This window comes from Campylobacter ureolyticus (assembly GCF_013372225.1).
Lineage (GTDB): Bacteria > Campylobacterota > Campylobacteria > Campylobacterales > Campylobacteraceae > Campylobacter_B > Campylobacter_B ureolyticus.
On sequence record NZ_CP053832.1, the window covers coordinates 1553638 to 1611308 of the forward strand.

62 protein-coding genes, 5 tRNA genes and 1 pseudogene (2 of these 68 only partly in view) are annotated in these 57671 nt (G+C 28.2%); 20 read left to right on the forward strand and 48 right to left on the reverse strand.

Going from position 1 to position 57671, the window contains the following annotated elements; translation table 11 throughout:
* The 4 genes in view from CURT_RS07920 to leuC are tightly spaced (at most 18 nt apart) and all read right to left on the reverse strand, a layout consistent with a single transcriptional unit that may run on beyond the window.
* A protein-coding gene (locus tag CURT_RS07920) for a GntP family permease (RefSeq protein WP_018712877.1) crosses the window boundary here: on the reverse strand, positions 1-1173 show its 5' portion. Its footprint begins 201 nt before the window's first position; 1173 of the gene's 1374 nt are visible here — the first part of the coding sequence; its start codon is at positions 1171-1173; its stop codon lies beyond the left edge, outside the window.
* 18 nt (positions 1174-1191) lie between these two features.
* Positions 1192-2250, reverse strand: coding sequence for a phospholipase A (locus tag CURT_RS07925; RefSeq protein WP_018712878.1), 1059 nt, complete (start codon positions 2248-2250; stop codon positions 1192-1194).
* The gene (locus CURT_RS07930; protein ID WP_018712879.1) at positions 2247-2810 is read right to left on the reverse strand and encodes a molybdenum cofactor guanylyltransferase; all 564 of its coding nucleotides are present in this window, start codon (positions 2808-2810) and stop codon (positions 2247-2249) included. Before CURT_RS07930 ends, CURT_RS07925 begins: the two co-directional genes overlap by 4 nt.
* 9 nt (positions 2811-2819) lie before the next feature.
* A complete protein-coding gene (leuC, locus tag CURT_RS07935) occupies positions 2820-4085 on the reverse strand; it encodes a 3-isopropylmalate dehydratase large subunit (protein WP_018712880.1) in 1266 nt (421 codons plus the stop codon).
* Between the two features lie 69 nt (positions 4086-4154).
* Here leuC and CURT_RS07940 point away from each other — a divergent pair, with 69 nt between their 5' ends.
* The 5 genes from CURT_RS07940 to CURT_RS07960 all read left to right on the forward strand — a co-directional run bounded on the left by CURT_RS07940 (position 4155) and on the right by CURT_RS07960 (position 9733).
* Positions 4155-5471, forward strand: coding sequence for an NFACT RNA binding domain-containing protein (locus CURT_RS07940; RefSeq protein WP_018712881.1), 1317 nt, complete (start codon positions 4155-4157; stop codon positions 5469-5471).
* A 51-nt stretch (positions 5472-5522) separates the two neighbouring features.
* Complete coding sequence (locus CURT_RS07945) at positions 5523-6278, forward strand: phosphatidate cytidylyltransferase (RefSeq protein ID WP_018712882.1); 756 nt, start codon at positions 5523-5525, stop codon at positions 6276-6278.
* Positions 6272-7348, forward strand: a complete 1077-nt coding sequence (gene dxr / locus CURT_RS07950; protein ID WP_018712883.1) for a 1-deoxy-D-xylulose-5-phosphate reductoisomerase — start codon at positions 6272-6274, stop codon at positions 7346-7348. Before CURT_RS07945 ends, dxr begins: the two co-directional genes overlap by 7 nt.
* Positions 7349-7372: 24 nt before the next feature.
* Positions 7373-8737, forward strand: coding sequence for a hypothetical protein (locus CURT_RS07955; RefSeq protein ID WP_018712884.1), 1365 nt, complete (start codon positions 7373-7375; stop codon positions 8735-8737).
* A 183-nt stretch (positions 8738-8920) separates the two neighbouring features.
* Positions 8921-9733 (forward strand): transporter substrate-binding domain-containing protein, encoded by an 813-nt coding sequence (locus CURT_RS07960; RefSeq protein ID WP_018712885.1) that lies wholly within the window; start codon positions 8921-8923, stop codon positions 9731-9733.
* Positions 9734-9820: 87 nt separating this feature from the next.
* On the opposite strand, the gene CURT_RS07965 is transcribed toward CURT_RS07960, so the two are convergent.
* On the reverse strand, positions 9821-10159 hold the full coding sequence (locus CURT_RS07965; RefSeq protein WP_018712886.1) for a hypothetical protein: 339 nt from the start codon (positions 10157-10159) through the stop codon (positions 9821-9823).
* A 102-nt stretch (positions 10160-10261) separates the two neighbouring features.
* Here CURT_RS07965 and CURT_RS07970 point away from each other — a divergent pair, with 102 nt between their 5' ends.
* The 7 genes from CURT_RS07970 (at position 10262) to luxS (ending at position 17489) form a co-directional block, all read left to right on the forward strand.
* Positions 10262-12511, forward strand: a complete 2250-nt coding sequence (locus CURT_RS07970) for a helicase HerA domain-containing protein (protein WP_018712887.1) — start codon at positions 10262-10264, stop codon at positions 12509-12511.
* A gap of 86 nt (positions 12512-12597) precedes the next feature.
* Entirely contained in the window at positions 12598-13197 is a 600-nt protein-coding gene (plsY, locus tag CURT_RS07975; RefSeq protein ID WP_172539787.1) for a glycerol-3-phosphate 1-O-acyltransferase PlsY, read from the forward strand.
* Positions 13194-13511: a dihydroneopterin aldolase gene (locus CURT_RS07980; protein WP_018712889.1), complete on the forward strand. Its 318-nt coding sequence runs from the start codon at positions 13194-13196 to the stop codon at positions 13509-13511. The genes plsY and CURT_RS07980 overlap by 4 nt, the downstream gene beginning before the upstream one ends.
* Positions 13512-13589: 78 nt before the next feature.
* Positions 13590-14261, forward strand: coding sequence for a homeostatic response regulator transcription factor HsrA (hsrA, locus tag CURT_RS07985; protein ID WP_018712890.1), 672 nt, complete (start codon positions 13590-13592; stop codon positions 14259-14261).
* Positions 14240-15538 (forward strand): sensor histidine kinase, encoded by a 1299-nt coding sequence (locus CURT_RS07990; RefSeq protein WP_018712891.1) that lies wholly within the window; start codon positions 14240-14242, stop codon positions 15536-15538. Before hsrA ends, CURT_RS07990 begins: the two co-directional genes overlap by 22 nt.
* On the forward strand, positions 15535-16983 hold the full coding sequence (locus tag CURT_RS07995) for a Ppx/GppA phosphatase family protein (protein ID WP_018712892.1): 1449 nt from the start codon (positions 15535-15537) through the stop codon (positions 16981-16983). Before CURT_RS07990 ends, CURT_RS07995 begins: the two co-directional genes overlap by 4 nt.
* An 11-nt stretch (positions 16984-16994) precedes the next feature.
* Positions 16995-17489 (forward strand): S-ribosylhomocysteine lyase, encoded by a 495-nt coding sequence (gene luxS / locus CURT_RS08000; RefSeq protein WP_018712893.1) that lies wholly within the window; start codon positions 16995-16997, stop codon positions 17487-17489.
* A gap of 15 nt (positions 17490-17504) precedes the next feature.
* Here luxS and CURT_RS08005 read toward each other — a convergent pair whose 3' ends face one another.
* On the reverse strand, positions 17505-17915 hold the full coding sequence (locus CURT_RS08005; RefSeq protein WP_018712894.1) for a hypothetical protein: 411 nt from the start codon (positions 17913-17915) through the stop codon (positions 17505-17507).
* Positions 17916-17993: 78 nt separating this feature from the next.
* Here CURT_RS08005 and dut point away from each other — a divergent pair, with 78 nt between their 5' ends.
* The gene (dut, locus tag CURT_RS08010; protein WP_018712895.1) at positions 17994-18686 is read left to right on the forward strand and encodes a dUTPase; all 693 of its coding nucleotides are present in this window, start codon (positions 17994-17996) and stop codon (positions 18684-18686) included.
* A gap of 259 nt (positions 18687-18945) precedes the next feature.
* Positions 18946-19590: a ferritin family protein gene (locus CURT_RS08015; protein WP_018712896.1), complete on the forward strand. Its 645-nt coding sequence runs from the start codon at positions 18946-18948 to the stop codon at positions 19588-19590.
* Positions 19591-19656: 66 nt separating this feature from the next.
* On the opposite strand, the gene CURT_RS08020 is transcribed toward CURT_RS08015, so the two are convergent.
* Entirely contained in the window at positions 19657-20067 is a 411-nt protein-coding gene (locus tag CURT_RS08020; protein WP_018712897.1) for an acyl-CoA thioesterase, read from the reverse strand.
* A 114-nt stretch (positions 20068-20181) separates the two neighbouring features.
* On the opposite strand from CURT_RS08020, the gene ciaB reads away from it, so the two are divergent.
* A complete protein-coding gene (ciaB, locus tag CURT_RS08025; RefSeq protein ID WP_018712898.1) occupies positions 20182-21966 on the forward strand; it encodes an invasion protein CiaB in 1785 nt (594 codons plus the stop codon).
* On the opposite strand, the gene CURT_RS08030 is transcribed toward ciaB, so the two are convergent.
* Positions 21956-22477 carry a hypothetical protein gene (locus CURT_RS08030; RefSeq protein WP_018712899.1) on the reverse strand — a complete coding sequence of 174 codons (522 nt, stop codon included), beginning with the start codon at positions 22475-22477 and terminating at the stop codon, positions 21956-21958. The two genes, ciaB and CURT_RS08030, sit on opposite strands and share 11 nt — an antisense overlap.
* Positions 22478-22603: 126 nt before the next feature.
* On the opposite strand from CURT_RS08030, the gene CURT_RS08035 reads away from it, so the two are divergent.
* Positions 22604-26008 carry an acyl-[ACP]--phospholipid O-acyltransferase gene (locus CURT_RS08035; RefSeq protein WP_018712900.1) on the forward strand — a complete coding sequence of 1135 codons (3405 nt, stop codon included), beginning with the start codon at positions 22604-22606 and terminating at the stop codon, positions 26006-26008.
* Positions 26009-26073: 65 nt separating this feature from the next.
* On the opposite strand, the gene brnQ is transcribed toward CURT_RS08035, so the two are convergent.
* From brnQ to CURT_RS08080, 9 genes and pseudogenes are all read right to left on the reverse strand, one after another.
* Positions 26074-27402 (reverse strand): branched-chain amino acid transport system II carrier protein, encoded by a 1329-nt coding sequence (gene brnQ / locus CURT_RS08040; protein ID WP_018712901.1) that lies wholly within the window; start codon positions 27400-27402, stop codon positions 26074-26076.
* Between the two features lie 229 nt (positions 27403-27631).
* Positions 27632-28264, reverse strand: a pseudogene (locus CURT_RS08045) (gamma-glutamyltransferase); the annotation flags it as partial.
* Positions 28265-28345: 81 nt separating this feature from the next.
* The gene (gene htpX, locus CURT_RS08050; protein ID WP_018712903.1) at positions 28346-29185 is read right to left on the reverse strand and encodes a zinc metalloprotease HtpX; all 840 of its coding nucleotides are present in this window, start codon (positions 29183-29185) and stop codon (positions 28346-28348) included.
* A 630-nt stretch (positions 29186-29815) separates the two neighbouring features.
* Positions 29816-30106, reverse strand: a complete 291-nt coding sequence (locus CURT_RS08055) for a hypothetical protein (protein ID WP_018712906.1) — start codon at positions 30104-30106, stop codon at positions 29816-29818.
* A gap of 158 nt (positions 30107-30264) precedes the next feature.
* Positions 30265-30352 (reverse strand) — tRNA-Ser (locus CURT_RS08060).
* Positions 30353-30354: 2 nt separating this feature from the next.
* Positions 30355-30510 carry a putative periplasmic lipoprotein gene (locus CURT_RS08065; protein ID WP_018712907.1) on the reverse strand — a complete coding sequence of 52 codons (156 nt, stop codon included), beginning with the start codon at positions 30508-30510 and terminating at the stop codon, positions 30355-30357.
* A gap of 18 nt (positions 30511-30528) precedes the next feature.
* Positions 30529-30603, reverse strand: a tRNA-Cys gene (locus tag CURT_RS08070).
* 12 nt (positions 30604-30615) lie between these two features.
* Positions 30616-30702: transfer RNA gene (locus CURT_RS08075), tRNA-Leu, on the reverse strand.
* 12 nt (positions 30703-30714) lie between these two features.
* A tRNA-Gly gene (locus CURT_RS08080) sits at positions 30715-30789 on the reverse strand.
* Positions 30790-30919: 130 nt separating this feature from the next.
* Here CURT_RS08080 and CURT_RS08085 point away from each other — a divergent pair.
* Positions 30920-30995 (forward strand) — tRNA-Ala (locus CURT_RS08085).
* A 16-nt stretch (positions 30996-31011) separates the two neighbouring features.
* Here CURT_RS08085 and CURT_RS08090 read toward each other — a convergent pair.
* Positions 31012-31533, reverse strand: a complete 522-nt coding sequence (locus CURT_RS08090; RefSeq protein WP_018712908.1) for a hypothetical protein — start codon at positions 31531-31533, stop codon at positions 31012-31014.
* A 40-nt stretch (positions 31534-31573) separates the two neighbouring features.
* Positions 31574-32980, reverse strand: coding sequence for an SPFH domain-containing protein (locus CURT_RS08095; protein ID WP_018712909.1), 1407 nt, complete (start codon positions 32978-32980; stop codon positions 31574-31576).
* A 134-nt stretch (positions 32981-33114) separates the two neighbouring features.
* Here CURT_RS08095 and CURT_RS08100 point away from each other — a divergent pair, with 134 nt between their 5' ends.
* From CURT_RS08100 to CURT_RS08110, 3 genes are read left to right on the forward strand one after another with little or no spacing between them, the layout of a single operon-like run.
* Complete coding sequence (locus CURT_RS08100; RefSeq protein ID WP_018712910.1) at positions 33115-33330, forward strand: hypothetical protein; 216 nt, start codon at positions 33115-33117, stop codon at positions 33328-33330.
* Positions 33327-33656, forward strand: coding sequence for a hypothetical protein (locus CURT_RS08105; protein WP_154646917.1), 330 nt, complete (start codon positions 33327-33329; stop codon positions 33654-33656). The genes CURT_RS08100 and CURT_RS08105 overlap by 4 nt, the downstream gene beginning before the upstream one ends.
* A gap of 35 nt (positions 33657-33691) precedes the next feature.
* Positions 33692-34159, forward strand: a complete 468-nt coding sequence (locus tag CURT_RS08110) for an FUSC family protein (protein ID WP_051080270.1) — start codon at positions 33692-33694, stop codon at positions 34157-34159.
* Positions 34160-34180: 21 nt separating this feature from the next.
* On the opposite strand, the gene CURT_RS08115 is transcribed toward CURT_RS08110, so the two are convergent.
* The 29 genes from CURT_RS08115 to lpxB all read right to left on the reverse strand — a co-directional run.
* Positions 34181-35263, reverse strand: a complete 1083-nt coding sequence (locus tag CURT_RS08115; protein ID WP_115651837.1) for a site-specific DNA-methyltransferase — start codon at positions 35261-35263, stop codon at positions 34181-34183.
* The gene (locus CURT_RS08120; protein ID WP_018713960.1) at positions 35263-36087 is read right to left on the reverse strand and encodes a hypothetical protein; all 825 of its coding nucleotides are present in this window, start codon (positions 36085-36087) and stop codon (positions 35263-35265) included. Before CURT_RS08120 ends, CURT_RS08115 begins: the two co-directional genes overlap by 1 nt.
* 11 nt (positions 36088-36098) lie before the next feature.
* Complete coding sequence (locus tag CURT_RS08125; protein ID WP_018713961.1) at positions 36099-37121, reverse strand: IS1595 family transposase; 1023 nt, start codon at positions 37119-37121, stop codon at positions 36099-36101.
* A gap of 126 nt (positions 37122-37247) precedes the next feature.
* Complete coding sequence (locus CURT_RS08130; protein WP_018713581.1) at positions 37248-37628, reverse strand: DMT family transporter; 381 nt, start codon at positions 37626-37628, stop codon at positions 37248-37250.
* Positions 37607-37846 carry an EamA family transporter gene (locus CURT_RS08135; protein ID WP_018713582.1) on the reverse strand — a complete coding sequence of 80 codons (240 nt, stop codon included), beginning with the start codon at positions 37844-37846 and terminating at the stop codon, positions 37607-37609. The genes CURT_RS08130 and CURT_RS08135 overlap by 22 nt, the downstream gene beginning before the upstream one ends.
* Complete coding sequence (locus CURT_RS08140; RefSeq protein ID WP_018713583.1) at positions 37833-38129, reverse strand: EamA family transporter; 297 nt, start codon at positions 38127-38129, stop codon at positions 37833-37835. Before CURT_RS08140 ends, CURT_RS08135 begins: the two co-directional genes overlap by 14 nt.
* Positions 38130-38174: 45 nt before the next feature.
* Complete coding sequence (gene tpx / locus CURT_RS08145) at positions 38175-38699, reverse strand: thiol peroxidase (RefSeq protein ID WP_018713584.1); 525 nt, start codon at positions 38697-38699, stop codon at positions 38175-38177.
* 75 nt (positions 38700-38774) lie between these two features.
* The gene (locus CURT_RS08150) at positions 38775-39191 is read right to left on the reverse strand and encodes an RDD family protein (RefSeq protein ID WP_018713585.1); all 417 of its coding nucleotides are present in this window, start codon (positions 39189-39191) and stop codon (positions 38775-38777) included.
* Between the two features lie 21 nt (positions 39192-39212).
* Positions 39213-39764: a ribosome recycling factor gene (gene frr, locus CURT_RS08155; RefSeq protein WP_018713586.1), complete on the reverse strand. Its 552-nt coding sequence runs from the start codon at positions 39762-39764 to the stop codon at positions 39213-39215.
* Between the two features lie 25 nt (positions 39765-39789).
* Entirely contained in the window at positions 39790-40125 is a 336-nt protein-coding gene (gene secG / locus CURT_RS08160; RefSeq protein ID WP_018713587.1) for a preprotein translocase subunit SecG, read from the reverse strand.
* A gap of 65 nt (positions 40126-40190) precedes the next feature.
* Complete coding sequence (gene serC, locus CURT_RS08165) at positions 40191-41270, reverse strand: 3-phosphoserine/phosphohydroxythreonine transaminase (protein WP_018713588.1); 1080 nt, start codon at positions 41268-41270, stop codon at positions 40191-40193.
* 25 nt (positions 41271-41295) lie between these two features.
* On the reverse strand, positions 41296-42462 hold the full coding sequence (xseA, locus tag CURT_RS08170; protein WP_018713589.1) for an exodeoxyribonuclease VII large subunit: 1167 nt from the start codon (positions 42460-42462) through the stop codon (positions 41296-41298).
* On the reverse strand, positions 42459-43175 hold the full coding sequence (ubiE, locus tag CURT_RS08175) for a bifunctional demethylmenaquinone methyltransferase/2-methoxy-6-polyprenyl-1,4-benzoquinol methylase UbiE (protein ID WP_018713590.1): 717 nt from the start codon (positions 43173-43175) through the stop codon (positions 42459-42461). The genes xseA and ubiE overlap by 4 nt, the downstream gene beginning before the upstream one ends.
* Positions 43159-44517, reverse strand: a complete 1359-nt coding sequence (locus CURT_RS08180; protein WP_018713591.1) for a hypothetical protein — start codon at positions 44515-44517, stop codon at positions 43159-43161. The genes ubiE and CURT_RS08180 overlap by 17 nt, the downstream gene beginning before the upstream one ends.
* Before the next feature lie 31 nt (positions 44518-44548).
* Positions 44549-44962: a Fur family transcriptional regulator gene (locus CURT_RS08185; protein ID WP_018713592.1), complete on the reverse strand. Its 414-nt coding sequence runs from the start codon at positions 44960-44962 to the stop codon at positions 44549-44551.
* Between the two features lie 40 nt (positions 44963-45002).
* Positions 45003-46853: a 1-deoxy-D-xylulose-5-phosphate synthase gene (gene dxs / locus CURT_RS08190; protein ID WP_018713593.1), complete on the reverse strand. Its 1851-nt coding sequence runs from the start codon at positions 46851-46853 to the stop codon at positions 45003-45005.
* Between the two features lie 11 nt (positions 46854-46864).
* Positions 46865-47953, reverse strand: coding sequence for a histidinol-phosphate transaminase (gene hisC / locus CURT_RS08195; RefSeq protein WP_018713594.1), 1089 nt, complete (start codon positions 47951-47953; stop codon positions 46865-46867).
* On the reverse strand, positions 47950-49023 hold the full coding sequence (gene pheA / locus CURT_RS08200; protein WP_018713595.1) for a prephenate dehydratase: 1074 nt from the start codon (positions 49021-49023) through the stop codon (positions 47950-47952). The genes hisC and pheA overlap by 4 nt, the downstream gene beginning before the upstream one ends.
* Positions 49024-50229 carry a diaminopimelate decarboxylase gene (lysA, locus tag CURT_RS08205; RefSeq protein WP_018713596.1) on the reverse strand — a complete coding sequence of 402 codons (1206 nt, stop codon included), beginning with the start codon at positions 50227-50229 and terminating at the stop codon, positions 49024-49026.
* A 51-nt stretch (positions 50230-50280) separates the two neighbouring features.
* Positions 50281-51342 (reverse strand): LptF/LptG family permease, encoded by a 1062-nt coding sequence (locus CURT_RS08210; RefSeq protein ID WP_018713597.1) that lies wholly within the window; start codon positions 51340-51342, stop codon positions 50281-50283.
* Positions 51339-51887, reverse strand: a complete 549-nt coding sequence (gene pth / locus CURT_RS08215; RefSeq protein WP_018713598.1) for an aminoacyl-tRNA hydrolase — start codon at positions 51885-51887, stop codon at positions 51339-51341. The genes CURT_RS08210 and pth overlap by 4 nt, the downstream gene beginning before the upstream one ends.
* 1 nt (position 51888) lies before the next feature.
* On the reverse strand, positions 51889-52422 hold the full coding sequence (locus CURT_RS08220; protein WP_018713599.1) for a 50S ribosomal protein L25/general stress protein Ctc: 534 nt from the start codon (positions 52420-52422) through the stop codon (positions 51889-51891).
* A gap of 54 nt (positions 52423-52476) precedes the next feature.
* The gene (locus CURT_RS08225) at positions 52477-53625 is read right to left on the reverse strand and encodes a type IV pilus twitching motility protein PilT (protein WP_018713600.1); all 1149 of its coding nucleotides are present in this window, start codon (positions 53623-53625) and stop codon (positions 52477-52479) included.
* A gap of 1 nt (position 53626) precedes the next feature.
* The gene (locus CURT_RS08230) at positions 53627-54625 is read right to left on the reverse strand and encodes a transaldolase (protein ID WP_018713601.1); all 999 of its coding nucleotides are present in this window, start codon (positions 54623-54625) and stop codon (positions 53627-53629) included.
* The gene (gene serB, locus CURT_RS08235) at positions 54618-55241 is read right to left on the reverse strand and encodes a phosphoserine phosphatase SerB (RefSeq protein WP_018713602.1); all 624 of its coding nucleotides are present in this window, start codon (positions 55239-55241) and stop codon (positions 54618-54620) included. The genes CURT_RS08230 and serB overlap by 8 nt, the downstream gene beginning before the upstream one ends.
* Before the next feature lie 9 nt (positions 55242-55250).
* A complete protein-coding gene (locus tag CURT_RS08240) occupies positions 55251-55982 on the reverse strand; it encodes a UDP-2,3-diacylglucosamine diphosphatase (RefSeq protein WP_018713603.1) in 732 nt (243 codons plus the stop codon).
* On the reverse strand, positions 55972-56970 hold the full coding sequence (gene argC / locus CURT_RS08245) for an N-acetyl-gamma-glutamyl-phosphate reductase (protein WP_018713604.1): 999 nt from the start codon (positions 56968-56970) through the stop codon (positions 55972-55974). Before argC ends, CURT_RS08240 begins: the two co-directional genes overlap by 11 nt.
* An 8-nt stretch (positions 56971-56978) precedes the next feature.
* The gene (gene greA, locus CURT_RS08250) at positions 56979-57464 is read right to left on the reverse strand and encodes a transcription elongation factor GreA (RefSeq protein WP_018713605.1); all 486 of its coding nucleotides are present in this window, start codon (positions 57462-57464) and stop codon (positions 56979-56981) included.
* A 31-nt stretch (positions 57465-57495) separates the two neighbouring features.
* Positions 57496-57671: the 3' portion of a lipid-A-disaccharide synthase gene (lpxB, locus tag CURT_RS08255; RefSeq protein WP_018713606.1), read on the reverse strand. 868 nt of this gene lie beyond the right edge of the window; the window shows 176 of its 1044 coding nt (coding positions 869-1044); its start codon lies beyond the right edge, outside the window; the stop codon is at positions 57496-57498.

Sequence of the window (57671 nt, forward strand, 5' to 3'; positions counted from 1 at the left end):
TGAAGTGTTAAGCCCTAAAACTGCCATTAAAGAGTTTGGATCTGCGTAAGCTCCCAAAATAGAAGCGGTTGTTACAATGGCAACTGTTGATGAACCTTGAGCTGTTTTTAAAACAGCTGCAATAATAAATGGAAAAAATATGCCAACACTTGAAACAACGCTAGCATTTTCTTTCATAAAACTCACAAAACCCGCCTCAGTGATAACTTTGCCTAAAACACCACCTGCAGCAGTTATAAAAATAATCGGACCAACAACTTTTAATGAACTTTCACAAAGTTCATAAAACTCACCCAATCTCTTTGAATTATAAAGCTGATAAATTCCAAATAACACACCAATACTTAAAGCAATTATTGGAGCCCCTAAAAATGTGCACAAATTTCCAAAAAAACCACCAAATTTTAAAATAGAGCTGATTGAGCCAAGCGCCATAAAAATAATTGGAGCTAAAATTGGCATAATGGCATTAAAACCACACGGAAGAGTTCCAAACTCAGCCTTTAACTCATCATAAGTTTTAAAAATTTCATCTTTTTCATTTTTAGAAATCTCTTTTTTATCCATAAATTTAGAAATAAAACAAAGAGAGATTAAAATTGGAATACTTATAATAACTCCAAGCATAATCACTAAAAAAAGATTTTCTCCAACGCCCAAAGCTCCAGCTGCTGCAATTGGTCCTGGGGTTGGAGGAATTAAATTGTGTGATATAAAAAGTCCTCCACTCAGCGAAACTGCCATTGCCATAGGATTTGCTGATGATATTTTTTGAGCAAGAGCTTTTCTAATTGGATTTAAAACAACATATCCACTATCGCAAAATACTGGAATTCCTACAACCCAACCCATTACCATCATTGCTAAATTCGGTCTTTTTTCACCAACAGCACTTACAACCATATCAGCTAGCTTAAGTGCGGCTCCAGTTTTTTCCAAAATAGCTCCAATTAATGCGCCTAAAATGATGACTATTCCAATATTTTTAAAAATGGAGCTAAAACCTTCTCCAATAATTGTAGGAATTTTTACAAGTGGAATTCCTACGACAATTGCCAAAAGCAAAGAAACACTCATTAAAGATAAAAATGCGTGAATTTTTAATTTTGCTATCATAAAAATAACTAAAACAATGGCTATAACTAAAGCCACAATAAGCCAAATTCCACCCATAACAAGCCTCCTTAAAGCTTAGTTTTCATAAAACGCAATACCCAACATTACCTTATCAACATGTTTATTATGATCAATCAAGCTTTCACCATATCCATTAAAATACTGCACAAATCCGTGAAGTTCTTTAAAAAATGGAAGTGGGAAATAATAATTTAATTCTATCGCTCCACGATTTTCCTTATCAAATCTTAAATTGTTTCTCCATAGAGCCGTTAAGTGATGATTTCCAATATCATAGTTAAATTTAATATCTCCGTAACCTAAATACTGTCTTATATCATCATTGGTTTTATCAAAGTTAAATGAGTGCCAAACTCTTGGAGTTATGCGTAAATTTCCTAAATTAAAGCTAGTCTGTGCAAAAACTCTATTCCAAGATCTTGAAATTTCTCCCGCTTCACCGTTTGATTGATGGTTAAATCCGACTCTAAAATAATCAAGTCCTAAAAAATCAGTTGGTATAGTTACAAAAATTTCAGGCTCATAATCAGTTGTTCTAAATGGAGATGAATCTTGTGAAATTTGCCAAAAAGATTTTTGAGTATAAGCCACGCTCCAAGTTTCATCAAGACCTAAAATATCATCAAAAATTGGTTTTTGAAAACTTATTTGAAACTTAGCTTCACCTTTTTTCCTATCTGGTTTTTTACTAAAATCATACGCATAGCCTATATAAGTTGGCTCATACATATAAAGCCATTGAGGATTTTCTTCATTTGCCTTTGGATATAAGGATTTTGATTTTTGTGAGATTTTGGGCTTAATTTCTTCATTATCCAAAGTAGTTTTTGAATTATCTAGGTTTTGAGAATTCAAATCTACATAAGTAAACTTTACCTCATCTTGTGATTTATTTAAAGTATTAATATTTTCTTTAACCACTTCTTTTTGTAAAATTTCATTTTTTCTTTTTGAAAACTCAGCAAGCTTTTTATACTCAAGCATTGCATTTTTATAATCACCTTTTTGTTCAAATTCCATAGCTTTTTCAAGTGATTTTTGATACACTTCATCACTAAAATTATTTGCCAAAGACAAAGTTGCTATTAGTGATAAATAGACTATTTTTTTCATAAAGTTCCTTTTTTTATTGCTTTTTCATATTCATCAAAGTAGTTCAAATTTAAAAACTCTTTTTCATCATCAAAAAAAACGCTTTTAAATTTGGACTTTTGAAATAAAGCTTTTATTTTATGAATATTTTTTTCATATAAAGACAAGGCTAAATCACTCAAATTTGAATTATAAAATCCGCACAGGCTATGAATATGCTCTTTATCTTTTGCAACGCAAATTTCATTTTTACCTAAATTTTCATAAAGTAAATTTATAGTTTCAAATTTGACAAAAGGCATATCAACAGCTATTATAAAAACATTTTGATTTTTAAAATTTGATAGAACTGAATAAAGTCCGCCCATTGGCGAAAAATCATCAAAAGTATCTTTTATAAATTTAAATTCACCGCTAAATTTATCAAATTTAGAACTTACAAAAACATTTTTAAAAATTTTACTAAATTTAAAAACTTGAAAATGCGTTAAAGTATGAAAGTTTTCAAATGGCAAAAGTGATTTGTCTCTTCCCATTCTAGAACTTTTTCCACCAGCTAAAACAACGCAATTTTCATACATTTTAAATCTTTATAAATCTCTTGGATCAGCAATTTTTCCAGCTATAGCTGAAGCTGCTGCAACAGCTGAGTTTGCAAGATAAACCTCACTACTTCTATCACCCATTCTTCCAACAAAATTTCTATTTGTTGTAGAGATGCATCTTTCTCCTGCTCCTAAAATTCCCATATATCCACCAAGACAAGCCCCACAGGTTGGATTACTTACAACTGCACCAGCTTCTATAAAAATATCAATAAGTCCCTCTTTTTGTGCTTGCAAGGCTATTTTTTGTGTAGCTGGTGTTATTATAAGACGAGTTTTACGAGCTACTTTTTTACCTTTTAAAATACTTGCTGCAATTCTTAAGTCACTCAATCTTCCATTTGTGCAACTTCCTATAAAAGCTTGATCAATTGCGATATCATCTTTTACTGCTTCTCTTACACTTTTTCCATTACTTGGCAAAAACGGATACGCTATTACAGGATCTAGATTTGAGGTATCTATTTCTATAACTTTTGTATAATTTGTTCCATCGTCTGAGTAAAAATACTTTGGCTCATCTCTTAAATTCTTATCTTTTAAAAAATCTTTTGTTATTTCATCAACTGCAATTATGCCACTTTTTCCGCCTGCTTCTATGGCCATATTACAAAGACTAAATCTTGAATCCATATCCAAATACCCAATGCTCTCACCTGTAAATTCTAAAGCTTTATAAAGTGCTCCATCAACGCCAATTTGCCTAATTACTTCTAAAATTAAATCTTTTCCATAAACATGTTGTGCAGGTTTTTTCTTAAAAACAATCTTTATTGTTTCAGGTACTTTAAACCAATTTTTTCCAGTTATCATTGCATATGCTAAATCAGTACTTCCCATACCTGTTGCAAAAGCCCCTAAAGCTCCGTGAGTACAAGTGTGAGAATCAGCCCCTATTATCACATCTCCTGGAATAACAAGTCCTTTTTCAGGCAAAAGTGCGTGTTCGATTCCTAAGTCTTTTTCATCAAAATAGTTTTTTAAGTTATGTTCATATGCAAACTCTCTTGAAATTTTTGCTTGATTTGCACTTAAAATATCTTTGGCTGGGATGTAGTGATCCATAACAATGGCAAAATCATCTGGGTTCGCAAGGCTTTTTGCACCGCTTTCTTTAAAAGCCTTTATGGAAATTGGCGTTGTTATATCATTTCCTATAACCATATCAATCTTGCTATCTATTATTTGCCCAGCTTTTACCTCATATCCTACATGATCGCTGAAAATTTTTTCAGTAATTGTTTGTTTCATTAAATCCCTTTTTGTTATTTTTTTATTTAAACTAAAAGATTTTATCTAAATTTTGCTAAAATTAGAGTTATGAAGTATAAAATATTAATGCAAATTGCGGATTTTTTAAAAAAATTTGAAAAAATAAACAGTATAAAAAGAGTTGGCGATAGAGTTGTTTTAATAGAATTCGATAAACAAAACACTATCTTTTTTGATATGGATAAGCAAAACTCAGCTATTTATAAAAGCGATGATTATAAGAATTTAAAAAGCTATAAAGCACCTTTTGATGTAATTTTAAGTAAAAGATTTAATGCGTCAAATTTAATAAATTTAGAAGTTTTAGAAAATAATAGAATACTTTTTATAAAAGCAAAAAAAAGTGGAAGCTACAAAGAGATAGTTTCAAATTTATATTTTGAATTTACAGGGAGATTTACAAATATCATAATAACAGATGAAAATGATAACATATTAGAAGCTTTAAGCCACTATGAAAATACAAATAGAAGCATAAAACCTGGAAAAACTTTGAAACACTTAAGCCAAATCGCAATAAAAGAAAAGCCAAGCCAAATAATTGTAAATTTTGATGAGTTTTTAAAAAGCGAATTTGAAAAAATAAACTCAAAAAAGCTTTTTGATATAAAAAATTCAAAAATAGCTGTTCTAAATAAAAAAATAGATAGCTTGACTAAAAATTTAACTGAGCTAGAAAGCCAAGAAAATCTACTTGAAAAATCAATGAAATTAAATAAAAAAGGTGAAATTATAACAGCAAACTTACATCTTTTAAATGATTTTCAAAAAGAGTTTGTTTTAAAAGATTTTAACGGAAATGATGTCTTTTTTAAATGTGAAAAAACTCCAAAGCTTGAAGCAAAAAGACTTTTTGATGAGAGTAAAAAACTAAGGCAAAAAGCTAGTGGAGTTAAATTTGAAAAAGCAAATTTAAATGAAAAAATAGAGTTTTTTCAAAATTTAAAAGAATTAGTTAAAAATGTCTCAAATTTAGATGAAATTGAAGCTCTATTTCCTAAAAAAAGTAAAAAACTTCCTTTAAATAAGGAAAGTGAGATAATAGAAAATTTTTATATAGGTGATTTTAAAATCTCTGTTGGAAAAAACGAAAAAGGAAATATAAGCCTACTTAAAAACTCAAAAAAAGATGATTTTTGGTTTCATCTAAAAGATATCCCATCAGCTCATGTGATAGTTAAAACAAATAAACAAAACTTAAGCGATGAAATAATTAAAATGGCAGCAAAAATTTGTGTTAATTTTAGCGTTAAAAATAGTGGAAATTTTGAAGTTGATTACACAAAAAGAGCAAATGTAAAAGTGGTTGATGGAGCATTTGTAAATTACATAAACTACAAAACAATTACTATTTTAAAGACTTAAATAAGTAAATTTAGATAAAATATGTTTGAAATTTTTATAAAAGGATGCATTATGAAAACTCGCTTAAAAACAGCAGGGATACTTATTTTAGCACTACTTGTGCTTGTTTGGCTGGACTTTTATTTGCTTAACTTTTTAATATTTGCAGGTGTTTTAGCACTATCTTTAAGTGAGGCTTTAAAGCTTTATAAAATAGATGATGAAACTATCATTCCACTTGGCGTTGGACTTTTTGTAATATTTGCAATTTTTTCAGGAAATAGCTTTTCACATGTTTATAAATTTATAGCACTTACTTTACTTGTCGCAAGCTCATTTTTAGCCTATAAAAATAGTGAAAATTTAAACTCTTTAAAAGTACTTATCTATCCGCTAGCTCCAATATTTATAATGTTTAGCATATATCAAGTTTTAGGCATTACTTGCCTTGTTTATCTGATTGTGATAATAGCCTGTGCAGATAGTGGTGCATATTTTATCGGCAAAGCTTTTGGCTCACATGGTTTTTGTCAAACATCACCTAACAAAACACTTGAGGGACTTCTTGGTGGTGTAGTTTGTGCCGTGTTTGTAGGCGGAGCTTATTACGCATTTTTCATGGATGCAGGAACCCTGCCAAATCCTTTAATTTCAACTATTTTTATCGTTGTTGCTGGAATTTTTGGTGATTTGTTTGAAAGCTATCTGAAAAGAAAAGCTGGAGTTAAAGATAGTGGCGATATATTCCCAGGACATGGTGGAATGCTTGATAGAATAGACAGCTACCTTTTTGGCGCTATTGCTATGAGTTTAATTTATATATGGTAGTTTTAGGCTCAACTGGATCAATTGGCGTAAATTCACTTCTTATAGCCAATAAATTTAACATTGAAGTTGAAGCATTAAGCTGCAATAAAAATGTGGATTTGCTAAATTTGCAAATTGCAAAATTCAAACCGAAATTCGTCTGTGTTGGCGATGAGAGTTTAGTTAAATCAGTAAATCACAAAACTGTTTTTGTTGGTGAAAATGGGCTTTTAAAAATGCTTGAAAACTGCAAAAGCAAAAAAGTTATAAACGCCCTTGTTGGTTTTGCTGGACTAAAACCAAGTATTAAAACACAAAATTTAAATAAAACCTTATGCCTTGCAAATAAAGAAAGCTTGGTTGTGGCTGGAAAATTTCTTGATACAAAAAAAATAGTTCCAATTGACAGCGAACATTTTGGACTTAAATTTCTATTAAAAGAGATGAAAATTTATAAAATGATAATCACTGCAAGTGGAGGAGCATTTAGAGATGCCAATTTAAATACGCTTAAAAATGCAACACCAAAAGATGCACTAAAGCATCCAAATTGGAGCATGGGAGCAAAAATAACAATCGATAGTGCAACTATGATGAATAAACTTTTTGAAATAATGGAAGCGTTTCATCTTTATAGAGTTTCAAATTTAGACGCATTCATTGAAAGAACCTCAACAATTCATGCATTAATTGAGTTTATCGATGGCTCAACCACGGCTCATATCTCAAAAACAGATATGAAACTAGCAATTGCAAATGCTATTTTAGATGAGATAGATGAGCCTATTTTAGAGCATTTTGATTTGTTGAGTTTAGAAAAAGGACTTAAATTTGAAAAAATTGATTTAGAAAAATATCCGGTTTTTTCACTAAAAGATGAAGTTATAAAAAACCCTGATTTAGGGGTCATAATAAATGCTGCAAATGAAATTTATGTTAATAAATTTTTAAATAATGAGTGCAAATTTTTAGATATCAAAAAAATAATTTTTGAAAGTTTAGATAAGTTTGCCTCTTTTAGGCCTTTGAATCTAGATGAAATTTTTGAAATGGATAAAAAAGTAAGAGAATTTGCTAAAAAATTAGTATAAAGCCATTATTCAAAGGAGTATAAAATGTGTAAAAACTTTAATAATTTTAACGATTTTAAAGACTTTTTGAAAAATAAAATTAGCTGGAACGGTTGCTTAACTGTTACTCAAATAGCTGAAATGATAAAAGATAAATGTAAAGAAGAATTAAGTCTCGTTATTAAAATTAATGGTAACGATATAAATAAATTTTTAAAAGATATTGGATTTATTGAAAAAGATAAAAATAATAAATGGATAACTACACCAGATGGACAAAAATTCTCTACTAGCGAAAAATGGATAATATCCAACCTTATGAAATCTGATAAATTTCTAAATAAGTTTGATTTTATATGGATCCAATGTTTAATTAAAAATGGCGCTGTAGTAAAATTTTATCTCATAAAAGAAATAAAGAACAAAAAAATATTAGATGCTCTAAAAAACTCTAGAAAAAAAGAATCAAAAGATGTTTTAAGCATATTTATAAGAGATAATTTATTAATTCAAGATACTAAAACAAAGATAACTAGTGATGATTTATATTCTATCTTTATATCTAAATATAAAAAACCTATAAATTTAGAAAATATTAAAACCTTAAGTGAGGATGAAGAATATAACATACTTTTAACAGCTGATTTTATTTTTACATTTATTGATGATAGTGTAGGATTTTCTATAGAACAAACAGAATTTGAAAAACATTCATATTCAGATGATTTTTTTATATTAACAAATGATGATGTTGTTTTTAACTTTTTAAAGAATTCATTAAAAATAAAAGATGATAATCTGTTTAAAAGAGATGCAAAATATAAATTTGTCTTCAATGAGAAAAACTTTATGCTTCTGTGTAGCTCTAAGTTAAATGACAAATTATCAATACGTATGGGGGCAATTAATGAAATTAGAAATGATGAAGAAGATCAAACAATTTATAGGTCAATGTTTAATCTAACAAGCACGGATTCAAACATAACAAAAATTTTAATAATTCAACTTTTGTATAAAATATATTTTATACAACATAAAATAATCAACACTACTTTAAAAAATGAATTTAGCACATTAGATACTGAAAAAATACTTAATATTAGAAAAGAAATTTTAAGATACAAAGCACTTGCTGGAGAAATACAATCTGGAAGAGAAGAAGCTCAAAAAATTTATGATTTAATCGAAAAAAGGCTATTAATCAAGCAAAAAATGGATCTAGCGTATAAAAATCTAAACGAATACTTTGCAATAGTCAATGAAGAAACTAAAATAAAAGAAGAATCTGAAAAAGGAAAAAGAGATAAATTTAACTCTAAAATTACACGAATTGCAGCAACCATTACAATTTTAACACTTATAAGTGTTATAGCTGATATTTTCAACCTTTTTGATAGATTTTTTAAATAAAATCTAAGAACTTAAAATAAAATTCTTATTTTTTTAAATATCAATATTATCATTAAAAAATATAAAGATAAAAATTTATAATTTAATAAAATTTATTGTATCGTTATATTTTTCTTTTTTAAATTGTTTTTAAACTTATGTATAGTAAAATCACAGCCCGCATTTTTTGACAAAAGGAATTTTATGTTATTTAAAGTTGTTTTAACTTTTTTCGTGTCAGTAAGTTTTATTTTTGGAGCAAATTATGATGAACTTTTGCAAAACAAAAATATAAAAATTGGTGTTTCACCAAATATGCCACCTTTTTCTAAATCAACATCTAATGGTTTTGCAGGCTTTGAGATAGAATTTGCTAAAGCTTTGACAAGTAAGGTTTTTCCAAACGGGATGAATATTACATTTATTGGCATAGAGCAATCTGATAGATTAAATGCCGTAAAAAATAAAGAAGTTGATATTTTAATTGCAGCATATACAATAAATGATGAAAGAGCCGAGCAAATAGATTTTTCAGCACCATATTTTTCTATTATTCTTAGTTTGGTATCTAAAAAATCAAGCAATATAAAATCAAAAACAGACCTAATGGGAAAAACCATTGCAACCATAAAAAATTCAAACTCTGATGATTGGCTTAAAAAAAATGGAATAAACATTGTTTATTGTAAAAATAATATGGAATGTTATCAAAAAGTTAAAAACGATGAAGCTATAGGATTTATGCATAATATTGTTTCAACTGCTACAATTCCTTTAATTGACAATAATTTTGAAATTTCTATTAAATTTAGCGATTTGGCTTATATGGATTGTGTTGCAACACAAAAAGATAGCTCAAAACTCTTAGAAAAAATAAACTCTGCTATAGTTGAACTATCAAAAGAAGGGTTTTTCAAAAAGAATTATAACGACACATTTGCTACATTTTATAAAGGAATGTTAGATCAAAAATATTTTATATTAGATGATTTGTATAGTATTTTATTTAATATATAGTAACTTTTAAGTTACTATATATTAAACTTTTTATTAATACCTCTTTTATATCTTTTAATATCTTAATAAAGTTATCTTTAAGTGCTTTTACAAAAACAACACATTTATTTTAATATATCTATATAAACTTATCTTGGGGCTGTATTTTCCTACTGATTTATAAATAATACCTGGAAATTTAAGCTCCAAAGCCTTATAATACTCATACGGATCTATAGTTTTTACAAACTCAAAAGTTCTTTTTTCATCATTTCTATCGCCCTCATCTTGCAAATCATATATAACGATACCATCAACATCAAGTGTGTTAAGTCTTTTTTTTCTAAGTTCAAGTAAATTTTCTAAATTTTGATGATTTTGCTTTGGTGGTGTTTGGCCATAAAGCAAAATTCCACTTTCATTGTTTTTAAGTTTTTCAAAAAACATATTTTTCCTTAAATTATTTTTTATATGATAACAAATTAAAATTTTGCTTTTTCTTAAACCTTGATATGGTATCATACAAAAAACTTTTAAAAAGAGGCGAAAATGCTACAAGAAAATTTAAAATTATTTTATTTAGGACTTAAAGAAAATGGTGAGCCATTTTTATATAAAAATAAAGACTTAACAACTCACGCAGCAATTATTGGAATGACTGGAAGTGGAAAAACTGGTCTTGGAATTACGCTTTTAGAAGAAGCTGCCATTGATAATATCCCATCAATTGTAATTGACCCAAAAGGCGATATGACAAATTTAGCTCTTACTTTTCCAAAAATGCAAACAGATGACTTTTTACCATATATTGATGAAAATGAGGCAAAAAGCAAAAGTATGACAACAAAAGAGTTGGCAGAAAAAACAGCTGAAATTTGGAAAAATGGTATTGAGGGGTCATTTCAAAGTTTAGATAGAGTAAATTTATTAAAAAACAGTGCTGAGTTTAAGATATTTACTCCAAAAAGTAGCTCCGGACTTGGAATAAGCCTTTTAAGTAATTTTGAAGCACCTATAAATTTAGATGAAGAAGGCTTAAATGAATACACTCTGTCTTTATCAAACTCTGTATTATCTCTAATAGGAGAAAATGATAATTCAAAAGAGCTTTTTTTACAAAACATATTTTTAGCGAATTTCAAAAAAAATTCAAATTTAAGTATTGCAGATTTGATTCATCAAATAGTAACTCCGCCATTTTCAAAGCTTGGAGTTTTTGATGTAGAAACTCTTTATCCAGCAAATAAAAGAATGGAATTTGCAATGAAACTAAATTCCTTAATCACAAGTCCATCATTTGCACAATGGTGCAAAGGCGAAAAACTCGATATTTCAAAAATGCTTTTTAACAATAGTGGAAAAGCAAGATGCAACATCTTTACAATTTCACATCTAAATGACGATGAAAGAATGTTTTTTGTGACCTTGCTTTTAAATGAAATCATAAGATGGATGAGAACAACTGATGGCACAAGTAGCCTAAGAATGATTTTATATATGGATGAAATTTTTGGCTTTTTTCCACCAACTTCAAACCCACCGTCAAAAACACCAATGCTAACACTTTTAAAACAAGCAAGAGCTTTTGGTATTGGATGTGTTTTATCAACGCAAAACCCAATAGATCTAGACTACAAAGGTCTTTCTAACATAGGCACTTGGTTTATTGGAAGACTTCAAACAGCTCAAGATAAAAATAGAGTAATAAGCGGGCTAACTGGTGTTGGAGAAAGTGATAAAAATAAATTGTTGGAGCAAATTTCAAATCTTAAAAAAAGAAGTTTTTTAGTTAAAAATATAAATGAATCAAATTTAGAAATAATTTCTTCAAGATTTGCATTAAGCTATCTAAAAGGTCCTTTAAGTAGTGATCAAATTTCAAATTTAATGGCCGATAAAAAAGAAAATTTCAAACCATTAAATTTAACACTCTCAAAAACAAAACCTGTGATTTCACCAAATATTGATGAGTATTTTTATTATGAAAACTCATCAAATTTAATACCACATATTTTAGCTAGTGCAAAAGTAATATACAAAACAAAAGATTTTGAATACCAAAAAGATTTAAATTTAGCAATACCGCTTGTCAGTGATGAAATAAAGTGGGAAAATGCCTTTAATTTTAATCAAATTTTAAGCAAAACAGCAAAAGAAGATAGCGAGTTTGAGCCACTTCCTTCATTCATAGCTTCAAATAAAGATTTAAGCAAAGAAGCAAAAGATTTTAAAGATTATATTTTTAGAAATATTAAACTTACACTTTTTGAGGCTCTTGGTGAAATTTCAAAACCAAATGAAGAAAAAAGCGATTTTGTAATAAGACTAAATGATAAATGCAATGAAATTTTAGAGGATGAAACCTCCAAATTTGAAGCTAAATTTAAAGCAGAAAAAGAAAAATTAGAAGCTCAAATTCAAAAAGCTCAAATTAAACTTGATAAAGAAAAATCAGATGTTAAATCAAGTGGAATAAACGCAGCTATTAGTATCGGAGGTGCTATTTTAGGTATGTTTTTAGGAAATAAAACCCTTACAAAAACAAATGCTTCAAAAGTTCTAACTAGTTCAAAAAGTGCAAATAGAGTTTTAAATGAAAGAAAAGATGTCGCACTTGCAAAAGATGCACTTGAAGCACTTGAAAATAAATTAAATGAGCTTATATTGGAAGAAAGCGCAAAACTAAAAGAGCTAAGAGAAAAGTATAATTTAAAAAATTTAGATATTAAAACAACTGAAATTGCAGCTAAAAAAAGTGATATTTTTGATGAAAAAATAGCTCTTTTATGGAAAAGTTAAAATAGTTTTGATAAAATTTTAAGCTTAAAAATTTTAAAGGAAAAACAGTGAACGGATTAATAAATTTCTTAACAAATCCAAATATTATGCTTTATTTGACTGCTTATTTAATAGCCTCAATTCCATTTGGAGTCATTATTGTAAAGTCTCTTTATAGTGTGGACATTACAAAAGAAGGAAGCAAAAGCATTGGAGCAACAAATGTTTATAGAGTTTTAAAAAATATTGATTTAAAAAATGCAAAAAAAATAGCAATTATTACGATAATTTGCGATGTATTAAAAGGCTTTTTGCCTATTATTATTGCCAAATTTGCAGGAGTTGATGGAAATGTTTTATGGATGATGGCAGTAATGGCTGTATTAGGACATTGTTTTAGTGCATTTTTAAAATTTGAAGGTGGAAAAGGTGTGGCAACAAGCTATGGAGTTTTTGCAGCATTCTTACCAATTGAAGTTGCTTTATCAGTAGTTGTTTGGTTTTTTGTAGGAAAATTTATAAAAGTTTCATCCATTGCATCTCTTAGTGGAATTTTTACCTTTTTAATTCTTTCACTAATAATACATCCACAAATTTTACCGATAAACACACATGCACCAATTATAATAATTGTTTTTATTGTGTTTTATAAACACATTCCAAATATTAAAAGACTTATTTTTAAAGAGGAAAAACAGGTTTTATGATAACTGTTTTAATTGAAAATTTAGAACTTAAAACAATTATTGGAATGCTTGAGTTTGAACGCACTACTACTCAAATGATAAAAATAGATGCAAAATTTCAAGCTCATGAGTTTATCGATTATGCGTTAGCTTGTGAAATTATAGAAAATGAGTTTAATAAAAATAAATTTGTAAAAGTTGAAGATGCTTTAAATTATTTTTGTGATTTTTTTAAAAAAAAATACCCAACAATAAATTATTTTTTTATGAAAATTATAAAAAAAGAAATTTTACAAAATGCAGATGTTGGGGCAATGATAGAAGAAATTTTTTAAGATATATTTAAAAAACTTGAATTTAAGCTTAAATTCTGTTATAATCGCTGAAATAATTTTAAAATTAAGGAAAATATAATGAGAATTTTGATAGTAGAAGATGAAGTTACTCTAAATAAAACAATTGCCGAGGGTTTGCAAGAATTTGGTTATCAAGCAGACTGTGCTGAAAACTTCAAAGATGCTGAGTATTATATCGGCATAAGAAACTATGATTTAGTTCTAGCAGATTGGATGCTTCCTGATGGAGATGGAATTGACCTTATCAACATTATAAAACAAAAATGCCCTAGAACTGCAATTGTAATGCTATCAGCAAAAGAAGATAAAGAAAGTGAAATAAAAGCATTAAAAGCAGGAGCAAGTGATTATATAAAAAAACCATTTGATTTTGATATTTTGCTAGCTAGAATTGAAGTTCAACTTAGATTTGGCGGTACAAATATAATCCAAATAGGCGAACTTACAATAGATCCAGATGAGGAAAAAATAATTTATAAAGATCAAGAAGTAGAATTAAAAGGGAAACCATTTGAGGTTTTAACTCATCTTGCAAGACATAGCGATCAAATAGTCTCAAAAGAACAACTCCTTGATGCAATCTGGGAAGAACCAGAACTTGTTACTCCAAATGTGATTGAAGTAGCAATAAATCAAATTAGACAAAAAATGGATAAACCTTTAAATATATCAACAATCGAAACTGTAAGAAGACGCGGATATAGATTTTGCTTTCCCAAAAAAGCTTAAGAACTAAATTTATCATTCAATTAGCATCGGGCTCTTCGATGCTAATTTTAATATTTTCGACTATGCTTTACCACTATATAAAAATAAATATTTTTGAAACAGTGGTGCAGGTTTTAAACCAAGAGGCTGTAAAATTATCATCTCAAAATATAACCAATAGCTTTAACTTTTACACAAAAGAGCTTGGCCACACGCCAATAAATGTAAAAATAACTCAAAATGAAAAAAATCTAAAAAAACCAAAATATACAAGCATAAAAACAGAAGAAAAATCATCTCTTATGCTTGAATATCCCTATAAAAATAGCATTATCATACTTGATACGGACACAACTTTTTATAACAAATTAGTTTCTCAAGTATTAACTGATATTATCATTATAAATGCGACCATGATATTTTTAATTTTATTTTTTGCTTTATTTTTATCGAGATCTCTTCTAATTCCTGTTAAGCTTCTTTCAGCCAAGCTTTCAAAACTTAATGAAATAGCACTTGACCACATAGATGAAAATGAAATTCCATTAGAATTCAAACCTCTTGGAATGGGTATAAATAGGTTAATTGACAGAATTCACACTTTTATAGGGTATCAAAAAGAACTTTTTATAGGCATTGCTCATGAATTAAAAACCCCACTAGCTGTTATGAAAACCAAAAATGAAGTTACGCTTTTAAAGCCAAGAGATAATGAAAAATATGTAGAAACTTTAAAAAATAATAATATTTCAATTGATAATATGAATAAAATGATAAGCTCAATTTTAGAAATTGGTAGACAAGAAGGTGCACAATTTGAAAAGCCTGTTGAAATTGACATTATAAAACTTATAAAAGAAACTTGTTTAAATTTTAAGATATTAGCACAATCAAAAGATAAAGCAATAATTACAAAACTAAAACCAGATGAGTTTTTTATGAGCATTCAACCAAATTTATTTTTACATATTGTCCAAAATTTCATTCAAAATGCTATTAAATTTTCACCACAAAACTCAGCTATTATCATAAAAAGCACTATTTTAGACGATTGTTTTAAACTTGATGTTGTTGATGAGGGAATTGGAATAGATGAAAGTTTGGATCTTTTTGCACCATTTAAACGAAGTGGTAATAAAAGTGGTGCTGGACTTGGCTTATTTTTAGCAAAAGGTGCAGCCGATGCAATGAATGCTCAAATTTCACTTAAAAATAGAAGTGATCAAAAAGGAGTCATTGCAACTATTAAAATTCCAATTTCAAAAACAAGTAAAAAATTAAATAAGGCTTTTAAATGACAAAAAAAGTAGCAGTTATAGACCTTGGCTCAAACTCAGCAAGAATGGTAATTTTTGGAAGAACTAGTAGGCTTGGATTTTACATACTTGGTGAATACAAAATGAAAGTAAGACTTGGAGAGGGAGCTTATGAACATAGTGGAATTATCCAAGAAGATGCTATGAAAAAATGCTTTGGCGCTTTTGTGGAGTTTAGAAAGATACTAAATAGGTATAAAATTCAAAAAATTCTAGCCGTTGGAACATCAGCCTTAAGAGATGCAAAAAATGCAAATGAGTTTATAAATATGGTTAAAAAGCTTGGCATTAGCCTAAAAGTTGTAGATGGCGATATGGAGGCATACTATGGTGGTTTTGGAGCAGCAAGACTTGTAAAATACCCAAATAATGCAACAACCATTGATATTGGTGGAGGATCTACAGAACTTGCTAAAATAGAAAATGGAAAAGTTGTAAAAACACTTTCTTTAAATTTAGGAACTGTAAGATTAAAAGAGCTTTTTTATGATAAAGAAAATTTAAATGGACTTGATGAGTTTGTTAAAGAGCTAACAGATAAAATTTCTAAAGATTTTCAAAACAATACAATTATCTCAATTGGGGGAAGCTTAAGAGCCATTTCAAATGCAATTATACAAAGAAAGAATTATCCTTTAAAAATGGTTCATGGCTTTTCTTATAATTATGAAAAAGAAAAAGGCTTTATAGAAAAAATTTATTCTTCAAAAATATCAGATTTGGGAAACTTTTTTATAAAAAAAGATCGTTTTGATACAATAAGAGGTGGAGCTTATATTTTCAAAAAAGTTGCTGATATTTTAAAAGCAAAAGAGATAATTACAAGTGGAGTTGGTGTTAGAGAGGGAGTTTTTTTAACAAATTTAATAGGCAAAAATGCAAAATTTCCTGGAAATTTTAATCCATCTTTAAAAAGCCTACAAGATAGATTTATAACTCAAAATCGTCCAAATATAACTAAATTTTCAAAAGAGCTTTTTTATACCCTAAAACCACTTCATAAAGTTAGTGAAAATTATATAAATGAACTTTTAACAGCCTCAAAACTCACAGATATTGGAAGAAAAATCGGCTTTTACTCAAAGCATTTAAATGCTAATTTTATTATTTTAAACGCACTTAATTATGGATATACACATAAAGAAAAAGCCCTAATTGCAACGATAATAAAACAAAATGGCAAAAAAAATATAAGCCAAATTGAATATGAAGAATTAAAAGAGTTATTACCCGATGAAAACTCAGTTATTTGGCTAAGTTTTATTTTAAAACTAGCTACAGTTTTAGACTATAGTGATATAAAAAATGTAAGTCTTAGCTACAAAAATAAAACACTTGAAATTTATGGATTAAAAGAAGATGAATATATAAAAGACACTATTAAAAAAATGCAAAAACCAGGAATTTTTGCAATTACATTTAATTAAAAAGGAATAAAATGCCACTACTTGATAGTTTTAAGGTTGATCACACAAAAATGAAAGCTCCAGGAGTAAGACTTGCAAAAAGTATGAAAACCCCAAAAGGTGATATTATAAACGTTTATGATTTAAGATTTTGCCTACCAAACAAAGAGATTATGAGCGAAGATGGAACACATACATTAGAGCATCTTTTTGCAGGCTTTATGAGAGAACACCTAAATAGTAAAGATGTTGAGATAATCGATATTTCGCCAATGGGTTGCAGAACTGGTTTTTACATGAGTTTAATAGGAAATCCAAATATTGATAAAGTTATCAATGCTTGGGAAAATTCAATGAAAGATGTTTTAAATGTATCTTCACAAAGTGATATCCCAGAACTTAATATTTATCAGTGTGGAACTGCTTCTATGCACAGTTTAAAAGAAGCTAAAAAAATAGCTCAAAATGTTTTAAATAAAGGAATTTGCATTATAAACAATGATGAAATTGCTTTAAAAGATATTTAGTTTAAATAAAAAAATTTATTTTGCTTTTTCCCAAATTAATTTCTTACCAAAGATAGCCTTGTTATTTGTAAATTTCGCCCACGAAATTTCCATACACCAAATATTTGGCTTTAAAGCAAGCGCGTAAGGAAATCTTTTAAAATAAATTTTTTTTTGTTCTTCATCAGCCTTTTTGAACTTGCCTAAAAGCTGAACACCCTTAATATTTCCAACTATTTTTGTATCAAGATGTATTATACCTGAAACAATTGTATTTTTTAAAGCCATTTGAATATGGCTTGTCTTTTCATCTGAAGCAAAAATTAAACTTGAATTTTTTTCATCATAAGCATAAAATGCACTTGCGCAATATGGTTTATTATCAAAACTCACGCAAAAAGATAAAAGGTGCATTTTTTTTACAAATTTATCTATTTCTTCATACAACTTTTTTGCCTTTTTTATAAATTTACTAAATAATAGCAAATTTTTTGTATAATTTAATGAAAGTATTAAGGAAATTTAATGGAAAATGTAGAAATTCTAAAACAGATGTTTTTAATGCAACAACGACTAAATGATGAAACAAACGGCAAAAAATGGGAAGAAGGAACCGCACAAAATGGCAAACTCATTAATTGGAAAAGATGTATTTATATGGAGTGTGCTGAACTAATCGATAGCTTTTCATGGAAGCACTGGAAAAGTATAAACCAAAAAGCAAATAGTGAAAATATAAAGATTGAACTAACTGATATTTGGCATTTTATAATGAGCTTAGTCTTAGAAAAAGCGTATCCTAATAAAAATATTGATGATATTGTAAAAGATATTATTTCAGTTAGTGGATTTAGGGATTTTACACTTGAAGCCTACAGCATAAGTGAATATAATCTATATGAAATTATTAACGATATTGAGATTATAATTCACGAATGCAGTGGTTTTGAGCTTAAAATTCATGAGCTTTTAACTAACTTTTTTAGACTTTCACTTAAATGCGGCTTAAACTTAAATGAGCTTTTTGAAAAATATGTTGGGAAAAATGTGTTAAATAAATTTAGACAAGACAATGGATACCAAAACGGAACTTATGTAAAAATTTGGAATGGTAAAGAAGATAACGAGGTATTAAGTAAAATTTTAAACTCAGGCATTATAAATATGGATGAAATTTATAAAAAACTTGATGAAAATTATAAAAAAATAAAAAAATAAATTTATACAAAACAATATATAAATTTCAAACATTAATCTATAAAGACTAAAAAATACTAAAAAAGATGTGTTCGCACATCTTTTGCACAAAAATAATACAAAATCATAAATATCAAATTTATTAAAAACTTAAAAGCAGCTTGATATTTTAAACTACTTTAAATATTTTGTTTGATACTTAGTGTCAATAAATTTTATTATTGACAAATTTTTTTTAATATGATAAAATCTACTAATTTTGATAATGAAAGGTTTGATGATGAAACAATACGAAACTTACAAATGTCATAAATGTGGTAATGAAGTTGAAGTACAAAAAGTTGGTGGTGGTAAACTAGTATGCTGTGGTGAAGAGATGGAGTGCATAACAACTGATTTAACTTCTGTAAATTTAATGAAAGCATTTGCTGGTGAATCAATGGCTAGAAACAAATATGATTTATATGGCGACTTAGCTAAAGAAGCTGGATATCACGCTATTGCAAAGCATTTTTATGAAGCAGCTGAAAATGAAAAATGGCACGCAAGAGCTGAGCTTAAAAAACATCATGAAATGGCTAACATACCGCTTGATAAAATGGATAAAAACCTGCTTGATGCAGCAGCTGGAGAAAAATTTGAACACGAAGAGATGTATCCAGGTTTTGCAAAAATAGCTGAAGATGAGGGCAAAAAAGATGTTGCAAGACTTTTTAAAGCTATTGCAAAAGTTGAAGTTGAACACGAAAGAGAGTATTTAGAACTCAAAAAAATGCTTGAAAATGAAGGCTTTTTTGAAAGCCAAGAAGAAGATGTTTGGGTTTGTGAAGTTTGCGGTCATGTTCATCGTGGCAAAAAAGCTCCTGGCGCCTGTCCTTTATGTAAAGCTCCAAAAGAGTATTTTAAAAGAGAATTTTTAGGGTAAAATCAAAAATTTATAATAATATTTAGGAGAAAGCACTTCTCCTAAATATTTTCTTTTTGTTCTAATTTAAAACCCACAAATTTTTTTCAAATCCTCATCAATAACTCTTTTGTTTCCTGCCCTATCAACGCTTACATAGGTTACTTCTGCACTTGTTACTGGTATTTTAACAACTTTATTGTCTTCATTTAGTCTTTGAACTATAACATCAACTTTTACCTTTATGGATGTTTTTCCAACTCCTATGATTTTTGCATAGCAACTGACTAAGTCCCCAACAAAAACAGGTTCTTTAAAAATTACTTCTTTAAATGAGATAGTTACAACTCTAATTGGTGCAACTTCCCTTGCTGCAACTGCCCCGGCTTTATCTATTTGAGCTAGTATCCATCCACCAAATATATTTCCAGCAGGATTTGTGTCTCTTGGCATTGCAACTATTTTTATCTTTGGCTCTCCCATATTTTTTAAATCCATAAATTTCCTTTAGTTATAAATTTATTATGATTTTACCAACTATTTTTAAAGTTTGTTTTAATACTGGTTAATTATATTTTGCTAAAATTTTTTATAAATTTAAAAGGATAAATTATGAATGATTATAAAAAATTATTACAATATTCAGATGAAAATCAAAAAATAATAAACGATTTATATAAAAATCAAGATAATGACTATGTAAAAAAAGCACTTGAAATTTGTGGCTTTAAAGGAAGTGAGTCTGAAAAAATAGCCGTTTTAAGACGAATTGTTGATTTAAAAACAGACCCTCTTTTAACTGAACTAAAAAAGAAAAATTACAGTGAAGATAAAATTTTGAAAATACGTGATGAAATGTATGATTTTGTATCTTTAATACATGAAAACTCTCATAGAAATTTAATCTTAAAAGCAGTCGATAATAAAATTTTAAATGAATTTAACTTGGCCTTAATAAGTGGTGTTCATAAAATAGGCCTTATTTTAAACAAAATTCAAAAACAATGGCAACATATAGTAATTGATAAAAACTCTAAAATTTTTGCTTCAATGAGTAATCCATTTGAATTTATAGAAAAAAATGAACTTTATCAAAAAACCCCAAGAGGTGAAATTTGCGATAGAACTTACGGAGTTGTATTTTTTAATGAAAATAACACAAGTGCTGTTTTAAAAACATATTATGAAGCTTTTTTAGATATGCCAAAACTAATTGATGAGTTTGAAAATTTAATCCAAGCGCTATCTCTTCTTGCCATAAGTAGTGATGAAAAAGCATATATAGAATATTTTAAAAAATTAAAAATTGCATTTGCATGCACAGATAATAACGATGTTATAAAAGTTTGGAGAGATGCTGAAATGGCGTGGATGGATACAAAATCACATCTTCAAATTGGTCATCCACTTGAATATTATGAAGACTTTTACACTCATGCAGTTACCCTAGAATGGGATATAAGACTAAAAGAAGAAACTATATATGACGAAAAAGAGATAAAAAAATCGGTTAAAAATAGCTTTGATAGTGTCTATAAAAATATTGGCTCAAATAACCAAATAATGCACTCTATGGTTAATTCAAACATAGATAAAACACAACTTTATATCTCAACCCCAATGATTTATTATGGAGCTGATTTAGAAGGGCTTTTTAGTGCACAAGTTGTGCCAAATGATGAGTTTGTGAGTGTAAACTCGGGTAAAAAAATATTTGCTTTTGTAGATCATGTTTATGAAAGCATAAAAGCAAAACCTTTTATGAAGATAAATGATGAAATTTTTGAAAAAGAGTTTTTAGATTACACACGCGATATTTTATTTAACAAAAAAGAAATTTGGCGTCAAGTTTATGGAGTAAGCACTATAGGGCATGAGTTTGGGCATATTTTATTTATAGATGAAGATAGTGAAACTTTAATGAATAAAAGTGGAGTTTTTAAATTTATAGAAGAGTATAAAGCCACAACTGGTGGACTTATATCATTTTTTGATAATGAGATTGAAGAGTTAAAACTTCCAGTTTTTGCCGAACTTATAAAAAGAAGTGTTGGACTTATCTCATGGATGGAAAATGACCCTGTTAAGGCATATTATTGCGAAAGTTTAATTCATCTAACTCTTCTTTTTGAAAGTAAGGCTTTAAAATTTGATGGTAAAAAACTAAAAGTTAATTTAGAAAAATATAGTGATTTTAAAGATATTTGTATAAAAAACTATGAAAATTTAGCAAAAATCTATGATGAAAAAGAAGATGCAAATAAGTTTTTATCAAAATTTTGCGCACCTCATAAATCAAGCTATTTGCCAATTTGTAAAGATGCAAAAGAGTTTGTTATCTACTACTTTGATCTTTATAAGCAAATTGGCAACGAAGTTTCACAAACTAAAGAGTAACTTCTTCAATACTACCTTTTGAAAAGCGAGATTTTATCTCATTTATTTTTTTTGTAGTCTCATCACTTAGTGGAAGCACGATGTGATGACCCTCTTTAAATGAGATAAAATAATTATCCTTAGTTTTTGCTATCTTATCAAGTGAGTTTAAGCTGAAAATTTCACTTGGCTTTGGTTTTTCATCATTTGAAAAAGTTATATTATTCTCATCTACATTAAATTTCATTTTAATTTTAGATTCTGGTAAATTATCTGACTTAACAAGCTCTTTATTGCAAATTTTTCTATAATATTTTGGAAAAAATATTAACCATAAAATAGCCAAAACCAAAGAAGTCAAACTTAAAATAGGAACTGTTTTTAAAAGACCATCTAAAATAAGACCAACAACAATAAACTCAAATGGCACAGCATAAAAGCTCATCATCTTTTGTCTTTTTGCTTTTTTACTGTGAAGTATCATAAATTTTCTTAAATTTCCAACATCTTTATTTGTAATTATTACTTCCATTTTTTTCCTTAAATTTTGTAAATTTTGACTATTTTATCAAATTTTCTTAATTTATTTCATTAATTTCGCTAAAATCTTAAATTTACAAATAAAAATAATTTTTATATAAAAAATGTTAGGAAAGATATGCGAAAACTTTTTAACATAACAGGCTTTTTGCCTTTTATTGTAGTTCTTTTTATAAATGCAGTGGTTGATCTAGGACACAAAATTACCATTCAAAATATCTTAGTTAAAAGTTATTCGGGTGATATTTTAATAGCTCTTACTGCGATTGTAAATTTACTCATTTTACTTCCTTATATTTCCCTTTTTTCGCTATCTGGATTTTTAAATGATAAATTTTCGCGTACTCAAATTTCAAGAGTTGCAGCAGCTGTTACTATAATTTTTACATTTTTAATAACAATTGCTTATTTTAAAGGTTGGTTTTATTTTGCATTTTTCATGACTTTGCTTTTAGCTGTTCAAAGTGCGATTTTTTCTACTGCTAAATATGCACTTATAAAGCAAATTGCAAAAAAAGAAAATATTGCTTTAGCAAATAGCGTAGTAGAATCTGCCACAATTATCGCTATTTTACTCTCATCTTTAATTTTTTCTATAATTTTTGAAAAATTTGTAGTTATTGCTGATAGCCCAGGAAAGATGATGAGTTCTGTTTGGTTTATAGGAATAATTTTATTTATTTTCACATGTTTGGAAACATATTTTGCATTTAAAATTCCATATTTTGAAGCAGGCGATAAGAAAAGTGAGTTTAAAATTAAAAAATATATAACTTTTGGGTATCTAAAAGAAAATTTAACGCTAATTTTTAAAAACAAAAACATCTTATTAAGCGTACTTGGAGTTTCTGTTTTTTGGGCATTGGCTCAGCTTATAATAGCAGTTTTTCCAAGGCACTATAAAGATATTATAGATGATAATGTTGCAATAATTCAAATAATTTTAGCAAGCAGTACAATCGGAATAGTGTTTGGAGCGCTATTTTCAGGTTATTTATCTAAAAAAAGAGTAGAGCTTGGAATAGTTTGCATCTCATCTTTTGGACTTTTTGTTATGCTTGTACTTTTTGCAAGTGCAAATTCTATCTTTTTAATGTTTTTAACAGCTATTTTATTTGGCTTTATGGGTGGGGCTTTTATAATCCCTTTAAATGCAAATATTCAACTAAATGCAGGAAAGGAAAATGCAGGTAAGATAATGGCAGGAAGCAATTTTATACAAAACATTTTTATGGTTATATTTTTATTCTTAGCGATATTTTGTGCATATTTTAGCATAAACTCAAAAAATATTTTTTATTTAGCAAGTTTAAGTGCGTTGATTTGCTCAATAATTTCATTTTTTATTGTACCAAATTTAACTTTAAGGCTTTTGGTAATGCCATTTTTTAAACTTTTTTATAAAGTAAGAGTTAAAGGTGACATACCACAAAATGGTGGGGTTTTAATGCTTGGAAATCACCTAAGCTTTATAGATTGGGCATTAATACAAATTGCAGTTAATAGAAAAATTAAATTTGTAATGCATGTAAGCTTTTATGAAAAACTTCATCTAAAGTGGTTTTTTAATATTTTTGATGTTATAAGAGTTGGAAAAGGCACAAACAAACTTGCTATGAATCAAATACAAACCGCACTTAAAAACGGTGAAGTTGTGGCAATGTTTGCAGAAGGTCACATAACTCAAAACTCAAATTTAAATGTTTTTAAAAAAGGTTATATGCTTGCTATAAAAGATACGGGCGCTAAAATAGTTGCTTTTCACATAAGAGGTTTTTGGGGTTCATTTTTTTCAAGAGCTGATATTAGCTATAAGAAAAAAACATTTAAAAGAAGAGTTTTAAATATAGCTTTTAGCCAGCCCCTAGACTCACAAATTTCACCAAGCAATCTTAAAAAAGAGGTTATAAAACTATCTTATTTTAACCTTGGGGATTATCTAGATTTGCAAAAGCCACTTCAATATGAATGGCTAAAATGGGTAAAAAGAACTCCATTTCATACTTCTATGGTTGATTTTAGCGCCAAAACATTATCAAACTTCAAAGTACTTGTTGGTGTGCTTTTGTTTGCAAAAAAACTTAATTTAAAAGATGAAGAAAATATAGGAATTTTACTTCCATCATCAAACGCTTGTGCGATAATTAACCTTACACTTCTTACACAAAAAAAAGTAATTGTAAATTTAAACTACACATCAAACACAAACTCTTTGCAAAATTGTTTAGAAAATGCAGGTATTAAAACCATTTTAACTTCAAAAAAGTTTATAGAAAAATTAAATGCAAGAGAGATAAATTTTAACGCACAAATAATACAGAAATTCTTTTATTTAGAAGATTTAAAAATTACAAAATTTGATAAAATAAGAGCCTTTGTTAAAGCAATGCTACCTAAAATTTTAATCGAAAAACTCTATTTTAAAAAAACAAACTTAGATGACACAGCAGCAATTATTTATAGCAGTGGAAGTGAAGGCGAACCAAAAGGTATAGTATTAACACATAAAAATTTACTTACAAATATAGTTCAAGTAAGTGACCTTTTAGGAAGAGAAAATATCCAAGTTATGCTTTCAAGTCTTCCTGTTTTTCACTCTTTTGGACTTACTTTAACTACACTTTATCCACTTTATTCAAACTTAAAAAGCGTTTTTGTAGCTGATCCAACGGATGGATTTACTCTTGGTACAATGCTTCAAAAGCATAAAGCAGAAGTTATATTTGGCACATCTACATTTTTTAGGCTTTATACTAAAAATAAAAAAGTAACAAAAGAGATGTTTGAAAGCATTAAATACGCAGTAGCAGGTGGTGAGAAACTAAATTTAAACACAAAAAATGAATTTGAAGAGAAATTTGATAAAGAAATTTTAGAAGGTTATGGCACAACAGAAACTTCGCCTGTAATTAGTGTAAATTTGCCAAATGAGATAAAAGATGAAAAAGAGCAAATTTTCAACAAAAAAGGAAGTGTTGGAATGCCACTAAATGGAACTATTGTAAAGATAGTAGATCCAAATACTCTAAAAGAGCTCGAAGATTATGAAAATGGTCTTATTTTAGTAAGCGGACATCAAGTTATGAAAGGTTATTTTAACAAAATTAGTGATGCTTTAGTTGAAATAGATGGGATAAAATACTACAAAACAGGCGATATAGGATACTTAGATCAAGACTATTTTATATATATAACAGATAGGATATCACGTTTTGCAAAACTTGGTGGTGAGATGATAAGTCTTTCAATGGTTGAAAATGCGCTTCACGAAGTATTGTGCGATGATGATATTATAAGTGTTACAAATTTAAAAGACGATAAAAAAGGTGAAAAGATAGTCTTACTTTATGAGGGAGAAAAAAACATTGATAAGATAAAAGAATTAATAAAAAACTCAAATTTAAATGCTCTTATGAGACCAAGTGTCATCCATAAAGTAGAAAAAATTCCAGTTCTAGGAACAGGAAAAGTAAATTTTAAAGGTGTTAAAGATCTTGCTTTACAGCTTGATAGACAAGACTAAAATATAAAAAGTGTAAATTTAAATTTGAAATATGAGGGCAAAAGCCCTCTATTATACACAAGTATTTATTTTTTATATGATTTTACTTTAACCATACCAACCAACAAACAAATAATGCCTGGTATCATCCACTCAAGGCTTTGATCATACAGTGGTAAAAACCTACACAAATCAACCAAACCTGGTATCGCAATATGAAAACTTCTATCAAAAGTTCCAATTAAACTTATGGCTAAAACTACATAAATAACTAAAGAATAAGTAAATTTATCCTCATTTAATTTATTATTTAATAAAGATAAAACTATTAAAGAAAGTGCTAGTGGATAAATAATGCCTAAAAATGGCACTGCATAATTAATAATTGCAGTAAGACCAACATTTGCCATAAGTGAACTTATAACAGACCAAATGATTATCCAATGTTTATACTTAATCTTTGTAATTGTTATAAAATATTCGCTTATTGCACAAGTAAGACCAACAGTTGTTGTCAAACAAGCTAAAAACATTGCTAAACCAAATATTATAATGCCATATTTTCCAAACCAATACTCAGTTGCTATTGCTAAAATTTCAGCTCCATTTGTAGGTGCTTGTTCAAACAAACCTACTGCTGCACCTGCACTTGCACCAATATATGAAAGCATCATATAAATTATCATCAAAATAAGTCCTGCCAAAAGGCCTGCTTTTATGGTTGCACTTACTATTTTTTCATTATCTTTTATACCAATTCTTTTAAAAGTAAGCAAAATAACAAGTCCAAAACTAAGGCTTGCCAAAGCATCCATTGTCTGATAGCCTTCTAAAATACCAGTAGTTATAGGATGAGCTGCATAACTTCCTTTTGCTTCTAAAAATGAAGAACTGTGAAGTGGATCAATAATAGAAACAGCAAATAAAACAAGTATCAAAATAAGTAAAATAGGAGTTAAAATTTTACCCAATGTTGATATCATTTTTGTTGGATTTCTTGAAAGAGCCCAATTTACTATAAAATAACTTATAGAGTACAAAAATAAAGGTATAAAACTGGCTTGTAAGCCTTGTGATAAAAATGGTTTAATAGCAAGCTCAAAAGGCATATTTGCAGCCCTTGGAATAGCAAAAAATGGTCCAATTATAAGAAGTAAAAATATTGAAAAAATTAGTGCAAATTTAGGTGAAATTCTTTGTGCAAGATTATGAAGTCCATTTGACTTTGCAACTGCTGCAATACCTAAAATAGGAAATAAAACAGCTGTTAAGCAAAATGCAATTATTGCAATTGGAGTTTGCTCTCCCGCAAGATTACCCAAAAATGGTGGAAATATAAAATTTCCAGCACCAAAAAACATAGAAAAAAGCGTAAGCCCAACTACTAAAAAGCTCCTAAACGATATCTCTTTCATACAAAAACCTTTATTTGACTTTTAGTAATAATATAGCAATTTAATTAAATTTATATAAAACTACTCAAAATTTTAAAAATATGCAAAATTTATGTTACAAATTTACAATAAATCTAAGATTATACTTAAATTTAACTAAATTTAAGCTTTTATTTAAATATTTAAGAAAAGATTTTCAACTAAGATTGTAGTTTTAATTTGCCTAAGATTAATCTTAGGCAAGTTTAAATTAAAACTCAGTTCTTGGGTCTTTTATACCCTCAATAATATGAGTTTTAGGATTTACCATAATAGCATTTACATCACCCATTTCTGGTAATTCTGTAATTTTATATCCCATTTTTTCTAATTTTGCTTTTGTATCTTTTGTCATACCAAAAGGTTCAACTCTAATCTCTTCTGGATACCATTGCATATGAAATCTTGGAGCTGCAACAGCTTTTGAGATATCCATACCATGATCGATAACGTTTGATATAACTTGTGTAACTGTTGTTATAATTCTTGCTCCACCAGGACTTCCAACAACCATAAACAACTTACCATCTTTTAAAATAACAGTTGGACTCATAGAGCTTAATGGACGTTTATTTGGAGCTATTGCGTTAGCATCACCACCTATCAAACCAAACATATTTGCAACACCTGGTTTTATAGAGAAGTCATCCATTTCGTTGTTTAGTAAGAAACCTGCACCATCAACTGCTGCATATGCACCATAATAACCATTTACTGTATAGGTAACACTTACGCCATTACCCCATTTATCTATAACATAGTAGTGTGTTGTATGATCTCCCTCTTTTAAGTGTTTTATTTGAATATCTTTTATCATACCTAAACCGGGTTTAATATTTTTCGTTTTATACCTTTATTAATGCTTAAATAAAACTTTAATAATTGTTAATATTATTGTTATATGCATATTTAAAAATTCAATCTCTTAATTTAAATTTCTAAGTGCTTTAATTCTCTCTTCTGTGCTTGGGTGAGTTCTAAATAAAGATGAAAAGTTACTTTTGCCACTCAGTGGATTTAAAATAAACATATGAGCACTGCTTGGATCTGCGTTTTTAAGAGGATTTTTAGAATAGTTTTCGAGTTTAGAAAGTGCTTTTATAAGTCCATTTGGATTTGAAGTAAGCTCAGCTGAACCACGATCAGCCTCAAACTCCCTACTTCTTGAAATTGCAAGCTGAATAATAGTAGCAGCAAGTGGAGCAATAACAGCAAGAGCGATTAAAACAACAATATTTGATCTATTTGAGTTTTTATTATTACCTCCAAACATAGCTCCCATTTTTGCAATATTTGCTAAAATTGCGATTGCCCCTGCAAAAACAGCTGCAATTGAGCCAGTTAAAATATCATAATGCTTTACATGGCTTAACTCATGAGCAATAACAGCTTCAATCTCTTCTTCACTCATTAAATTTAAAAGACCTTCAGTTACTGCCACAACAGCATGTTTTGGGTTTCTTCCGGTTGCAAACGCATTTGGAGTAGAATCAGGAATAATGCAAATTTTAGGAAGTGGTAAATTTCCTTTTTTACAAAGCTTTTCAACTATATCATAAAGACCAGATGCATTTTGTTTAGTTACTAAAACTGCATTATAGTGTTTTAAAACTATCTTATCACTAAAAAAATAACTAAAAAAATTTGTAGCACAAGCTATTAAAAATGCAATTACCATACCGCCTTGACCACCGATTGCATAGCCAATTGCCATAAATAAAAACATTAAAACAATCATCAAAATAGAAGTTTTTATTATTTGCATAAATTTATCCTTTGAATTTAGTATCTGATATTTTACACTAAAAAATATAAATTTGTCTTTTATAAATTTTTATTCTTTGTAAAGCTATCAAATTCTTTAGCTACTAATCTATATCTATTTTTAGTATCATCACTGCTTTTTTGTTTCATACATTCATTTTTTATAAATCCATCAACTATGCATTTTAAAGAATACTTCTTTTCAATTTTTACATTATCATAAGTCTTTTTTTAGTTTCATCAATAGTTAAAAAACATATATCTAAAATATCTTTACTTACATCTACCCCAACAAAATATTTTATACCGTCTAATTTCATTTTATATCCCTTTTTTAATAAATAAAAATTAGCCTTGTTTCTTTCTTGTATTCTGTTTTACTTCAAACAAAGATTTTTATCCAAAATCAAAGCTATTTTTAGCACAAAATCTAATAAGCTGTGTCAAAATACTAAATTTTATATATTTAATATTTAGCACATAGTTTATTTTCTGTGTCTAAAAAAAGCTTACATTTATTAGTTAAGTGTTAGGGAGTATCATACAAGTGTTATTAGTATTTTGATAGTGTTCTAGATTTAAACTTTCATTATTCAAACATTCTGGCTTATAAAAATTAGCAACCACAAACTTAAAAAATTTTTCTATACTCTTTGTAATCAATAAAAATTTTACTATTATTTGATGAATTTTTAATGTGATTTATATAGCTTTTAAAACTATTGAATGACTTCTTAGTTTTAGTTATATTTGAATTTGAAATTTTATCAATAGTTGATTTTATTTTTATAGCTAAAGCTTTTGTAGCTAAAATATCATCTGTAAAAAGAGAATATTTAATAGTTATAATTTTTCCATCTTTGTAAGCCTTATCAAAATAATAATAACTATTTTTTATTTTTGTTATATTATTAGAAGTCATTTTTAACTCCTAATTTTAAAACCATTTTATGTAACAAAACGCCATATTTTATGTAACATCTTGAAATTTCATAAAAAATAGATAAAATTTGATGATTTTTAAAAGTTAAGATAATAACGATAATATCGCTATTTAGAAGTATTTTTAGATAGTATAAATGGCCGGGAAATAGGGATTCGAACCCCAGGAGGTGTGACCCTCAACGGTTTTCAAGACCGCCGCTTTCGACCGCTCAGCCATTTCCCGAACTATTCAGTTTTTTCTGAGACCCACTCTGCTCCATCATGGACTTTATCTTTTGTCCATTCAACATTTTGTTTAGTATCACTCTTAACACCATGCCAAGTGCTAGAACAACCTGTTAAAAACAACAATGCCACAAATACAGATAAAATAAATCTCATAACTTTTCCTTTATTTGTTGGAGGCGACACTCGGATTTGAACCGAGGATCAGAGCTTTGCAGGCTCCTGCCTTAGCCACTTGGCTATGTCGCCTTGCAACGCTAATGGTGCCCAGAGCCGGACTTGAACCGGCACGGAAAAAACTTCCGAGGGATTTTAAGTCCCTTGCGTCTACCATTCCGCCACCTGGGCAAAACACCTTAATGGAGCGGGAAACGAGATTCGAACTCGCGACCCCAACCTTGGCAAGGTTGTGCTCTACCCCTGAGCTATTCCCGCATTTTTAAAACTGAATTGAAATAATACCAAATTTAAACTTAAAAATTTATTTATTTTGCAATTTTTTTTATTTTTTTATTTTAAAGGATATTATAAGAAATTTTCAGTAGAATTATATTTTAAAATATTTGGGGGCATAGCTCAGCTGGGAGAGCGCTTGAATGGCATTCAAGAGGTCGGCAGTTCGATCCTGCTTGTCTCCACCATTTATAATTTCTTAATCTATATCTTTTCAAAAAGAAGATATAAAAACCCACCCCAACCTATTATAAGAAAGATAAAATAAAATATATGTGAGTAAAAACCACTTCCTTTAATGCTCTTATTTGTATCTTTATCGTCTTTTTCTTCATATTTTTTTTCTAAATATTCTTTAAAAAACTGATTTTCTAGGATGAAATTTTGTATCTCTTCAGGGCTTTTAAAATTATTGTTTTCTAAGATGTAAAGCATATCATACTTTTGACATGCTTCATCTAAATTTGAAAAATCTTTTTTTAAATCATATTTTAAAATTTGAATTTGTCTTATTATGTTTTTATCAACCATATCTAAATTTAAAGCTATTGCTTCATAGTTAAAGCACTTTAGATTTAAATAGTAATTGATTTTTTCATCCAAAAGTTCCAGTAAAATCTCTATATTTTCACCACTTAAAATGATATTTTTTGCACAATTTGCAAAATCTTGACATTTTTTTATTTCCACATCTTTTTGCGATAAAATATCTTCAAAACTTCTCAAAATAAAACCTTTTCACAATTTTAATGATATTATAGCAAATTTACTCTTCTTTTTTGCCTGTAAATTTATCTATTATTTTTTTTCCTATTTCACTTTGATTTAAACCCTCAAGCATTGAAGCTAAATTTGTGCCACCTTTTGAACTTAAAACATCTCCTATTTTATTTACTCCACTTGCAATATTTCCTTCATTTGCAATAATTTTAAGATCTGCATTGCTTAATGCTTTTGCTTGCTCAAGCCCGATATCCCTATTAGCTTCAATTTGTTTTATAGAGATTAAATAAGTTTGATATCCCTCATTTTCTCCAATTTCTCTTGCAAGCTCTATTTGAGCATTTACAGGAGCTAACTCTTTAAGCCTTAAAGCCTCAGCTTCGGCTGAGCCTATTTTAAGAGTTCCTTGGGCTTCCTTATCTTTCATCTCCAAAAGAGCTGCCGCTGCTAGAAATTGCTTTTCTTTATCACCTTGAGCAACTAAAATTTGATTTTCTTTTATAGCTTCTGCATCTTTGATTTTAGCATTTTTTCTAGCTTCGGCATCGATTTCAATTTTTCTTTGATCTTGCTCGGCCCTAACTATTTCAACTTGTTTTTTAATCTCAGCTTCTTTTACATCTTTTACTCTAACTACTTCCATCTCTTTTTCTTTTGTGATTTTTTCTTGATCTTTTATAAGCTGATTTGCAAGTTCTTTTGAAATAGCTACCTCTCTTTCGTTTTCAACGGTTTTTAATCCAACTATTTTATTTGCATCTTGTTGTTTTACCTCTGTTACTTGAACAGCTTCAATTTCTGCTATTTGAGCTAACTTTAAGTTGTTTGCAACCTCTATTCTACTTTCTTTTTCAATTTCGGATTTTTTCTTCTCCATTATGTTAAATATAACTTTACTTCCACTACTATCTCTAATATCCATTAATTCTATATTTTTAACAGGTTCTATTCCCCAGCTTTGAAGCTGAATTTTAACTGCTTTTGTAAAATCATCCCCGAGCTCAGATCTAATTTGCAAAATATCTTCTAGTGCTCTACTTGATAAAATACTTCTAATTGAGCCTTGAATAATATTTGTAAGTTGGATTTGTAAATCTTCGAAACTTTCCACTCTTTGAGCTGCCAAATTTGAATCTTCTATCCTAAAAAAAGCTGTGATATCCACAACAAAAGGAAGTCTTCCTAAATCATAAGCTTCATAATCATCTATTTTTATAGCAAAAACAGAAACCGGTAAAACTATCTTTGTTATACCAAAAATCGGCACCCAACTAGGAAACTCATAATAAGTATTTCCATTTCCTGTATCTTTTCCATAGCTTACTGTTTTATTTGAACTTTGAACTATGTGAACTTCATTTGTCTCAACAACTCGTCTAAAAAACAGTGGAATTACAATACAAAATGCAATAATAACCGCAATTATGCCCAAAAATATGTTTAAAACCATAACTCTTCCTTTTGAAATTAGAAATAATGAAATTATATCTTAATATTTGTTATAAAAGTATAAATTTATAATGATTGTTAAATATCTTGATTTATAAAAATTTATATTTAGAATTAATATGACTTTGGGATTTTATGAATATTATTAAAACAATAAGTTACGAAATAAATAAAATATTAGAAATAAATAAAGATGATTCAACTTGGCATCTTGCATTTTTTACAGGTTTTTGCATGTCGGCTCCACTTTTAGTAGGGGCTTTTTTAAACAATATGCATTTAGCAGTTATTAGTTCAATGGGTACAATGCTTTTTTATATACTCCTAAAACACCACTTTATCATAGAATGATAGTTTTAATGGCTTGTGGATTTGGTTTTATAGTAAGTTTTATCTTTGGAGGACTAGCACATTTCTCACCGCATATAAGTTCAATTGTTTTATGTATCTTAACTATGATTGTAACAATGACTGTAAGATTTTATCAATTATCAAACCCTGGAAATTTCTTCTTTATAATGATTGCTACGATATCTATCTTTTTACCTTTTAAGACATCACAGCTTATAGAAGTTAGTGGATATTTTGTCTTAGGGACTATTTGGGCTGTAATAGTTGCCTTTATATATAGTTTATTAACTGCAAAAATTTTGAAAATAGAAGAGATTAAAAAATAAAATATGATGGTTTTGATAATGTAGTTGTTGATAGTGTGATAATTGGATTTTTTGTTGGATTTAGTATTTTAATAGCACAAATAATAGGCATTGAAAGAGCGTATTGGGTGCCAATTTCTACACTAGCAATCCTACAAGGAATGACTCTAAGAAGTAAATGGACAAGGCAAATTCATAGAATTTTGGGAACCGCAATAGGAATAGCTTTAGTATATTTTTTGCTGCGTTTAAATTTAAATAGCCTACAAATTGCAATTTTAATAGGTATTCTTGGCTTTTTAGCGCAACTTACGATTACTAAACACTATGGCGTAGCCACAATTTTTATAACTCCGATGACTGTTTATATGGCTGAAATGAGTGGAGTAATAAGTGGTGGAGCAACAACTTTAATTGTAGCAAGGCTTGAAGATATTATTCTAGGAAGTATAATTGGTTTTATTGGTGGAGTTTGTTTGCACAATCTTAAATTTAGAAAAGGCTCTGTTAAAATATTTTATTGATTTTATTAAAAAATTAAATTTTTATTTTATAATATTTTGCTTTGAAATTTTCATACTTTGCTCACTTATATCTATTCCGATAACATTACGATTATTTTTTAAACCTGCAATTAAAAAGGAGCCACTACCACAAAAACAATCCATTATAATAGAATTCTCATTAGACGATTGCTTTACAATAAGCTCTAACATTTCTAAATTTTTTTCAGTTGGGTATTTTGGATATTGTGGATCTTTAAAATTACCCCAAATATCTTGTATTTTTTTTCCTTTGTGATCTTTTGCATATTTTTTAATGCGAGGGTTGTTTGTTTTTGACCATTCTATTAAACCTGTTTTATCTAACATTTCTAATTCATCAGGAGAGCTTCTCCAGTGTCTTCCTTTTGGCGGTAATAAGCCACGCCATTTTTTTCCAGTGTTTCCATTTAGTGTTTCACCTGGTGCATGGCAAGGAACAGTAGTATATCTTTCGCCATTTTTGTCTATTTTAGGAAATTTTTTTAAAAGCTCTTCATCGCTAAGTTTTATAGATATGTCATTAAAAATTTGCATACATTTTTTTTTAGCATAGACATAAATTGTATCTTTTATATTTCCATATGCTTTTCTTTTAAAGTTTTTAGGATTTGATTTTATACGAGTAATTTCATTCAAAAAATTATCTTTTCCAAATATTTCATCTAATATAATTTTAATATAATGTCCCATTTTTATATCAATATGTAAATATAAAGTTCCTTTATCGCTTAATAATTTATGAATCAAAAAAAGTCTTTCTCTAATAAATTCTAGATAATCATCTAATTCAAAAATATCACTATATGCTAATTTATCTGTTTCTGAATTAGATATTGAAGATGTTCTAGAATTTGAATAAAAAAAATCCTGACCTGTATTAAAAGGGGGATCTATATAAACTAAATCTATTTTATTATTATATGTTTTTAATAAAATAGACATTGCTTGAAAATTATCTTGATATATAAGTTTAGTTTTTTGATCTGAATATATAACATTTAATTTATCTGATGAACATCTATTTATTTTTTCTAAAATTTCAATTTCAGTCTTTTTTATATCATAATTTAAAGATATAGACATTATAACGTAACCACAAAACTACTTAGCAATAATGCAGACATTATAAGTTCATTAGTTGAATTATTAACAAACTCAGACATATGATTTTTAGTCATTCTAGTGGCTGTATTTTGAATATATAATACACCATCTAATATTGCAATAGGAAAAATTTGATAATCGCAAGGCGTAAAAGAACCATCTAGTAAAATATTTTTAGCATCGTTTAGTTGTGCATTTTGATGACCACCAAAATCTGTAAGAAATTTAGCTTCTCCTATTGCTACATTTTCACCTCTTTTTGCAATAAAATCAATTCCTTTATTCCCTGTGTATCCAAAAATATCTTTTGCTAAATTTAACATAATATTATCATTGCCAATAAAAACCATTAGCGTATCTGTATTTAAAAAGACATCTATATTATCTGTTTTATCAAAATTAAAATTAGTAGAATTTACCCAATTTTTAAAATGTTGACCCATTTGTCTATTTGCTTCAATAGGTCTAGTAATCTCATTCAAAACATTTGTAAGCCCCATATTTACAATTATATTTTCAATTCTACATACAGTATTTGGATTGCGATCAATTGCACTTCTATCTCGTCTAAGATATGCAACATAAGAATCTTTAATAGGAAAAATATCTAAATTTAATAATAATCTTAATAAATTACCTCGTTCAAAATTTGGCGGACTTGTAAGCATGGATGATAATTCATTAATAGTTTCTTGATCTAAATTTCTTCTTATATTAGATATTACAGGATAAACAGAATATAATCTGTCTAAATAATCATAATTATTTGCAAGCTCTAAGCTGTTTTGTGTCCATAGTGTCATTGTTTCCCTTTCTAAGCCACATCTGGCAATGGTATATTTGGTCTATTAGCGATGTTAATAGATTTACTTATACAATCATTCTCTTGTATAAAATCAAATAGAATTATCTCTTTGTCATTTTTATTGTCTTTTGCAAAATTTACAAAATTATGATAAACAAGATAGTTATTAAGATATTTAGTTGAAACACCTTTAAAATTATAAGTTATCATTGCTTTCAATCTACTATGATAACTATTTATAGTTTGAATATTAAATGTTCCAGCTTTATATTTGTTTCTTGGTATTCTAATATGACTTAACTCCATATCTTTTGCAAGTTTTAAATAAGCTCTAAAACTATCAGTTACAAACATACTATCTTTTATAATTTTACCATTTAAAACCTTTTCTAAATCTTTTAATTTAGGTTTGCCAAGATTTGATACTTTTGCAATAGATAAACAATTTAAATTTATTCCACAACTTACACAGACCTGCTCTCTACTTAATCCACGCTTAGTAGCAGGTGTTCCTCTTTTCTTTGCTAAGCGTGGCAATTTAAAATTTTTATGATTACCTTTAAAAGATAGCGGTATAAAAGTTTCATCAGCTTCAACTATTCCATTTAATTCAACTTCACTCATCATAATTTGCAAAGCATCTAAAATTTTATGTCTCCAAGCAAATGCAGTAGGTAGTGAAATATTACAAATCTTAGCTGTTTTTCTAAGTGAATATTTTTCTATCATACAATGAATATATAATTTCCAGGTTTTTATATCTTTTTTAACACTAAAAAATATCGTATTATTTGTAGTAGTAAATGTTTTATTACAATCTCTACATAAAAATCTTTGAGTATTGCTACTTTTTCCATTTTTAACAAATTTAGTAGATTTACAATGAGGACAATATTTAATCTCTTTTTTGATAGATACTTTGTTAGAAGTTTCTTTATTTTTTATCTCTTTTATGAATGATTTTTTATCATCATTTGAAAGAGAGTTAAAAAGCTGTAAAATTATATCTAACTCTGTTGTCTTATTTTTCATCGCAAACCTCCTTACTATCGTTATTTTATATAGGAAATTATAATATAAATTAGCTTAAAAATCAATAAAATATTTTAACAGAGCCTTAGAAAAATAATAATAAAAACAATTTACTTTTTTATAAATTTACTTCCTTCTAGCAAGCAAGATCGTGCAGCTTAATATCATTATAAAACCAATATAGTCTAAAAATACATACCTTTGCCCTAAAAACAGATAAATAAAAAAAGCTGATGCAACAGGCTCAACAGCGGCTAATAAACTAGTCTTTGTAGGGCCTAAAATACTTAATCCTTTCATATAAAAACTAAATGAAATAATAGTTCCAAAAAATACAGTTCCAAATATAGCAAAAAGTCCATCTATATCTTTTACTCCGTGATGAGTCCAGTTTTTATTTATCAATGCGGCCAAAATACCACCTATTATAAGACCATAAGAAAGAGTTGTTAAAATACCATATTTTTTATTTATATGTATTGGAGTTATGCTATAAACAAAATACAAAGTGCTGAAATTAACCCAAAAACAATAGCTTCTTTTGGTATAGCAAAATCAAATTTTAGATGAGTTGCTAAAATAAAAACACCTCCAATAACAAGAAAAAGCGATAAAATTTCGAGTTTTGTAGGAAATTTTTTATTTACAACTGCCATATGGATCATAATAAAAGCTGGAGATGTGTATTGTAAAATAGTTGCGATTGCAGCGTTACTTAGTTTCATGCTTAAAAAAATAAGTATATTGGCATAAAAAAAGTCCAAAAATAGCATAAAATATTAAAATAAAAAAATCTTTTTTATCACTAAAAATTAAAAAAATATCTTTTTTTTGATTTCTAAGTGCTAGGAAAAACAAAAATATCCCACTTGCCAAAAGCCTAACTACAACCAACCACTCAGCTGAAACTTTTTTTATATCAAATAGATACTGACCACAAGCAGATGAAAGTCCCCAAAAAATAGCACTAAAAATAGTAAATAAAAATCCCACCATAAAACTATGCATTTATCATCCTAACATACTAAGCATCATGGCGGAATTTGAGCTTATTTAGCAGCCTCTAGGACCACATCCTAAGTTTAAAGCTTTTATCACTCCATCATAATCAGGCTCTTTTGTAATCTCGCTAACTACTTCTTTATAAATAATTTTTGAGTCTTTATCAATAACAAAAATAGCTCTTGCAAGAAGTCCTTTTAAGGTGCCACTGTCTATTAAAACTCCATATTTTTTACCAAATTCTTTACATCTAAAATCACTTAATGTATTAATGTTTTTAATATTTTCAGCTCCGCAAAATCTACCTAGTGCAAAAGGTAAATCCATTGAAACAACACTGAAATTTACATTTTTTAAATTTGCCATTTTTTCATTAAATTTCTTTGTTTCCATTGCACAAACACCAGTATCAAGTGATGGAACTGTTGCAATAACTTGAATTTTTTCACTTGATCCGCCAACTTTTAAAGTTTTTAAATCTGCTAAAACTAATTCAACTTCAGATGCATAATCACCAACACTTAGCTCATCGCCAACTAGCTTAACAGCTTCGCCATTTAATGTAACTTTACTCATAATTTCTCCTTAAATAAATTTAGCATATTATAACTTTTTGGTGTTAATAAAAATGTAATTTTTTATTTATTTTTATTATTTCTTTTTTGCAGGAGTAGAATTTGTTAAAATATCGTGCAGATTTAATCTATCTTTTCTAAAAAAGCACATTAATATCCCAAATAAAAAAGTACTTCCAAAAATAAAAATAAGATATCTTAAAAAAGCTCTAAAAAAACCTATTTTCTTACCAGTTTTTATATCTATTAAATAAATTTCTTGTGATTTATAGCCAGGAGTTTGAGCTTTTAAACTAAAGAAAAGTGAAGTTATAATGCCGTAAACAAGCCAAACTAACAAAATAGCTATTTGATTTTTTTGAAAATTTTCCTTTGAGCCTAAAACGGCATAGGTAGTAAAGTATAAAAGCGGCATAGAAATTAGAAATATATCTATAATAAAAGCTTTCATTCTTAAAAAAACAGGTGCAATAACAGCCTTTTGTTTAGCCATCTTGCACCATTTTAAAATTTATCATACTTTTAAAAGTTCAGCTTCTTTTTGTTTTAAAACATCATCAACTTTATTATTAAAGTTATCGGTAATTTTTTGAACTTCATCATGAGCTTTTTTTGCATCATCCTCTGAGATTTCTTTTTCTATTTTTTTAATCTCATCGTTTGCATCTTTTCTAGCATTTCTTATACTAACTTTTGCTTTTTCGCCCATTGCTTTTGATCTTTTAACATTTTCTTGTCTTTGTTCAGTTGTCATCGGTGGAAAAAATAACTTTATGCATTCACCATCATTGTTTGGATTTACACCAATATTTGCAGCTTGGATAGCTGTTTCAATAGTCTTTAACATCGGTTTTTCCCAAGGAGTTACGGTTATCGTCATCGCATCGGTTGCTAAAACAGTAGCTACTTGGTTCAATGGAGTTTGATTTCCATAGTAATCAACATAAATATTATCAAGCACATTAACGCTTACTTTTCCAGTTCTTAGAGTTAGAAAATCTTTTTTCAAAGACTCAATTGCTTTTTTAGAAGCTTCTTCTTGTGTTTTATAAATTTTATCTAGCATATTTATCCTTTATAATTTCGCCGTTTTAATTTACCTTAGGGGCTTCAGGAACTGCTTTAGTCTCTGGAATCTCATTTGTTTGGGCAGGAATTTGAAGGGATTTTGTATCAATACTATCTATGACAGATTTTGAATTACTTTTTTGATAATAATATCCTAAAGCCAAAGTATTTAAAATAAATAAAATTCCCACAACAACTGTAAATTTTGCTAAAAATCCACCAGCACCTTTTGCGCCAAATAAACTTTCGTTACTTCCGCTATAAACTCCAAGTCCCATTGATGAGCTTTTTTGAAGTAAGATGGCTATGGTAAGTATTACAGTTAGTACAAATTGTAAAACTAATAAAATCGTTGTCAAATTTAATCCTTTTGTTTTTATTAACCTTTAATTATACACAAAAAAATATAAATTTTTAGTTAAATTTAGCCATTTTTCTTTGCAAAGTCTTTCATAAAGCCAACTAAAGTCTCAACATTTTCATAAGTTATAGCATTATAAATAGAAGCTCTAATACCTCCCAAATGCCTATGACCTTTAAGTCCCATCATATTATTTTCTAAAGCTTCACAAACAAATTTTTTCTCAAATTCTTCACCTTTTGTAATATTAAAACTCACGTTCATCAAAGACCTTGAATCTTTCTTTGCATGGCCTTTATAAAAGTCACTCATTTCATCAATTGCAGAGTATAAAAGTGCTGCTTTCTTCTCATTTTTTTCATTAACTGCTTTTAAGCCACCTTCTTTAATAAGTTTTTCAAGCATTAAATTTAGCATATATATTCCAAAAGTATTTGGAGTATTGCTCATAGAATTTGCATCAATTTGAGTTTTATATCTTAAAATATTTGGAACATTACTTGCAACTCTATTTGCTAAATCTTTTCTGATAACAACTAGCGTAACGCCTGCTGGACCACCATTTTTTTGAATTCCTCCATAAAAAAGACCAATGTTTTTTGTATCAATTTCTCTTGAAAAAAGATCACTTGAACTATCTATGACTAACAAAGATTTTGTTTTTGGAAACTCCTTATATTGTGTTCCATAAATAGTGTTGTTTGAACAAATATAAGTATAATCAGCATCCTTGCTAAGCTCAGGAATTAAAGGAATTCTATCAAAATTTGTATCTTCGCTGCTTGCTACAACCTTATAATTTATTCCTAAAATTTCAGCTTCTTTTATCGCTTTTTTAGTCCAAACGCCTGTATTTATATACTCACACACTTTACCTGTGCTTAAATTCATAGGAATTTGGGCAAACTGAAGACTTGCACCACCTTGTAAAAATAAAACCGCATAATCATCACTAAAACCATAAAGCTCTTTTACTCTTTTTTCAGCACTATTTATAACTTCATCAAAAACTGCACTTCTGTGCGATACTTCCATTATAGAAAATCCCTTATTTTGATAGTTTAAAAGCTCATCTTGTGCTGTTTTTAAAACATCTAGTGGTATTGTGCTTGGACCCGCACTAAAATTTATAACTCTATTCAAAACCTCTCCTTTTTTATTAAATTATTTAAATAATAGTTGCTTTTTTGCTTGTTGTTTGTGAGTATAACGTTATTATATCACCATTTTCAAGATCATTTAAAGAGATATTTTTACCATCTTTTTGAACTTGAATTAAATTTTTAGTAATGCTAAAGAAATGATTTTTTTCCTCTAAAAGTGCTTTTTTTATAGCTAAATCACTTTCAAATTTTGAAATTTTGCCTTGAATTGCAAAATTTAATTTATGCTCTATATCTTTCAGGTTTGTAAAGCTCATCTCTATTTTTGAATTAAGTGCTATTTTTTTAAAACTTAGCTCTAAATTTAAAACTTTATTTTTAGCATTTAAAAAACGCTCTTTTATTGCTTTTTTTAAATTTGTCTCAAAATTATCTATTTTTTGAATAAGTTCATTTTTATCAGGAAGTAAATCAATCATTGATGCCGTTGGTGTAATACTTCTATGATCAGCCACAAAATCACTTATGCTGAAATCTATTTCATGTCCAACAGCTGAAATAATAGGCGTTTTTGCTTCATATATAGCCCTTGCTAAGCTTTCATCATTAAAACACCATAAATCCTCTTTACTTCCTCCGCCTCTTGCTAAAACTATAGCATCAAAACCCTCTAAATCAGCCTTTTTTAGAGCTTTTGTAAGATCATTTGCAGCTAAACTTCCCTGAACAAGTGAGTTGTAAAAATAAAGTTTGCAAAGATTAAATCTATTTGTAGCAGTTTTTATAATGTCTTCATAAGCAGCCGATCCAATACTTGTAATAACGGCAATTTTACTTGGAAATTTAGGAAGTGGTTTTTTGTAATCTTGGCTAAAAAGCCCCTCTTTAAAAAGTTTTTCTTTTAATTCTAAAAAAGCTTTTTCTAAATCACCAGTTCCTGCTTCTTTCATGGATTTTACAATAAGTTGATACCTGCCACTTTCTTTATAAATACTTGCACTTGCCTCTAAAATAACCTCATCACCGTCTTTTGGATCAAATTTGACAAGCTGGTTATTAAATCTAAACATTGCACAAGATACAGATGCGTCTTTGTCTTTTAGGGTAAAATACCAATGTCCTGATGAATGCTTTGTAAGGCGAGAAATTTCACCTTTTACATTCAAATTTGATAAATTAAGCTCAAGTAAAGTTTTAGCCTGTTCATTTAGCTCAGATACACTTATAATCATAAATCTTTTACTTTTTTAACAATAAATAATGTAGAAATATCAAAGCTATAACTTTTTACAAGCTCGCTTTCAAAACCTGCGCCATTGAGCTCTCTTACAAAGCTTTCTTTATCTAAAAAATTCTCTATTGAATCAGGCAAATACTCATAAGCTTCTTTGTTTTTAGAAATAAATCCACCAATTTTTGGAAGTATTTTTGAAACATAAAAATCTCTTGCTTTTGATATAATGCCCTTTTTATCAGGTTTTGCAAACTCTAAAACAACTAAATACCCACCAAGCTTTAAAATTCTATTAAACTCTTCTAAGGCCTTTACTCTTTCAACAACATTTCTTATACCATAACTTATACTTATAACATCTACGCTTTTATCTTCTAGAGTTGTATTTGCTGCATCGGCTTGTATAAATTTAAAATTTGGAAATTTAGTTTTGGCAACTTCAAGCATTCCGCTACTTGGATCAATACCTATTAAAGAAGTTATGTTTGAATTATAACCTTTTGACATATCGCTCCAAAGTCTCATCATATCGCCTGTTCCACAAGCAACATCAGCTATACTTAAATCATTATTTATAAACTTTGCTAAAATTGCAGCACAAGCTTCTTTTCTCCAACTTTCATCTATGCCAAAACTCATAGCTTTATTTGCTTTATCGTATGTTGGAGCTATTTTGTTAAACATATCAATGATTTTATTTTGATTTTTCATAAATTTCCTTTTTATAATATACTTTTAAAACTTTAGAGGATTTTCTAGCTTCATCTATAAATTTTGGTTTTTCATCTATTAGTTTGCTTCTTAGCTCAAACATAAAAACTGAAATTTCGTCTTTTTGTTCTTTCAAAAAAGCTTTATTTTCACCTTTGTCATATAAATTTATTATTTCACACCAACTGTTTCTATCATATAAATCATCAAGGCGAATACTTAGCTTCAAAACTTCTTTGTATATTTTTTTTATTATTTTAATATCAAAAACCAAATAAAAGCTTTTTAATAAAGATTTTAAACTGTCAATAAAAATTTTAAACTCAAAAAATTCACTGTTTAAAGACTCACTTGATAATTTATTAAATTTTTTCTGAACTAAAACAAGATTAAATCTTATTTTTCTAGCTACAAATTCTTTAAGAATTTTACTATCTTTTTTATAAAAGCCATTAAAATCCTCTAAAAAAACCTCATAATTCAAATCTTTTTTAAAACCAACAAACTCATTTTGATTTTTTAAAACAAACTCTAGACTATTAACTGTTTTTTTAGAGTAACTTATAGTTTTAAAATAATCAATCAAGCTTTTAAATTTATAAATTTCATCTATGTTATCTAAATTTTGCTTTAATAAAGTTTTTAAATTTATAAAAATTTCATCATCTATAATGTCCTTAAATTCGTTTAAAAGTGATAAAATTTCAATTGTTTTTTGTCTTAAATCATATAAAAAATCACTGTTTTTTGTCAAAGTATATTTTTCGAAAGTACTTAAATACTGAAAATTGAATTGGTTGATTAAGATTAAAAAAGCCTCATAAGCATCAATATCATCAGGAAAAACAAGCTTTAAAAAAGGTAAAGTTTTTAAAACTTGAATAGTTTTTTTATTATCAAGTTTTAAATATGCTTTTTTGTAAAAAAATAATTCATCATAGAATTTCTCATCTATGATTTCTTTCATATCTATATTTTCAAAGATAGTAGGTAAATTAAAATTGCTTTCTTTATTATCAAATTCTAAAATAGCAAAATCCTTATAATCATCTAAAATAAAATCACTACCTTCTATGCTAAATTTATAACTTTGTTTATTTATAACAGGGGATATTTTTAATGCTTTTTTATATTCATCTTTTGAAGTTAAAGCTTCAAATTTAGTTTTTTTATCAAAATTATAAGTTGTGATGAAATATTTTTCATCTTTTTTTGAATATATTATTTTTTCAAATTTTGTAAATTTAGTGCAAAATTGGGATATGTTTGATTTCACTACTAAGATATTATTTTCATAAAGAATATTTAAGATATCATCATTTTTAAGTAAAAATTTACGCACGATATATCAACTCTCCTTTACGAAAAATAAACTAATTTTTGCAGTTTTGGCACTCTTCAACAAAAGCTGTTATGTTTAAATCTTTTATTTTAGTATTTGTATTTTTTTCTAAAATTTTATGATAGTTTTTTAAGTCTGAAGTTTCACAATCACAGTCTTTTACATATCCACATTTTTTACAAACGATATGAATATGTGGCTTTTCTTTAATATCAAATTTAGACTTTAAATTTGGTCTTGAAATCTCCATAACTAAACCACAATCAAGTAAAGTTCCTAGATTTTTATAAACAGTTGCCAATGAAATTGACGGATAATCTTTTTTTATATCATCATATAGCTCATCAATTGTTGGATGAGTGTGTTTAGCAAGAGTTTTTAAAATGCAAAGTCTTTGCGGAGTTGCTTTTAAACCACTATCTTTTAGTAAATCAATATATTGCATTACAAAGTCCTTATGAGTTTTTTAATTAATTATAATTCTATCAAAAGTTCTTTAAATTAGGTTTATTATGTAAAATTTTATCTTTTTGTATAAAATTTTTTATCTTATCAATACTTATGCCAAGGCTATCTTCAACCAAATTTGTATTTCCATGAGTTATGAAAACATCATCGTATTCAAAACTTTTTACTCTTACATCAAAAATTTCTTTTTCTTGTAAAAAAGCTGAAATGATCTCTAGTAATCCACCTTTTTTTACACTATCGCTAAAAATATACCAAACTTTACTATAATTTGCCAAATCCAAAAGAAGTTCTTCATCGATAGGTTTTGCAAAAATTAAATTTATTAAATTTATATCATCATCAAGACTTTCTAAAACCTTGTAAGCTTTTCCAACAGCATTTCCATAACCTAAAAAGCTTATATTTGCCTTTTTATCTATTAAAATTTCACCTTTTCCTAGCTTTATTTCACAGGGTTTAAACTCATTATCTAAAATAAAGCTTCCTCTTGGATAGCGAATTGCTAAAACGCCTTTATGCTTATAGGAATAATCTAAAATTTCTTTAAAACTTGCTTCATCGCGTGGAGAAATCATAGTGATGTTTGGAACCGCGTTTAAAAAACTTATATCAAAAGCTCCTTGATGAGTTTCTCCATCTTCACCCACAATCCCTGCTCTATCCATGGCAATTACAACATTTAAGTTCATAATCGCACAATCATGTATTACTTGATCATAGGCTCTTTGCATAAATGTAGAATAAATCGTAATATAAGGCTTAAAGCCCTCTTTTGCCATTGCAGCCATTGAAGTTACTGCATGTTGTTCGGCAATTGCCACATCCCAAAAGCGCTCTGGAAAAGCATCAATTAATGCATCCATACCTGTTCCAGTTGGCATAGCAGCAGTAACACCTACAATATTATCATACTTTTTAGCTAAATTTAATAAATTTAAAGAGTAAATAGCTGTGGCTGATTTTTTGCCTGTTTTTTTAAAGCTTTTTCCACTTTTTAAATCAAATGGGCTAACACCATGCCATTTTGCATCAAATCCTTCGGCATAATTATAGCCTTTTCCTTTTAGTGTCTGAGCATGAACAACAACTGGCTTATTTAGCTTTTTAGCTGTTTTAAGTGTTTTTATTAAAGCCTCTAAATTATGTCCATCAACTGGACCTATATATTTAAGTCCAAGCTCTTCAAACAAAAGACCAGGAGTAATTAATTTTAAACTCTCTTCAAATCTTTTTGCTAAATATGAAGCACTCTCTGGTAGGTTTTTAGATACAAAATCTTTTATAAAGTTTCTAAAATTCATATATAATGGCTCAGCCATTTTTTGGCTTAAATACTTGCTTAGTGCACCTATCGGTTTACTTATGCTCATTTCATTATCATTTAAAATTATAACGCAAGGATATTTTCTATCACCTAACTCATTTAAAGCTTCATAAACCATACCTGCACTCATTGCTCCATCGCCAATAAGCGCTACTGGAAGCCTATCTTCATTTTTAAGCTTTATAGCTTTTGCAGCTCCTACTAAAAGAGAAATTGAAGTTGAGCTATGTCCTGCTATAAAATAATCAAACTCACTTTCGCTAGGTTTTGTATATCCACTAAGCCCTCCAAACTGCCTAATAGTAGAAAATTCATCCCAACGCTTGGTTAAAAGTTTGTGAGTGTAGCTTTGGTGACTTACATCGAAAATAAAGGGATCTTTTTTAGCGTCAAAGACATAATGCATTGCAACAATTAGCTCTACTGCTCCAATATTTGAACTAAGATGCCCGCCATTGTGACTAACAACATCTAAAATTCTTTTTCTTATATCTTCGCAAAGAAGTTTTAATTCATCTAAGCTTTTGTTTTTAATATCCAAACCAACTCCCTTTAAAGTAGTCCTTCAAGTTCTTTTAAAACTCTTTTATTTTGAGCTCTAAGCCCTATTGTTATACGAATAGCGTCTAATTCATAGCTCTTTAAATTTCTTAGAATTATTCCTTTTTTTAGTAAGCTATCACAAATTTCACTACTGTTTTTAACAAAAAAGGTTATAAAATTTGTGTAACTTGGAATAAATTTAATATTATGTTTTTTTGCAAATTTTTCATATCTCTTCATCTCTTTAAAATTGTTTTTTAAAGTTTTTTTAATATAGCTTTCATCTTCTAAAACAGTAGTAGCAGCTTTTAAACTAAGAGTTGTTATATTAAAAGGAGCTCTTAACTTAGAAAGATTGCTTATGATATTTTCATTTGCAACGCCATATCCTACTCTCATCCCACCAAGACCATAAAGCTTTGAAAAAGTTCCTAGATAAATAACATTTTCATATTCGGATATTTTTTTAGGATCTATAAATTTTTTAATATCTTTAAATTTGGCAAATTCATTATACGCCCCATCAATCACAATAAGAGTATTTTTATCAATTTTTTCAATAAATTTATAAATCTCATCTGCATCTAAACACTCACCAAGCGGGTTATTTGGAACGCATAAAAATATAATTGAAATTTCATTTTGATGCTTTTTAAAGACTTCTAAGAATTCATCTAAATTATGTGTATCTGAAGGTGTTTTATAAACTTTTGCGCCAACATGTTTTGCATAAATTTCATACATTGAAAATGTTGTTTTGGCTGTTAGGATTGCTGAGTTTTGATTAGCTTTTGCATGTATTAAAAACTCTATTACTTGATCGCTTCCTGAGCCAATGATTATATTATTTGAAGTGACATTATATTTTTTTGATAAAGCCTCTTTTAGTTCAAACATAGAATCATCAGGATATAAATTTGCAAATTTTGCGTTTTGTTTTATTGCTCTTTGAACTAATTTTGAAGTTCCTTGCGGGTTTTCATTGCTAGCAAGTTTTATAATGTCGTTTTGTTTTATGCCATATTCTCTAATTATTAGCTCGATTGGTTTTCCTGGCTCATAGCTTTTAATCTCGCTTAAATGTGCATTAAATATCATTTTATCTCCTCATTCATATAGCTTCCAAGCCACATAATTTCATTTCCTTTTTCTTTTGCTAGATTTAAAACTTTTTTAACTCTTTCATCATCAATATGTCCTTCAAAATCAATATAGAAATTTACATTAAAATCTTTTTTCTTAATTGGCCTGCTTTCAAGCTTTGTTAGATTAATTCCCTCATTTCTAAACATTGATAAAAAATCAACCAAAGCTCCTGGACTGTGATCAGTCTTAACCATAATGGAAGTTTTATCTTTGCTTGTTCTTTCATTTTTAAAATCACTTAATATAAAAAAGCGCGTTTTATTTGAAAGATTATCTTCTATTTTTTCAAACATAATAGGAACATTGTATAAATTTGCAGCTATTTTAGAGCAAATTGCCGCTGAATTTGGCTCGGACATAACCATTTGTGCAGCTAAAGCAGTTGATTTTGTAGGTATAAACTGGACCTCATTAAGACCATGTTCTTCTAAAAATTTTAAACATTGATTATAGCCTTGTGGATGAGAATAAATTTTTTTAATCTCTGAAAGACTCTCATATCTACTAGCAAATGAGTGATGAATATCAAGATAAAGCTCGGCAACAACTTTTATATCTTTATAAACGCCAAGGCAGTCAAATGTAACTCCAACTCCGCCTTCTGTGTTATTTTCAATAGGCACGACACCATATTTTGCCTCTTTATTTTTTAAAGCTTTAAAAACAGCTTCGATATCTGAAAGTGCAATATAATTACTAATAGCTCCAAACCTACTTTTTGCAGCTTGATGAGAGTAGGTTCCAAATGGTCCTAAAAATGCCACACTTTGAGGTTTTTCCAAATTTCTAGAAATAGAAAAAATTTCAAAGAAAACAGCTTCGATTGATTTTTTATCAAGCTTGCTAATACTCTCAACTCTTGAAATAATGGCTTTTTCTCTTTCAGGCCTATAAATATGGCTTCTTGCTGCATTTTTAAGTTCGCCTATTTTTTTAACATAACCCATTCTCTCATTTAAAAGCCTTACTATCTCATCATCAACCTTATCAATACAGGTTCTTAAATCATCGATATTTTGCATTTAAACTCTTTCATCTTTTATCAAATCTTCAAAGCTTTGTCTTTTTCTAATGAGTTTTGCTTCACCATTTATCAAAGCAACTTCAGCAGGTTTTAACCTTGAGTTATAGTTACTTGACATTGAAAAACCATAAGCTCCCACATCTTTTACAACAAGCAAATCACCTTTATCTAAATTTGGTAAATATCTATCTTTTCCTAAAAAATCACCACTTTCACAAATTGGTCCTACTATGTCAAAATTTACCAAATCTTGGCTATCTTTTAAAGAAACAATATTATGAAATGCATTATATAAGCTTGGTCTTAGAAGGTCATTCATAGCACCATCTACAATTAAAAAGTTCTTACCATCGTTTTCTTTTTTATATAAAACTTTTACAAGCATTTCACCTGCATTTGCTACAATACTTCTTCCAGGCTCACAAACAATCGTACAGTCTTGCCCATCTAATGCTTTTAAAACTCCTTGAGCATACTCATATAAATTTATAGTTTTTTCATCAGTATATTTTATGCCAATTCCCCCACCAATATCAAAAAATTTAATATCAATTTCCAAAGCTTTTAACTCTCGCATTAGGTTCGATACAAGTTTTGCTGATTCTAAAATCGGAGTAGCATCACTTAGTTGCGATCCAATATGGAAGTGAATTCCAATACTTTCTAAAAATTCACTTTTTTTAGCATAAATGTAAATTTTCCTAGCCTCGTTTATGCTAACACCAAATTTATTTTCTTTAAGTCCAGTTGAAATATAAGGATGGGTTTTAGGATTAATATTTGGATTTACTCTAACGCTAATTCTAGCTTTTAAATTTAAACTCTTTGCTATTTTTTCAACATTTAAAAGCTCTTCAAAGCTTTCAATATTTAACATTAAAATGTCTTCTTTTAAGGCATTTTCTATCTCATCATCAGTTTTTCCAACACCAGAAAATATTATTTTATATCTGCTTGCTCCAGCTATTAAAGCTTTCTTAACTTCGTTAAAACTAACGCAGTCAAAACCACTTCCAAGATCTGCTAAAAGCTTTAAAATGCTCAAATTTGAATTTGCCTTAACAGCATAACAAATTAAAGATTTTCTTGCTCTAAATGCTTCTTTTAAATCTAAATAATTATTTTTAATTTTATCAAAATCGTAAATATAAAGTGGGGTTTTATAAGTTTTGGCTAAATTTTCGTAATTTTTTATATCAATCACATTGAACCTTCTGTTTTTTTAAATTTAGAGTAGATTTTACTTAAAATTTACTTAAATGTTTCTAAACACCAAAGAAATAGCATATAGTCCAAGTAAAATAATCGGCAATATTATGCCAATTTCAGGCACTATAACGCCTGTTATGCAAAATCTTGTGAGTACGAATATAGTGCCCCAAATTAAAAGCGTTACTATAAAAAATATAAAGCTTAAAATGGCAAGATTGTGAAATCTATTAGTTACTGGGAAGTGATAAAATAAAATTACAAGCATAATAGAGGCAAAAAATGGTGAAAAAACAAGGCTATAAAGGGCTGATTTGATAGAACTTATATTTACACCTTGGTTTTTAAAGCTTTTAATTGCTTTTAATGCATCTTTTATAGAATAAACATTTGAGTTATCATAAACTTTTTCTATACTTGATGGATCAAAGCCATAAAGGCTTTGAAATTTTGATCTTTTAAATCTAGTAAAACCATCTTTGCCTATTGTTAAATCAAGCGGTAAAATAACTCCCTCATCATCAAAAAAAGTCCATTTTTCATTATCATAAATTGCACTTTTTGCATGAGATAAATTTTGCACTTTAGAGTCTTTTACCTTAATTATATTTATATCTTTTGCAGCTTTAGCAAGGGCATTAAATTCTTTTATGTAAAGATAAGTGTCTTCATATTTTAAAAAAACACCACTACTTACTTTGCCAACCATACTTAAATTTTCAAGATTGTCTCTATATCCATTTGAATAAACAAATGATGTTGTATTTAAATATATAAAAAATAAAGTTATTATAAGTGAAATAAAAAAAGGGCCTTTTAAAAGGCTAAATTTAGACAACCCTAAGGCATAAAAGCTTATTAACTCATTGTTTCTTATCATATTAAAAAACTCAAGTATCAAAGCAAAAATTAAACTAAGTGGCAAAATATATCCAACACCACTCATAGCAGTAAATCCAACATAAAGAAGTATTAAGTTTGCACTTGATGGCAAATCTTTTAAGTTTAAAAGTATATCAATGCCAACATAAAAGCATTCAAGTGCCACAAAAAGTATGAAAAAGTATTTTATATAAACAAGGCTTACATATTTTAAATATATTTTCACTTTATAATTTCTTTTGTTGTAAATTTATTTCTAACGCTTGTAAGGTCGTTTTTTACAAGCTCCAAAGTTGCAATTTTAGCATAGTTTAAAATTTCATCCAAATTTTTTGCCTCATCATCATTAAATTTAGATAAAACATGATTAATTACATTTTTTTTATCATTTCCTATGCCAATTCTTACTCTTTCATACTCATTGCCAATTAAATTATCAATTGACTTTATGCCATTATGCCCACCACTACTTCCACCTTTTTTGAACTTTATAGCACCAAATTTAAGATCTAAATCATCATGAATTACTATAATTTTTTCAGGCTTATAGAAGTCATTTACAGCCTTTACGCTATTTCCGCTTAGGTTCATGAAAGTAAGTGGTTTAAGAAGTAAAAGAGAGCCTTTTTTATAAAGCTCTCCTTGAAATTTAGTAGAACTTTCCAAGCTAAAAGAACTATCTTTTAGCTTGTCAATTACCATAAATCCGATATTGTGTCTTGTTAGATCATAGTTTTTGCCAGGATTTCCAAGACCAACTACAAGAATCATTTTACGCTGAGAAAACTCCAGCTACAGCAACATCATTTCCATCTAAAATAGTTACATTTTCAGGAGCCTTTATATCTCTTACAAGCATAGAATCACCTGTATCAAGTGAAGTTACATCTATATTAAAGCTATTTGGAAGATCTTTTCCTTTGCAATGAACTCTTAATCTTCTTTTTAGCTGAACTAAAATACCTTTATTTTTTAAACCTATTGGAGTTCCACTAACTTTTACTGGAATATAGTATTTTGAAACCACATCATCTAATACAACTCTTAAATCAACATGAGTTAATGTGTTTAAAACAGGATCTTTTTGATACTCTTCAACGATTACTTTATATGTTTTACCATCTACTTTTATTTCAAATGCAAGATTTTCTTTATCTCTTACATACTTCATAAAATCGTTTGTTTTAAACGCAGCATAGATATTATCTATACCTTTTGCATAGATATTTGCGATTAGATAACCATCTCTTTTTAAAGCTTTTGCAGCTTTTTTACCGATACTCTCTCTAATAATACCTTCTAACATCTTTTTCCTTTTTAATAAAATGAATTTTGGATGATACCAAAATTTGGCTAAATTTTATCTTATATCTTTAAGTTTTATCTCATCAGCCTCATCTGCTTCGCCAGCTTTACTTTTTCTTTCAAGCTCAATATTTTTAATGTTGATTTCTAAGTCAGCCCTATTTGAGCTTTTATCAAGTGCTTCTTCTCTTGTGATAATTCCATCTTTAAACAGATCAAGCAAGTGTTGATCAAATGTTTGGGTTCCGTAGATATTTCTTCCCTCTTTTATTGCATCTGTTACTTCGCCTACTCTATCTTCTAAAATCATATCCCTAATTCTAACACTTCTTCTTAAAACCTCAACCGCCGCTCTTCTTTTATTATCTGTTGTAGCAACTAATCTTTGAGAAATAACAGCTTGCAAAACAGAAGCAAAAGCTATTCTTATTCTATTTTGTTCTTCACCCTCAAACATGGAAATAACCCTATTAATGCTCTCTTTTGCATCAAGTGTGTGAAGTGTTGATAAAACAAGGTGTCCAGTTTCAGCTGCGTGAAGTGCAGTTTCAATTGTTTCTAAGTCTCTCATCTCGCCAACAAATATAATATCGGGGTCTTCTCTTAATGCAGCCCTTAATGAATCGGCAAAAGTATTGCAGTCTTGCCCAATAGCTCTTTGATTTATAACACACTTTGCATCATCAAAAACAAACTCAACTGGATCTTCAATAGTTACTATGTGGTTTTGCCTTGTATGATTTATATGATTTATCATACTTGCAATTGTAGTTGTTTTACCACTTCCTGTTGGACCAGTTACTAAAACAAGTCCCATTAGTGTCTCATCAGCTATTTTTTTTAAAACAGGTGGTAAAAGAAGCTCTTCCATTTTTGGAATATGTCTTGGAATCGTTCTAAAAACAGCACTTATGCCACTAATTTGTAAAAATAAATTTACACGAAATCTATAATCATCATTTAAAATATATGTAAAATCTAAGCTTTTTTTATCATCAAGCTCATTATATCTTTTACCAACTAAGGCTTTTGCAAGTTCTTCTGCTTCTTCTTTTGTTAAAATTCTATCACCAAAATTTACAATTTTTCCGTTAATTCTTCCTCTTATTAAAGAGGTTGCCTTTAAGTGAAGGTCACTTCCACCGTGGTCTACAAGAGCTTCGAGGTATTTATTAAGAAATTTAATATATGGATTATCGCTCATTTTACTCTCCTTTTAAATTGTTTAGAATTTCATCAAATGCAACTTCAAACTGTTTTAGTCCATCTTCTAAAAGCTCTTTATAAATTTCTTTTATATTTATCTCTTTTTGCTTTAAAAGATCAAAAAACTCATTTATAACTTCATCACTAGCTGGTTTTATAACTTTTTTCTCGCCTTTTAAAAACTCTTTTATTGTATTAAGCGGAGCTGTGTTTACTGAGTTTTCAAACATAAGCTCATCAACATAGTAAGATGGTTTTAAGTTATCACCTTTAACTCCAGTACTTGCAAACAAAGCTCTTACATTTGATAATCCAAAATTTTGCACCTCATAATAACATTTTGTTGCATTATAAATTCCAAGTTTTGCAGTTGGGATATTTAAAGTGGCAAATTTTTCATCCATTAATCTATCAAATCTACTTACAAATATGCTGATAACAGCTTTTGGTAAAGTTGCTCCTGGAAATCTTTTTTTAAATTTTTTAGTTCCATTTTTAAAAGCTTCAAGGCATTTTTTAGTTTGATTTGGAGAAAAAATAAGTGTTGCATTTACATTTATACCTTTTGATAAAAGATCACTCATAGCTTCAAATCCCTCATCTGTTGCTGGAACTTTTATCATAACATTTGGCATACCAATGCTTGCATAAAGTCTTTTTCCCTCTTTATATGTCTCTTTTGCACTACAACTTAGAGTCGGATCAACTTCTAAGCTTATAAATCCATCGTTTTTTTCTACATAGTTTTTAAGCATCGCCTCAGCAGCTAAACGAATATCTGAAGTTGCTAAAATTTCATAAATTTCTTTTGGTTTTTTATGTAAATATTTTGAAATTTGCTCTTTATATGCAGGTGAGCTTAAAATCGCATTTTTAAAAATACTAGGGTTTGAAGTCGCACCATTTATTGCCCCATTTTTTAAGAGTTCTTTAAACTCACCGCTTATAAAATCTCTTTCTACAAAATCGCACCAAAGTGAAAAATTACCATCATACATATTTTTTTATCCTTTCTAAGTCTTTTTCATCAATACAATGTGTTGCATGTTTTTTTAGAACTTCATTTGCGCAAAAAGCTATTCCCATACCAGCTTCATTAAACATAGAAATATCATTTGCTCCATCACCCACACACATAACTTCATCTTTTTTTAGATTCATTAAATCCATAAGCTCTTTTAAAACCTTACCTTTTGAGTATCCAAACATCATCTCTCCACCAACTTCACCGGTTAAAATACCATTTTTTTCATGCAAGTAGTTTGCAAAACTTGCATCAAACCCAAGCTTTATTTTTGCTAAATCAGTAGCAACATGATATCCACCACTAAAAACAACAACAGTAATGCCTTTTTGTTTTAAATATGAAATTATCTCTTTTGCGCCTTTTATAAAAGGTAGTTTTTCCACTGTTTTTATAATCTCATCTAAGCTTACGCCTTTTAAAAAACTAACTCTTTGTTTTAAGCTCTCAAAAAAGTCTAGCTCACCAGCCATTGCTTTTTTAGTGATTTCTTCAACCTCTTTTTCTTTATTTACAGCCCTTGCTAAAAAACTGATAGTCTCTCCGTCCATCAGCGTATTATCAAAGTCAAACACACAAAGTTTTATCATAATTTTCCTTTATAAATTTTTATAATTATACTCAAATGGCTTTAAAATTAAATTTTTATTTTCAAATTTTACTTTATAGGCCTTAGGCTCTACCGCAAAAGAGTTAAGGTTAAAATAACTTTTTTTTTCAAATTTAAAAAATACATCTTGATGATAATGCCCTTCTATAACATAATCTGCGTTGTAGTTTAATAGTTTTTTTTCTATGTATTTATTAAAATTTATAAATTTTTTATATAAAATTTTATTCTCCTGAGATTTTAAAATAGCTTTTGAAATTTTATAATATAAAATTTTATCAATTAAATTCATAATCTTTAAAAAAACTTTATTTCTTAAAAAAAGCAAAATTTTTTGTGTAAAAAAAGGTAAAAAAATATCTCCATGCGCTAAGGCTATTTTATGATTAAATTCATCTGTAAAAAAAACTGGTTGAGCACTATTTTTAAAAACCTTAATATTTTTAAAAATTTCACTTAAATTAAAATCATGATTTCCTTCAAGATAGTAAATTTCATATTTTTTTGAAAGTTTGTTTAACAACTCTATCTCTTTTTCATAAAAATTTTTTACAAAATCTGTGTTTGTTAAAAAATCAAAAATATCACCCATTAAAAAAATTTGTGAAATTTTTGGATTTTTTTCATCCAAAAACTTTAAAAAATTTAAAAAAAAATGCTTATTTTTATTTTCGTGACAATCACCTATAAAAATAGCATTTTCAAGTAGTTTAAACTCCATAAGCAAATTTATTAAGTCCTAAGCTTTCATCAAAACCAAGCATCAAATTTGCATTTGCCAAAGCTTGCGAGCTAGCTCCTCTTAACAAATTATCAATGCTTGAGTTTATCCAAATTTGATTATTTTTTGTTTTGACACAAATATCACAAAAATGCGTCCCCGCAGTATCTTTTACACTGACTGGATTTTGTCTTATTCTAATAAATTTTTCATTTTTATAAAAATTATTTAGCACTTCAAAAGCATCACAATCTTGTTTTAAGGTGCCAAATACACTAACCAACATTCCTCTTGTTATAGGAACTAAATGTGGAACAAACATCAAATTTATGTTTTTTTTAGATGCGATTTCAAGTTTTTCTTTTATTTCATCTGCATGTCTATGAGTAAGTGGGGCATAAGCGTTTATATTTTCATTAACACTTATAAAATGACTTGTTTCTTTTAGGCTTTTTCCAGCTCCACTTACTCCACTTTTTGCATCAACAAATATACTTGGTTCTAAATACTCAATAAATGGAAGTGTGGCAAGCAAAGTTGCTGTTGGATAGCATCCTGGATTTGCAACAAGTTTGGCACCTTTTATAAAATTTCTATTTATTTCAACTAAACCATAAACTGCATTTTTTAGATTTTCTTTATCTAAATGTGTAGTATAGTTTTTTTCATAATTTTCTAAGCTTACTCTATAATCAGCTGATAAATCAACAACCTTTATATTATATTTTAGAATTTCTTTAGCAAATTCCATTGATGCTTTATGAGGGAGTGCTAAAAAAACTAAATCACATTTTTGAGCTGCTGTTTTAGCATCTGCAACCTCAACATCAAAGTCTAAAACACCCTTTAAAGATGGAAAAATTTCATCTATCTTAGATTTTTTAGTAGCTGCTAAATAAGTTAAATTTAATTTTGGATGATTTAGTATAAGCCGTAAAAGTTCAAATCCAGTATACCCGCTAACACCTATAATTCCTACATTTTTCATAATATTGCCTAAAATTTAATTTCTTTATAAAAAACTTCTAAAATTTCAACTTCACTTGTTCCATTTGGAAGATTTAAAGATATGTAATCCCCCTCTGCTTTTCCTAAAAGTTGCCTTGCAAGAGGAGTATTAATGCTAATTAGTCCTCTACTTATATCGCTTTCACTACTTCCAACTATTGTATAGGTTTTCTCACGCTCAGTTTCTACATCTAAAAATTTAACAGTTGAGCCAAATTTAACTTTATCATGGATATATGTGCTAGGATCAATTACTTCGGCTTTTGCCAAAATACTGCTAATTTCTGCAATTTTTCCTTCCATAAAACTTTGCTTTTCTCTAGCTGCATGATACTCAGCATTTTCTTTTAAGTCTCCATGACTTCTTGCAATATCAATTTCTTCTGCAACATTAGGTCTTTCAACCAAAGTTAAGTGTTTAAGTTCATTTGATAGCTTTTCATATCCATAAATTGTCATAGGTTCTCTTGCCATAATTTTTTCCTTTTTTTATTTTTTTATTTTTTTATTTTTTATTAATTATACTTGTTTTTAAAATTTGAGCTACATTTTTTGCACTTCCAAATTTCAAATATTTTTTCAACTCATCTTTTGCCTCTTTAAATTTATTAATATCACACTCTAAATACGCTTTATATAAATTTAAAGCCGTTACATCACCTTGTAAAAGCTCTTTATGAA

What these genes read in the sequence shown, in the direction of transcription:
- luxS (WP_018712893.1), top strand. Translation starts at nt 16,995, where the DNA reads ATGCCACTACTTGATAGTTTTAAGGTTGATCACACAAAAATGAAAGCT.
- frr (WP_018713586.1), bottom strand. Translation starts at nt 39,764, where the DNA reads ATGCTAGATAAAATTTATAAAACACAAGAAGAAGCTTCTAAAAAAGCA.
- greA (WP_018713605.1), bottom strand. Translation starts at nt 57,464, where the DNA reads ATGGCAAGAGAACCTATGACAATTTATGGATATGAAAAGCTATCAAAT.
- CURT_RS07980 (WP_018712889.1), top strand. Translation starts at nt 13,194, where the DNA reads ATGATAACTGTTTTAATTGAAAATTTAGAACTTAAAACAATTATTGGA.
- CURT_RS08105 (WP_154646917.1), top strand. Translation starts at nt 33,327, where the DNA reads ATGATAGTTTTAATGGCTTGTGGATTTGGTTTTATAGTAAGTTTTATC.
- CURT_RS07965 (WP_018712886.1), bottom strand. Translation starts at nt 10,159, where the DNA reads ATGTTTTTTGAAAAACTTAAAAACAATGAAAGTGGAATTTTGCTTTAT.
- leuC (WP_018712880.1), bottom strand. Translation starts at nt 4,085, where the DNA reads ATGAAACAAACAATTACTGAAAAAATTTTCAGCGATCATGTAGGATAT.
- CURT_RS08020 (WP_018712897.1), bottom strand. Translation starts at nt 20,067, where the DNA reads ATGGATTTAAAAAATATGGGAGAGCCAAAGATAAAAATAGTTGCAATG.
- CURT_RS08225 (WP_018713600.1), bottom strand. Translation starts at nt 53,625, where the DNA reads ATGAGCGATAATCCATATATTAAATTTCTTAATAAATACCTCGAAGCT.
- CURT_RS08140 (WP_018713583.1), bottom strand. Translation starts at nt 38,129, where the DNA reads ATGCATAGTTTTATGGTGGGATTTTTATTTACTATTTTTAGTGCTATT.
- CURT_RS08035 (WP_018712900.1), top strand. Translation starts at nt 22,604, where the DNA reads ATGCGAAAACTTTTTAACATAACAGGCTTTTTGCCTTTTATTGTAGTT.
- brnQ (WP_018712901.1), bottom strand. Translation starts at nt 27,402, where the DNA reads ATGAAAGAGATATCGTTTAGGAGCTTTTTAGTAGTTGGGCTTACGCTT.
- CURT_RS08120 (WP_018713960.1), bottom strand. Translation starts at nt 36,087, where the DNA reads ATGACACTATGGACACAAAACAGCTTAGAGCTTGCAAATAATTATGAT.
- CURT_RS08230 (WP_018713601.1), bottom strand. Translation starts at nt 54,625, where the DNA reads ATGTATGATGGTAATTTTTCACTTTGGTGCGATTTTGTAGAAAGAGAT.
- serB (WP_018713602.1), bottom strand. Translation starts at nt 55,241, where the DNA reads ATGATAAAACTTTGTGTGTTTGACTTTGATAATACGCTGATGGACGGA.
- CURT_RS08185 (WP_018713592.1), bottom strand. Translation starts at nt 44,962, where the DNA reads ATGCAATATATTGATTTACTAAAAGATAGTGGTTTAAAAGCAACTCCG.
- ubiE (WP_018713590.1), bottom strand. Translation starts at nt 43,175, where the DNA reads ATGAAAAATCAAAATAAAATCATTGATATGTTTAACAAAATAGCTCCA.
- CURT_RS07970 (WP_018712887.1), top strand. Translation starts at nt 10,262, where the DNA reads ATGCTACAAGAAAATTTAAAATTATTTTATTTAGGACTTAAAGAAAAT.
- dxr (WP_018712883.1), top strand. Translation starts at nt 6,272, where the DNA reads ATGGTAGTTTTAGGCTCAACTGGATCAATTGGCGTAAATTCACTTCTT.
- ciaB (WP_018712898.1), top strand. Translation starts at nt 20,182, where the DNA reads ATGAATGATTATAAAAAATTATTACAATATTCAGATGAAAATCAAAAA.
- htpX (WP_018712903.1), bottom strand. Translation starts at nt 29,185, where the DNA reads ATGCAAATAATAAAAACTTCTATTTTGATGATTGTTTTAATGTTTTTA.
- plsY (WP_172539787.1), top strand. Translation starts at nt 12,598, where the DNA reads ATGCTTTATTTGACTGCTTATTTAATAGCCTCAATTCCATTTGGAGTC.
- CURT_RS08055 (WP_018712906.1), bottom strand. Translation starts at nt 30,106, where the DNA reads ATGACTTCTAATAATATAACAAAAATAAAAAATAGTTATTATTATTTT.
- pheA (WP_018713595.1), bottom strand. Translation starts at nt 49,023, where the DNA reads ATGCAAAATATCGATGATTTAAGAACCTGTATTGATAAGGTTGATGAT.
- CURT_RS07945 (WP_018712882.1), top strand. Translation starts at nt 5,523, where the DNA reads ATGAAAACTCGCTTAAAAACAGCAGGGATACTTATTTTAGCACTACTT.
- CURT_RS08100 (WP_018712910.1), top strand. Translation starts at nt 33,115, where the DNA reads ATGAATATTATTAAAACAATAAGTTACGAAATAAATAAAATATTAGAA.
- CURT_RS08030 (WP_018712899.1), bottom strand. Translation starts at nt 22,477, where the DNA reads ATGGAAGTAATAATTACAAATAAAGATGTTGGAAATTTAAGAAAATTT.
- CURT_RS07955 (WP_018712884.1), top strand. Translation starts at nt 7,373, where the DNA reads ATGTGTAAAAACTTTAATAATTTTAACGATTTTAAAGACTTTTTGAAA.
- xseA (WP_018713589.1), bottom strand. Translation starts at nt 42,462, where the DNA reads ATGATTATAAGTGTATCTGAGCTAAATGAACAGGCTAAAACTTTACTT.
- CURT_RS08125 (WP_018713961.1), bottom strand. Translation starts at nt 37,121, where the DNA reads ATGAAAAATAAGACAACAGAGTTAGATATAATTTTACAGCTTTTTAAC.
- CURT_RS08065 (WP_018712907.1), bottom strand. Translation starts at nt 30,510, where the DNA reads ATGAGATTTATTTTATCTGTATTTGTGGCATTGTTGTTTTTAACAGGT.
- CURT_RS08115 (WP_115651837.1), bottom strand. Translation starts at nt 35,263, where the DNA reads ATGTCTATATCTTTAAATTATGATATAAAAAAGACTGAAATTGAAATT.
- hisC (WP_018713594.1), bottom strand. Translation starts at nt 47,953, where the DNA reads ATGATATTTAATGCACATTTAAGCGAGATTAAAAGCTATGAGCCAGGA.
- CURT_RS07925 (WP_018712878.1), bottom strand. Translation starts at nt 2,250, where the DNA reads ATGAAAAAAATAGTCTATTTATCACTAATAGCAACTTTGTCTTTGGCA.
- pth (WP_018713598.1), bottom strand. Translation starts at nt 51,887, where the DNA reads ATGATTCTTGTAGTTGGTCTTGGAAATCCTGGCAAAAACTATGATCTA.
- CURT_RS08015 (WP_018712896.1), top strand. Translation starts at nt 18,946, where the DNA reads ATGAAACAATACGAAACTTACAAATGTCATAAATGTGGTAATGAAGTT.
- CURT_RS08095 (WP_018712909.1), bottom strand. Translation starts at nt 32,980, where the DNA reads ATGGTTTTAAACATATTTTTGGGCATAATTGCGGTTATTATTGCATTT.
- CURT_RS07995 (WP_018712892.1), top strand. Translation starts at nt 15,535, where the DNA reads ATGACAAAAAAAGTAGCAGTTATAGACCTTGGCTCAAACTCAGCAAGA.
- CURT_RS07960 (WP_018712885.1), top strand. Translation starts at nt 8,921, where the DNA reads ATGTTATTTAAAGTTGTTTTAACTTTTTTCGTGTCAGTAAGTTTTATT.
- hsrA (WP_018712890.1), top strand. Translation starts at nt 13,590, where the DNA reads ATGAGAATTTTGATAGTAGAAGATGAAGTTACTCTAAATAAAACAATT.
- CURT_RS07940 (WP_018712881.1), top strand. Translation starts at nt 4,155, where the DNA reads ATGAAGTATAAAATATTAATGCAAATTGCGGATTTTTTAAAAAAATTT.
- argC (WP_018713604.1), bottom strand. Translation starts at nt 56,970, where the DNA reads ATGAAAAATGTAGGAATTATAGGTGTTAGCGGGTATACTGGATTTGAA.
- CURT_RS08240 (WP_018713603.1), bottom strand. Translation starts at nt 55,982, where the DNA reads ATGGAGTTTAAACTACTTGAAAATGCTATTTTTATAGGTGATTGTCAC.
- dut (WP_018712895.1), top strand. Translation starts at nt 17,994, where the DNA reads ATGGAAAATGTAGAAATTCTAAAACAGATGTTTTTAATGCAACAACGA.
- CURT_RS08135 (WP_018713582.1), bottom strand. Translation starts at nt 37,846, where the DNA reads ATGAAACTAAGTAACGCTGCAATCGCAACTATTTTACAATACACATCT.
- tpx (WP_018713584.1), bottom strand. Translation starts at nt 38,699, where the DNA reads ATGAGTAAAGTTACATTAAATGGCGAAGCTGTTAAGCTAGTTGGCGAT.
- CURT_RS08150 (WP_018713585.1), bottom strand. Translation starts at nt 39,191, where the DNA reads ATGGCTAAACAAAAGGCTGTTATTGCACCTGTTTTTTTAAGAATGAAA.
- CURT_RS08220 (WP_018713599.1), bottom strand. Translation starts at nt 52,422, where the DNA reads ATGTTAGAAGGTATTATTAGAGAGAGTATCGGTAAAAAAGCTGCAAAA.
- CURT_RS07930 (WP_018712879.1), bottom strand. Translation starts at nt 2,810, where the DNA reads ATGTATGAAAATTGCGTTGTTTTAGCTGGTGGAAAAAGTTCTAGAATG.